Origin of the sequence: Bradyrhizobium manausense (assembly GCF_018131105.1) — a bacterium.
GTDB lineage: Bacteria > Pseudomonadota > Alphaproteobacteria > Rhizobiales > Xanthobacteraceae > Bradyrhizobium > Bradyrhizobium manausense_B.
The window spans coordinates 1,584,680-1,639,009 of the sequence record NZ_JAFCJI010000001.1; the positions used below are offsets into that span (position 1 = coordinate 1,584,680).

The 54,330-nt window shown below is 64.3% G+C and carries 58 protein-coding genes (1 of these 58 running past the window's edge); 25 read left to right on the top strand and 33 right to left on the bottom strand.

Going from position 1 to position 54,330, the window contains the following annotated elements; genetic code table 11:
• From JQ631_RS07345 to JQ631_RS07360, 4 genes are all read right to left on the bottom strand, one after another.
• On the bottom strand, positions 1 to 316 hold the 5' end (the start) of the coding sequence (locus tag JQ631_RS07345) for an MFS transporter (RefSeq protein WP_212325104.1). 1,106 nt of this gene lie to the left of the window's left edge; 316 of the gene's 1,422 nt are visible here — the first part of the coding sequence; the start codon lies at positions 314 to 316; the stop codon falls past the left edge of the window.
• A 181-nt stretch (positions 317 to 497) separates the two neighbouring features.
• Entirely contained in the window at positions 498 to 1,523 is a 1,026-nt protein-coding gene (locus JQ631_RS07350; RefSeq protein ID WP_212325106.1) for an aldo/keto reductase, read from the bottom strand.
• Between the two features lie 114 nt (positions 1,524 to 1,637).
• Positions 1,638 to 1,922 carry a hypothetical protein gene (locus JQ631_RS07355; RefSeq protein WP_249160187.1) on the bottom strand — a complete coding sequence of 95 codons (285 nt, stop codon included), beginning with the start codon at positions 1,920 to 1,922 and terminating at the stop codon, positions 1,638 to 1,640.
• A gap of 50 nt (positions 1,923 to 1,972) precedes the next feature.
• Positions 1,973 to 2,929, bottom strand: a complete 957-nt coding sequence (locus tag JQ631_RS07360; protein ID WP_212325107.1) for an AraC-like ligand-binding domain-containing protein — start codon at positions 2,927 to 2,929, stop codon at positions 1,973 to 1,975.
• Positions 2,930 to 3,123: 194 nt separating this feature from the next.
• On the opposite strand from JQ631_RS07360, the gene JQ631_RS07365 reads away from it, so the two are divergent.
• Positions 3,124 to 4,140, top strand: coding sequence for a carbon-nitrogen hydrolase family protein (locus JQ631_RS07365; protein ID WP_212325108.1), 1,017 nt, complete (start codon positions 3,124 to 3,126; stop codon positions 4,138 to 4,140).
• A 27-nt stretch (positions 4,141 to 4,167) separates the two neighbouring features.
• Positions 4,168 to 5,199, top strand: coding sequence for a phenylacetaldoxime dehydratase family protein (locus JQ631_RS07370; RefSeq protein WP_212325109.1), 1,032 nt, complete (start codon positions 4,168 to 4,170; stop codon positions 5,197 to 5,199).
• Here JQ631_RS07370 and JQ631_RS07375 read toward each other — a convergent pair.
• Positions 5,196 to 5,834, bottom strand: coding sequence for an HAD family hydrolase (locus JQ631_RS07375; RefSeq protein WP_212325110.1), 639 nt, complete (start codon positions 5,832 to 5,834; stop codon positions 5,196 to 5,198). The two genes, JQ631_RS07370 and JQ631_RS07375, sit on opposite strands and share 4 nt — an antisense overlap.
• 82 nt (positions 5,835 to 5,916) lie before the next feature.
• Between JQ631_RS07375 and JQ631_RS07380 the strand changes: the two genes are divergently transcribed.
• The 4 genes from JQ631_RS07380 to tsaA all read left to right on the top strand — a co-directional run bounded on the left by JQ631_RS07380 (position 5,917) and on the right by tsaA (position 8,658).
• On the top strand, positions 5,917 to 6,879 hold the full coding sequence (locus JQ631_RS07380; RefSeq protein ID WP_212325111.1) for a lytic transglycosylase domain-containing protein: 963 nt from the start codon (positions 5,917 to 5,919) through the stop codon (positions 6,877 to 6,879).
• A 166-nt stretch (positions 6,880 to 7,045) separates the two neighbouring features.
• Positions 7,046 to 7,786: an AzlC family ABC transporter permease gene (locus JQ631_RS07385; protein WP_212325113.1), complete on the top strand. Its 741-nt coding sequence runs from the start codon at positions 7,046 to 7,048 to the stop codon at positions 7,784 to 7,786.
• Positions 7,783 to 8,133 (top strand): AzlD domain-containing protein, encoded by a 351-nt coding sequence (locus JQ631_RS07390; RefSeq protein WP_212325115.1) that lies wholly within the window; start codon positions 7,783 to 7,785, stop codon positions 8,131 to 8,133. The genes JQ631_RS07385 and JQ631_RS07390 overlap by 4 nt, the downstream gene beginning before the upstream one ends.
• 33 nt (positions 8,134 to 8,166) lie before the next feature.
• Complete coding sequence (gene tsaA / locus JQ631_RS07395; protein WP_212325117.1) at positions 8,167 to 8,658, top strand: tRNA (N6-threonylcarbamoyladenosine(37)-N6)-methyltransferase TrmO; 492 nt, start codon at positions 8,167 to 8,169, stop codon at positions 8,656 to 8,658.
• Between the two features lie 117 nt (positions 8,659 to 8,775).
• Here tsaA and JQ631_RS07400 read toward each other — a convergent pair whose 3' ends face one another.
• From JQ631_RS07400 to JQ631_RS07415, 4 genes are all read right to left on the bottom strand, one after another.
• Entirely contained in the window at positions 8,776 to 9,204 is a 429-nt protein-coding gene (locus tag JQ631_RS07400; protein WP_212325118.1) for an HIT domain-containing protein, read from the bottom strand.
• A 65-nt stretch (positions 9,205 to 9,269) separates the two neighbouring features.
• Positions 9,270 to 10,511, bottom strand: a complete 1,242-nt coding sequence (locus JQ631_RS07405) for a GNAT family N-acetyltransferase (protein WP_212325119.1) — start codon at positions 10,509 to 10,511, stop codon at positions 9,270 to 9,272.
• Positions 10,512 to 10,565: 54 nt separating this feature from the next.
• Positions 10,566 to 11,312 carry a glycerophosphodiester phosphodiesterase gene (locus JQ631_RS07410; protein WP_212325120.1) on the bottom strand — a complete coding sequence of 249 codons (747 nt, stop codon included), beginning with the start codon at positions 11,310 to 11,312 and terminating at the stop codon, positions 10,566 to 10,568.
• A 10-nt stretch (positions 11,313 to 11,322) separates the two neighbouring features.
• Positions 11,323 to 11,790: a RidA family protein gene (locus JQ631_RS07415; protein ID WP_212325121.1), complete on the bottom strand. Its 468-nt coding sequence runs from the start codon at positions 11,788 to 11,790 to the stop codon at positions 11,323 to 11,325.
• A 249-nt stretch (positions 11,791 to 12,039) separates the two neighbouring features.
• Between JQ631_RS07415 and JQ631_RS07420 the strand changes: the two genes are divergently transcribed.
• Entirely contained in the window at positions 12,040 to 12,885 is an 846-nt protein-coding gene (locus JQ631_RS07420) for a cell envelope integrity EipB family protein (RefSeq protein WP_212325122.1), read from the top strand.
• A 71-nt stretch (positions 12,886 to 12,956) separates the two neighbouring features.
• Positions 12,957 to 13,358, top strand: a complete 402-nt coding sequence (locus JQ631_RS07425; protein WP_212325123.1) for a RidA family protein — start codon at positions 12,957 to 12,959, stop codon at positions 13,356 to 13,358.
• A 180-nt stretch (positions 13,359 to 13,538) separates the two neighbouring features.
• Here JQ631_RS07425 and JQ631_RS07430 read toward each other — a convergent pair whose 3' ends face one another.
• From JQ631_RS07430 to JQ631_RS07440, 3 genes are read right to left on the bottom strand one after another with little or no spacing between them, the layout of a single operon-like run.
• The gene (locus tag JQ631_RS07430; RefSeq protein ID WP_212325125.1) at positions 13,539 to 13,946 is read right to left on the bottom strand and encodes an ACT domain-containing protein; all 408 of its coding nucleotides are present in this window, start codon (positions 13,944 to 13,946) and stop codon (positions 13,539 to 13,541) included.
• Complete coding sequence (locus JQ631_RS07435; RefSeq protein ID WP_212325126.1) at positions 13,946 to 15,235, bottom strand: DNA polymerase IV; 1,290 nt, start codon at positions 15,233 to 15,235, stop codon at positions 13,946 to 13,948. Before JQ631_RS07435 ends, JQ631_RS07430 begins: the two co-directional genes overlap by 1 nt.
• Positions 15,232 to 15,543, bottom strand: a complete 312-nt coding sequence (locus JQ631_RS07440; RefSeq protein WP_212325128.1) for a DUF3572 domain-containing protein — start codon at positions 15,541 to 15,543, stop codon at positions 15,232 to 15,234. Before JQ631_RS07440 ends, JQ631_RS07435 begins: the two co-directional genes overlap by 4 nt.
• A gap of 251 nt (positions 15,544 to 15,794) precedes the next feature.
• On the opposite strand from JQ631_RS07440, the gene JQ631_RS07445 reads away from it, so the two are divergent.
• Positions 15,795 to 16,160 carry a response regulator gene (locus JQ631_RS07445; RefSeq protein ID WP_008566616.1) on the top strand — a complete coding sequence of 122 codons (366 nt, stop codon included), beginning with the start codon at positions 15,795 to 15,797 and terminating at the stop codon, positions 16,158 to 16,160.
• 14 nt (positions 16,161 to 16,174) lie between these two features.
• Positions 16,175 to 17,548, top strand: coding sequence for a PleD family two-component system response regulator (locus JQ631_RS07450; protein ID WP_212325130.1), 1,374 nt, complete (start codon positions 16,175 to 16,177; stop codon positions 17,546 to 17,548).
• 196 nt (positions 17,549 to 17,744) lie between these two features.
• Here JQ631_RS07450 and JQ631_RS07455 read toward each other — a convergent pair whose 3' ends face one another.
• Complete coding sequence (locus tag JQ631_RS07455) at positions 17,745 to 18,329, bottom strand: TetR/AcrR family transcriptional regulator (RefSeq protein ID WP_212325132.1); 585 nt, start codon at positions 18,327 to 18,329, stop codon at positions 17,745 to 17,747.
• A 156-nt stretch (positions 18,330 to 18,485) separates the two neighbouring features.
• On the opposite strand from JQ631_RS07455, the gene JQ631_RS07460 reads away from it, so the two are divergent.
• Positions 18,486 to 19,724 carry an MFS transporter gene (locus JQ631_RS07460; protein ID WP_212325134.1) on the top strand — a complete coding sequence of 413 codons (1,239 nt, stop codon included), beginning with the start codon at positions 18,486 to 18,488 and terminating at the stop codon, positions 19,722 to 19,724.
• Positions 19,725 to 20,112: 388 nt separating this feature from the next.
• Complete coding sequence (locus JQ631_RS32275; RefSeq protein WP_249160194.1) at positions 20,113 to 20,376, top strand: hypothetical protein; 264 nt, start codon at positions 20,113 to 20,115, stop codon at positions 20,374 to 20,376.
• Between the two features lie 337 nt (positions 20,377 to 20,713).
• On the opposite strand, the gene JQ631_RS07465 is transcribed toward JQ631_RS32275, so the two are convergent.
• Complete coding sequence (locus tag JQ631_RS07465; RefSeq protein ID WP_433995502.1) at positions 20,714 to 20,887, bottom strand: hypothetical protein; 174 nt, start codon at positions 20,885 to 20,887, stop codon at positions 20,714 to 20,716.
• 1,014 nt (positions 20,888 to 21,901) lie between these two features.
• Here JQ631_RS07465 and JQ631_RS07470 point away from each other — a divergent pair.
• Positions 21,902 to 23,761: a caspase family protein gene (locus tag JQ631_RS07470; RefSeq protein WP_212325138.1), complete on the top strand. Its 1,860-nt coding sequence runs from the start codon at positions 21,902 to 21,904 to the stop codon at positions 23,759 to 23,761.
• 98 nt (positions 23,762 to 23,859) lie between these two features.
• On the opposite strand, the gene JQ631_RS07475 is transcribed toward JQ631_RS07470, so the two are convergent.
• The 4 genes from JQ631_RS07475 to JQ631_RS07490 all read right to left on the bottom strand — a co-directional run bounded on the left by JQ631_RS07475 (position 23,860) and on the right by JQ631_RS07490 (position 26,632).
• Positions 23,860 to 24,120: a DUF3551 domain-containing protein gene (locus JQ631_RS07475; protein WP_249160198.1), complete on the bottom strand. Its 261-nt coding sequence runs from the start codon at positions 24,118 to 24,120 to the stop codon at positions 23,860 to 23,862.
• 2 nt (positions 24,121 to 24,122) lie between these two features.
• Positions 24,123 to 24,353 (bottom strand): DUF3551 domain-containing protein, encoded by a 231-nt coding sequence (locus JQ631_RS07480; RefSeq protein WP_212325140.1) that lies wholly within the window; start codon positions 24,351 to 24,353, stop codon positions 24,123 to 24,125.
• Positions 24,354 to 25,014: 661 nt separating this feature from the next.
• Positions 25,015 to 25,182, bottom strand: a complete 168-nt coding sequence (gene rpmG, locus JQ631_RS07485; protein WP_057756569.1) for a 50S ribosomal protein L33 — start codon at positions 25,180 to 25,182, stop codon at positions 25,015 to 25,017.
• 124 nt (positions 25,183 to 25,306) lie between these two features.
• The gene (locus JQ631_RS07490; protein ID WP_212325142.1) at positions 25,307 to 26,632 is read right to left on the bottom strand and encodes an LLM class flavin-dependent oxidoreductase; all 1,326 of its coding nucleotides are present in this window, start codon (positions 26,630 to 26,632) and stop codon (positions 25,307 to 25,309) included.
• 204 nt (positions 26,633 to 26,836) lie between these two features.
• On the opposite strand from JQ631_RS07490, the gene JQ631_RS07495 reads away from it, so the two are divergent.
• A complete protein-coding gene (locus JQ631_RS07495; RefSeq protein WP_212325144.1) occupies positions 26,837 to 27,388 on the top strand; it encodes a hypothetical protein in 552 nt (183 codons plus the stop codon).
• On the opposite strand, the gene JQ631_RS07500 is transcribed toward JQ631_RS07495, so the two are convergent.
• Genes JQ631_RS07500 through topA form a run of 4 tightly spaced genes read right to left on the bottom strand, consistent with a single transcriptional unit; the run spans position 27,389 to position 33,714 of the window.
• Positions 27,389 to 28,138 carry an NUDIX hydrolase gene (locus JQ631_RS07500; RefSeq protein WP_212325145.1) on the bottom strand — a complete coding sequence of 250 codons (750 nt, stop codon included), beginning with the start codon at positions 28,136 to 28,138 and terminating at the stop codon, positions 27,389 to 27,391. It abuts the gene before it with no gap.
• Between the two features lie 32 nt (positions 28,139 to 28,170).
• Positions 28,171 to 28,611: a DUF983 domain-containing protein gene (locus tag JQ631_RS07505; protein WP_212325148.1), complete on the bottom strand. Its 441-nt coding sequence runs from the start codon at positions 28,609 to 28,611 to the stop codon at positions 28,171 to 28,173.
• Entirely contained in the window at positions 28,605 to 30,950 is a 2,346-nt protein-coding gene (rnr, locus tag JQ631_RS07510) for a ribonuclease R (protein WP_212325150.1), read from the bottom strand. The genes JQ631_RS07505 and rnr overlap by 7 nt, the downstream gene beginning before the upstream one ends.
• 7 nt (positions 30,951 to 30,957) lie before the next feature.
• Positions 30,958 to 33,714 (bottom strand): type I DNA topoisomerase, encoded by a 2,757-nt coding sequence (gene topA / locus JQ631_RS07515; RefSeq protein ID WP_212325152.1) that lies wholly within the window; start codon positions 33,712 to 33,714, stop codon positions 30,958 to 30,960.
• A 226-nt stretch (positions 33,715 to 33,940) separates the two neighbouring features.
• Between topA and JQ631_RS07520 the strand changes: the two genes are divergently transcribed.
• Positions 33,941 to 34,180, top strand: coding sequence for a hypothetical protein (locus JQ631_RS07520; protein ID WP_212325154.1), 240 nt, complete (start codon positions 33,941 to 33,943; stop codon positions 34,178 to 34,180).
• 205 nt (positions 34,181 to 34,385) lie between these two features.
• Here the strand turns inward: JQ631_RS07520 and JQ631_RS07525 are convergent, their stop codons facing one another.
• Positions 34,386 to 34,853 (bottom strand): winged helix-turn-helix transcriptional regulator, encoded by a 468-nt coding sequence (locus tag JQ631_RS07525; protein ID WP_212325155.1) that lies wholly within the window; start codon positions 34,851 to 34,853, stop codon positions 34,386 to 34,388.
• Positions 34,854 to 34,975: 122 nt separating this feature from the next.
• Here JQ631_RS07525 and JQ631_RS07530 point away from each other — a divergent pair, with 122 nt between their 5' ends.
• Positions 34,976 to 35,746, top strand: a complete 771-nt coding sequence (locus tag JQ631_RS07530) for a glucose 1-dehydrogenase (protein ID WP_212325156.1) — start codon at positions 34,976 to 34,978, stop codon at positions 35,744 to 35,746.
• A 179-nt stretch (positions 35,747 to 35,925) separates the two neighbouring features.
• Positions 35,926 to 36,108 (top strand): hypothetical protein, encoded by a 183-nt coding sequence (locus tag JQ631_RS07535; protein WP_212325157.1) that lies wholly within the window; start codon positions 35,926 to 35,928, stop codon positions 36,106 to 36,108.
• Positions 36,109 to 36,165: 57 nt separating this feature from the next.
• On the opposite strand, the gene JQ631_RS07540 is transcribed toward JQ631_RS07535, so the two are convergent.
• Positions 36,166 to 36,774 carry an FMN-dependent NADH-azoreductase gene (locus tag JQ631_RS07540; protein ID WP_212325158.1) on the bottom strand — a complete coding sequence of 203 codons (609 nt, stop codon included), beginning with the start codon at positions 36,772 to 36,774 and terminating at the stop codon, positions 36,166 to 36,168.
• Positions 36,775 to 36,857: 83 nt separating this feature from the next.
• On the opposite strand from JQ631_RS07540, the gene JQ631_RS07545 reads away from it, so the two are divergent.
• Entirely contained in the window at positions 36,858 to 37,268 is a 411-nt protein-coding gene (locus JQ631_RS07545) for a winged helix-turn-helix transcriptional regulator (RefSeq protein WP_212325159.1), read from the top strand.
• On the opposite strand, the gene dprA is transcribed toward JQ631_RS07545, so the two are convergent.
• Complete coding sequence (dprA, locus tag JQ631_RS07550) at positions 37,265 to 38,407, bottom strand: DNA-processing protein DprA (protein ID WP_212325161.1); 1,143 nt, start codon at positions 38,405 to 38,407, stop codon at positions 37,265 to 37,267. The genes JQ631_RS07545 and dprA overlap by 4 nt on opposite strands.
• 90 nt (positions 38,408 to 38,497) lie before the next feature.
• On the opposite strand from dprA, the gene JQ631_RS07555 reads away from it, so the two are divergent.
• The gene (locus tag JQ631_RS07555; RefSeq protein WP_212325163.1) at positions 38,498 to 39,742 is read left to right on the top strand and encodes an amidase; all 1,245 of its coding nucleotides are present in this window, start codon (positions 38,498 to 38,500) and stop codon (positions 39,740 to 39,742) included.
• On the opposite strand, the gene JQ631_RS07560 is transcribed toward JQ631_RS07555, so the two are convergent.
• From JQ631_RS07560 to JQ631_RS07575, 4 genes are all read right to left on the bottom strand, one after another.
• Positions 39,734 to 40,897, bottom strand: a complete 1,164-nt coding sequence (locus JQ631_RS07560) for a patatin-like phospholipase family protein (protein ID WP_212325165.1) — start codon at positions 40,895 to 40,897, stop codon at positions 39,734 to 39,736. The two genes, JQ631_RS07555 and JQ631_RS07560, sit on opposite strands and share 9 nt — an antisense overlap.
• 209 nt (positions 40,898 to 41,106) lie before the next feature.
• Positions 41,107 to 41,703 carry a glycerol-3-phosphate 1-O-acyltransferase PlsY gene (gene plsY / locus JQ631_RS07565; protein ID WP_212325167.1) on the bottom strand — a complete coding sequence of 199 codons (597 nt, stop codon included), beginning with the start codon at positions 41,701 to 41,703 and terminating at the stop codon, positions 41,107 to 41,109.
• A 32-nt stretch (positions 41,704 to 41,735) separates the two neighbouring features.
• Positions 41,736 to 43,037 (bottom strand): dihydroorotase, encoded by a 1,302-nt coding sequence (locus JQ631_RS07570; RefSeq protein ID WP_212328527.1) that lies wholly within the window; start codon positions 43,035 to 43,037, stop codon positions 41,736 to 41,738.
• Between the two features lie 5 nt (positions 43,038 to 43,042).
• Positions 43,043 to 43,990, bottom strand: a complete 948-nt coding sequence (locus JQ631_RS07575) for an aspartate carbamoyltransferase catalytic subunit (RefSeq protein ID WP_212301079.1) — start codon at positions 43,988 to 43,990, stop codon at positions 43,043 to 43,045.
• A gap of 206 nt (positions 43,991 to 44,196) precedes the next feature.
• Here JQ631_RS07575 and JQ631_RS07580 point away from each other — a divergent pair, with 206 nt between their 5' ends.
• From JQ631_RS07580 to JQ631_RS07590, 3 genes are all read left to right on the top strand, one after another.
• A complete protein-coding gene (locus JQ631_RS07580; RefSeq protein ID WP_212328528.1) occupies positions 44,197 to 44,955 on the top strand; it encodes a M15 family metallopeptidase in 759 nt (252 codons plus the stop codon).
• A 17-nt stretch (positions 44,956 to 44,972) separates the two neighbouring features.
• A complete protein-coding gene (locus tag JQ631_RS07585; protein WP_212325169.1) occupies positions 44,973 to 45,737 on the top strand; it encodes a CPBP family intramembrane glutamic endopeptidase in 765 nt (254 codons plus the stop codon).
• A 113-nt stretch (positions 45,738 to 45,850) separates the two neighbouring features.
• The gene (locus tag JQ631_RS07590; RefSeq protein WP_212325171.1) at positions 45,851 to 46,609 is read left to right on the top strand and encodes a CPBP family intramembrane glutamic endopeptidase; all 759 of its coding nucleotides are present in this window, start codon (positions 45,851 to 45,853) and stop codon (positions 46,607 to 46,609) included.
• On the opposite strand, the gene JQ631_RS07595 is transcribed toward JQ631_RS07590, so the two are convergent.
• From JQ631_RS07595 to JQ631_RS07605, 3 genes are all read right to left on the bottom strand, one after another.
• Positions 46,606 to 47,538, bottom strand: a complete 933-nt coding sequence (locus tag JQ631_RS07595; RefSeq protein WP_212325173.1) for an AEC family transporter — start codon at positions 47,536 to 47,538, stop codon at positions 46,606 to 46,608. The two genes, JQ631_RS07590 and JQ631_RS07595, sit on opposite strands and share 4 nt — an antisense overlap.
• Positions 47,539 to 47,541: 3 nt before the next feature.
• Positions 47,542 to 48,033 carry a Holliday junction resolvase RuvX gene (gene ruvX, locus JQ631_RS07600; protein ID WP_212325174.1) on the bottom strand — a complete coding sequence of 164 codons (492 nt, stop codon included), beginning with the start codon at positions 48,031 to 48,033 and terminating at the stop codon, positions 47,542 to 47,544.
• Between the two features lie 131 nt (positions 48,034 to 48,164).
• Positions 48,165 to 50,726 (bottom strand): autotransporter outer membrane beta-barrel domain-containing protein, encoded by a 2,562-nt coding sequence (locus tag JQ631_RS07605; protein WP_349644961.1) that lies wholly within the window; start codon positions 50,724 to 50,726, stop codon positions 48,165 to 48,167.
• Positions 50,727 to 50,881: 155 nt separating this feature from the next.
• On the opposite strand from JQ631_RS07605, the gene JQ631_RS07615 reads away from it, so the two are divergent.
• Entirely contained in the window at positions 50,882 to 51,097 is a 216-nt protein-coding gene (locus JQ631_RS07615) for a hypothetical protein (protein ID WP_212325177.1), read from the top strand.
• Here JQ631_RS07615 and JQ631_RS07620 read toward each other — a convergent pair.
• A complete protein-coding gene (locus tag JQ631_RS07620) occupies positions 51,084 to 51,974 on the bottom strand; it encodes a LysR family transcriptional regulator (protein ID WP_212325178.1) in 891 nt (296 codons plus the stop codon). The genes JQ631_RS07615 and JQ631_RS07620 overlap by 14 nt on opposite strands.
• Before the next feature lie 96 nt (positions 51,975 to 52,070).
• Between JQ631_RS07620 and JQ631_RS07625 the strand changes: the two genes are divergently transcribed.
• Together JQ631_RS07625 and JQ631_RS07630 are read left to right on the top strand one after the other, a co-directional pair.
• Positions 52,071 to 53,078, top strand: coding sequence for an NAD(P)H-dependent flavin oxidoreductase (locus JQ631_RS07625; RefSeq protein ID WP_212325179.1), 1,008 nt, complete (start codon positions 52,071 to 52,073; stop codon positions 53,076 to 53,078).
• Between the two features lie 144 nt (positions 53,079 to 53,222).
• The gene (locus tag JQ631_RS07630) at positions 53,223 to 54,299 is read left to right on the top strand and encodes an NAD(P)H-dependent flavin oxidoreductase (RefSeq protein WP_212325181.1); all 1,077 of its coding nucleotides are present in this window, start codon (positions 53,223 to 53,225) and stop codon (positions 54,297 to 54,299) included.
• Positions 54,300 to 54,330: the final 31 nt, after the last annotated feature.

Consider the following 54,330-nt stretch of genomic DNA (forward strand, 5'->3'; position numbering starts at 1 on the left):
TATGCGCCAGCGCGCAGAATGCGGATGCGAGCGTGAACAGTACGAGGCCGACCAGATAGACGCGGCGATATCCGACGATCTCGCCGAGCGACGCCAGCGGCAACAGCGAGATCGTGATGGCGAGCTGATAGCCGTTGACGATCCAGATCGAGAAGGCCGGGCTCGCGTTCAGGTCAGCCGCGATGGTCGGCAGCGCGACGTTGGCGATGGCGCTGTCGACGACGGCCATGATGATGCCGAGCGCAATGGTCAGAACCGCAAGGTTGCGCTGCGGCTGCGGCAGTCCGTCGGCATGCTCGATCGGGACAGACGACATGGTGTAGGCGTGCTTGATTCGAGCCGTGATGATCCCCGGATTAGGAAATTGTACCGTCCATCGCAACCCGGCAGGACGCGGGCAGTTCCTGTGTCGGAAGCAGGTCTCCCGGCGCCGCGGACATAAGTCGCACGGCTCGGCTTGATGTGATCCAAGCCGGGCCGCGTTGAAGGTCCGCTCTTTACACGGGCGGCGGATTGCGGTCGGAGAAGGTCCCGCGCTGGTGCCAGTACGGATAGGGCAGCGTCACCTTGCTCGCGGCATCGAGCTTGTCGATATGGTCCTTGGTCAGGGACCATCCAACCGCGCCGAGATTTTCGCGCAGCTGCACTTCGTTGCGCGCCCCGATGATCAGCGTCGAAACGGTCGGACGCTGGAGCAGCCAGTTCAGCGCGATCTGCGAGACGCTCTTGCCGGTCTCCTTGGCCACCTCGTCGATGGCATCGACGACGCGATAGACGTGTTCGTCGGGCACGGGCGGCCCGAAATCGGCAGTCTTGGGCAGGCGGCTCACTTCCGGCTTGGGCTGGCCGCGGCGAATCTTTCCGGTCAGGCGACCCCATCCGAGCGGCGACCAGACCACGGCGCCGAGCCCCTGATCGAGGCCAAGCGGCATCAGCTCCCACTCATAGTCGCGTCCGACCAGCGAGTAATAGGTTTGGTTGGCGACATAGCGCGGGAAGCCGTGCTTGTCGGCAACGCCGAGCGACTTCATCAGGTGCCAGCCCGAGAAATTCGAGACGCCGACATAACGGATCTTGCCGGCACGCACGAGCACATCGAGGGTGCTGAGCACTTCTTCCGGCGGCGTCATGGCGTCAAAGCCATGGAGCTGGAAAAGGTCGATATAGTCGGTGCCGAGGCGGCTCAGCGAACTGTCGATCGCTGCGAGCAAATGCTGCCGCGACGAGCCGATGTCGTTGGGGCCGTCGCCGAAGCGGAAGGTGGCCTTGGTCGAGACCAGCACCTTGTCGCGGCGGCCCTTGATGGCTTCGCCGAGGACGCGTTCGGACTCGCCGAGCGAATAGACGTTGGCGGTGTCGAACATCGACACGCCGGCCTCGAGACAAATGTCCAGAAGGCGCCGTGCTTCCGTGGCATCGGTCGTCCCCCATGCCGCGAGGCGGCCGACGCCGCCGAACGTGCCCGTGCCAAGGCTCAAAGCGGGCACCATGAGGCCGGATCGGCCCAAGCGTCGGTATTCCATCGAACTGCTCCTCGCGACCGCTGATTGATTGACGCGGCCTTGGAGGAAGATCGTAGTGCAAGCAGCCGCGTTGTCCTATCGCGCACCGACATACCGGCCTTGCTCGGGAATGGCCTAGTCGTGCAATCGCATGTCATCGAAGACCGCATCCGCGACGGGCGCACCGATCGCTGTCACAGCAGGTTGCGCTTCGCTCCTCACCGCGGACCAAGGAACGCAGGCGGGTTCGTGGGCGTGCTGCGGCAGGAGCGTCAAGCCCCAGCCCACCAGGACCAGCACCGCGAGCCGGATTGCGATCACACTCAGCACCAGCTCCGAGCCCGATATCGTCGCGTGAGTCCTCATGCGCGCCAGCCTGATGCAGGTCGCACAACGTGACAATCTGGAATTGGCGAGCATGGCCTTCGCCTGGCGCGAAGGCTTGGAGTGATAGCTGAGTGGAATGGATGTCAGTGCCGTAGTTGGCTCTGCCTGAAGTCGCGTGGCGACATCCCGAAATGGTCGCGGAAGGCCCGGCCGAAATGCGACACGTCGTTAAAGCCCCAGGCAAACGCGATCTCGCTGATGTGGCGATGGGCGAGCACGGGCGAGGCGAGGTCGCGTTTGCATTGCGCGAGACGCTCGGCGAGCACATGGCGCTGGAACGAGGTGTCCTCGTCGGCGAGGAGATCGTTGATGTAGCGCGAGGAGATGCCGAGCGCGGCGGCGGTCTCGGCCAGCGAGAGTTCGGGATCGGCGAGGCGCGCGCGGATATGCGCCTTGAGCCGGTAGAGCAGGGCGGAGCGATGGGTCGAGGATGGCAGCGACGCTCCGCCGAGCCGTTCGCTCAGCGCCATCGCGAGCAAGTCGACGGCCTGCTCGGAAAGGGTGGCGGCGCTATTGGGCGCGAGCCGGTCCGCGCTCTGGCAAAGCCTGAAGATGAAATCATAGGCGAGCCGTTCGAGCGGCGCATCGGCCCCAAACGTGATCGCCGTCAGCGTCTCGGTGCCGCCGAGCCGGCGCTGCAACATCTCGCGGGGTACCTTGAAGATGGTCTGGGCGAAGGTGTCCCTGAACTTCAGCTCATAGGGACGCGTGGTGTCGTAAAGCGCGAACTCGCCGGGATGGATCACGGTCTCGCGGCCGTCCTGTACCACGCCGCCATCGCCACGATTGCCGAGAGCGACCAGAACGTAATCCTGATCCGAGCGCGCGATACGCGAGGGCGTGCGGAAAACATGCTGACGGTCGGAACAGACCTCGGAGCAAACGGCCTTGCCGAGCCCGACTTGCGTGACCGAGCCGTGAAAAGCGCTGCCGAGGTCGGACTTGCAGTCAAGCCCGACGAAGACGTCGCAGACGATGTCCTGCCAGAGGGCAAGCCGCCGGTAGCCGGGGCTGCCGTCTGTCGTGAACTGGATTGTCATCGGCAGGCCTCCCTCTCACGTCAAGCAAAGCGCTTGGTGGCGCAGATCCGGCCTGATTGCAGGCAAGTTCCGTACCGGGCGCGATTCCTTCCAGTCGACTTTTTGTTCCGCCGTGGTCGAGCGCGCGACCGCCCGGCTTGGCCCAATAGACTGCATCGGACGTGGTCTTGGATCAACCGGCAATGGAGGCGGCAATGGGCATTGAACATCCGAAATACAAGGTCGCGGTGGTGCAGGCGGCGCCCGCCTGGCTCGATCTCGACGCCTCGATCGACAAATCGATCGCCCTGATCAGGGAGGCCGCCGAGAAGGGCGCCAAGCTGATTGCATTCCCGGAGGCTTTTATCCCGGGCTACCCCTGGCATATCTGGATGGACTCGCCGGCCTGGGCGATCGGCCGCGGTTTCGTGCAGCGCTATTTCGACAATTCGTTGTCCTACGACAGCCCGCAGGCCGAGCGACTGCGCGACGCCGTCCGGAAGGCCAAGCTCACCGCCGTGTTCGGTCTGTCCGAGCGCGATGGCGGCAGCCTTTATCTGGCGCAATGGCTGATCGGGCCCGACGGCGAGACCATCGCCAGGCGCCGCAAGCTGCGGCCGACCCATGCCGAGCGCACAGTCTATGGCGAGGGCGACGGCAGTGATCTTGCGGTCCACGCACGCCCCGACATCGGCCGCATCGGCGCGCTGTGCTGTTGGGAGCATCTTCAGCCGCTGTCGAAATATGCGATGTACGCCCAGAACGAGCAGGTTCACATCGCCGCATGGCCAAGCTTCTCGCTGTACGATCCCTTTGCGCCGGCACTCGGCGCCGAGGTCAACAACGCCGCCTCGCGCGTCTATGCAGTCGAAGGCTCCTGCTTCGTGCTTGCGCCTTGCGCGACGGTGTCGCAGGCGATGATCGATGAGCTCTGCGACCGGCCGGACAAGAATGCGCTGCTGCACGTGGGCGGTGGCTTTGCCGCCATCTACGGGCCCGACGGCAGCCAGATTGGTGACAAGCTTGCGCCGGATCAGGAGGGGCTGCTGATCGCCGAGATCGACCTCGGCGCTATCGGCGTCGCCAAGAACGCCGCAGATCCCGCCGGGCATTATTCGCGGCCCGACGTCACGCGGTTGCTGCTCAACAAGAAGCCGTACAAGCGCGTCGAGCAGTTCGCGCTGCCGGTGGATACCATTGAGCCTACGGACATCAACGCTGCTGCAAGCTGATCGCCGGGATCAAGGGAGGACATGATCATGGAATCCGCAATTCCCCTGCAACTTGAAACTCAGCGCACGCGCCATAAGCGCGTGCCGGACGATTACCAGCCGCCATATCCGTCGTTCGTGGCGCGCTATAAGCCCGCGGTCAATCGTGTGGTGATGGCTTATTTCGGCGTTCAGCATCGTGCGGCGGCTCCGACACAAGCGCTCGCTGAAATCGCGGATTTGTTCGCTGGCGAGGGCGGTCCCATGCACTGGGACCGTGCGCATTATGTCGATCAGGCCGGCCACACGAACATCGTCTCGGTGGCCTATTGGGACGACATCGCGCGCTTCGACGCCTGGTTTGCGCCGGCAAGGGAGGCGTGGACCGGCAAGCAGCGTGACGGCATCGGCACTTTCATCGAGGTGCTGCGTCCCACCGTGGCGCGGCACGAGACGCTGTTCTCTTCGCTCGGTAGACCCGAAGGTGTCGCTGTGATTGCAGAGGGCATGAGCGGCGAGGTGCAGGAGCATGCCTATTGGGGAGGGATGCGCGATCGCATTCCGCTGTCGCAGACCGACCCGATGTCGCCGGCTGGCAACCCCGAGCTGATCCGTGACGGTGCACGGCTGCGCGTGAAGGCGCACGACAATCTTTGCCTGATCCGTTCCGGCCAGGATTGGAGTGATACTGAGACGTCCGAGCGAAAGCTCTATCTCGACGACGTCGAGCCGGTGCTGCGCGAGGGCATGGATTTCTTGCGCGACGACGGCCTTGCGATCGGTTGCTATGCCAACCGCTACATGCAAGTGCTCTCGGCTGACGGCAAGGCGAGCGAAAAATCCTACGGGCAGAGCTGGTGGAGGAGTTTGGCCGCGCTGGAGCGCTGGGCTGAATCGCATCCGACCCACGTCAAGATCTTCGGCGCAGCGATGAAATATCTCTCGACGCTGGGGCCGTCAGCGAAGCTGCGGCTCTATCACGAGGTTACGGTGGCGGCCGCCGATGAACAGTTCTTCGAATATCTGAACTGCCACTCCGGGACCGGTATGCTGGCGGCGGTGGAGACCGTCGGCGCCTAGGCGAGGCAGTGACCAAGCACATCCGGGTGCGCGGCGCAGATGTGATGCGCGCCGGCGTCCCTGAGCTCGGCCTCGCTGCCATAGCCATAGAGCACGCCGATGGCCGTCATGCCGTTGGTCCGGGCGCCGACCACGTCGTGGCTGCGGTCGCCGATCATGATCGCTTGCCGCGGATCGACTTCGGCCTCGGCAAGCGCGTAGCGCAGCAGGTCGCGCTTGTCGACGCGGGTGCCGTCGAGCTCGGAGCCGAACACGCGCTCGAAATACGGCTTCAGGCCGAAATGATCGACGATACGGCTGGCGTAGACTGCCGGCTTGCTGGTCGCGACGAAGAGTCGCGCGCCGCTAGCGGCGATCGCCGCGAGCGTGTCGTGGATGCCCGGATAGGGTGAGTTCTCGAACAGCCCAACCTCGGAAAACCGGTCGCGGTAGAGCAGGAGCGCCTGGTCGGCCAATGCGTCGGTTCCGGTCAGCGCCTTCAGGCTCGCATGCAGGGGCGGCCCGATGCACCAGGTCAATTCATCCTGGCTTGGGACCGACTTGCCAAGTTTTTTCAGGGCATACTGGATCGAACCGGTGATCCCCGGCTTTGGATCGGTCAGCGTGCCGTCGAGATCAAAATAGATTGTCCGCATTTCGGCCGGGCTCAGCGTTGCTAAATTCGGCCGTTGCTAGTTGCCTTGGGGCCCGAGATCAAGGGCCGATATTGGGAGCGACATGGCGTTCGTCCGGGCTCAGAGGCTGATCTGGTGGGTGCTTGCGGCGGCGTTCGTTTTCACGCCGGTGCTTGCCGAGGATGCTCCGGTCCCTCCTACGCAACTTGGGCCCGAGGCGCCGGCAAAGCCGGCGGCCGGCGAACCTGTGCGCGAGAGCGACACACGGGAGTCGATCTGCCTGATCGTTGAGGCCGCGGCGCGCGATGCCAATCTGCCACTGGAATTTTTCGCCCGCGTCATCTGGCAGGAGAGTCGTTTCCAGGCCGATGCGGTGGGTCCGACGACGCGCAGCGGCGAGCACGCGCAGGGGATCGCGCAGTTCATGCCGGGCACTGCAAGCGAGCGGGGGCTGCTCAATCCATTCAATCCGGTCCAGGCGCTGCCGAAATCGGCCGAGTTCTTGAACGAGCTTCGCAACCAGTTCGGCAATCTCGGCCTCGCCGCGGCCGCCTACAATGCCGGTCCCCGGCGGGTGCAGGAATGGCTCGCCGGCACTGGTGGCATGCCGGAGCAAACGCGCAACTACGTCTACGTCATCACCGGCGCGACGATCGATGCATGGGCCAAGGCCGGCAGCACCGGCAAGGGGCCGCCGAGTTCACCGCCGACAAGTTGCCGTGACCTGATGGCGCTGCTGAAGCGCGCGCCGAACCCGTTCGTCGCCGAACTCGAGCAGCATGTCGAGTTTGCCGCCGCGAAGATCTGGGGTGTTCAGCTCGCCGCCGGCTTCGACCGCAACAAGGCGCTGGCAATGTACTCACGCGCCGTGACGCGGCTCAGCGCCGTGATCGGCGAGCGCGATCCCAGCCTGTTGAGCTCGGTGGTGCGCAGTCGCGGTTCGCACGCCTTCTACCAGGTGCGCATCGGCGCAGATACGCGAAATGAGGCTGACGATCTCTGCAACCGTATCCGGAAGGCGGGGGGCGCCTGCTTTGTGCTGAAGAACCGGGGCGTCCGCGGGTAGGGCGGCGCGCTGCTCACACACGCTGTCATTCCCGGGCGCGCCGCTTAGGGGCGCCCGGACCGGCCAGGGTATCGAGTGCATGCCAGCCCCGCCGCGAGCTTCCTTGACGGGGCCGTCCACATTGCCCGTTATGCAGGCAAGATTCCTCACCGCCGGCCAAGCTCTCGTGGCGCTCCCTCCGCTCGATTCACCTCAATGGCAAAGTCCGTGGCGCGCCTTTGCCTGGGGGCTGCGCTCGATCACGCAGACGATCCTCACGCTCGTTCTTTTTGCGACCTATCTCGGCATCGGCGCGCTCGCCCATGACAGCCATTTCAGCCTGGTCTGGGCGCTCGCTTCGACGCTGTTCGTGTGGGCCGGACCGGCGCAGATCATTTTGATCACGACGCTCGGCGCAGGCGCGACCATCATCCAGTCGGCGATCGCGGTCACCGTCAGTGCTGTCAGGCTGTTTCCAATGGTGGTCTCGGTGCTGCCGCTGATGCGCACACCAACAACCAAGCGGCGCGAACTGTTCTTCGCAGCCCATCTCACGGCGGTGACGCTGTGGGTCGAATGCCATCGCTTCCTGCCGCTTGTGCCGCGCGAGCGGCGGATCGCCTTCGTCAACGGTCTCGGCTTTGGCTTGGTCTCGGTGTGTCTCACAGCCAACACGGTCGGCTATTTCCTCGCTGCCAACCTGACGCAGACATTTGGCGCCGCGATCCTGCTGCTCACGCCGCTGTCCTTTCTGTTCTCGACCGCGCGCAACAGCCGCGAGGCCGCAGACGTGGTCGCACTTGCGCTCGGGATTTTGCTCTATCCTCTGGCCGCGAGGATGAACACCGGTCTCGACATTCTCGTCAGCGGCGCAGCGGCCGGCACCATTGCCTATGGCGTGCATTGGTGGCGGGAGGTGCGCGCATGAGCGCTGCGCAACTGATCGGCGACTGGCACGCACTCGTCGTGCTGTTCGTCGCCGGCGTCATTCCCAACCAGGTATGGCGCATGCTCGGCCTGTGGTTCGGCGGTGGCATCGACGAGGGCTCCGAGCTGCTGGTCTGGGTGAGGGCGGTCGCGACCGCGATCCTGGCCGGCGTCATCGCCCAGATCCTCGTCGAGCCGCCCGGCGCGCTCGCCGGTGTGCCGGATGGCCTGCGTTATGGCGCGGTGGCCGCCGGCCTTGTCGTGTTCCTGCTGACCCGTCGCTCGATCTTCGCGGGCGTTGTCGCCGGCGAAGTCTTCATGCTGGCCGGTACGTGGTGGTTGGGCTAAAACCGCCTCCGAACAGTCAAGGAACTCAGAAATATGGTTCGCGAAAACGAGCTCCGCGAGGGCGAGGTCGCCATCGAGCTGCCGTCGACGAAGGATGCCGGCCTCGTCTTCATCGGCCGCATCCGCACGCCCTGGACGTCGCGCCTGGAGACGCCGCGGCAGGGCCGTGCCGACGGTCCGGTCTGCCGGCTCGAGATCTTCGAGGCCTTCGCGCCGGCCATCAAGGGCGTCGATTTCTACAGCAATCTCGAAGTGCTCTACTGGCTCGACAGGTCGCGCCGCGACATCGTCCTGCAAAGCCCGAAGAACAACGAGAAAACCCGCGGCACGTTTTCGCTGCGCTCGCCGGTCCGGCCCAATCCGATCGGCACTTCGATCGTCAAGCTCGTCGGCATCGAGGGCAACACAATCCTGGTGCGGGGCCTCGACTGCCTCGACAATACGCCCCTGATCGACATCAAGCCGGATCGCTGTGAGTTCACGCCGCTGGCTGCGCCGCAGGCTGGGGACTTTCAGACGGAATGAGGAGCGTCCGCTCTAACCCCGTCATTGCGAGGGGCTCTTGCGACGAAGCAAACCAGACTGTCGCTACGGAAGCAGTCTGGATTGCTTCGCTCCGCTCGCAATGACGAGTGGAGAGATCTAGCCTGCCTTCAGCGCCGCGATCAGCTTGGTCGCATTCTCTTCGAGCACCTTGACGTCTTCCTTGCGGCTCGCGGGCGGCAGCATCGCCACGCCATCGTGGCGAGGCAACACGTGCGTGTGGAGATGAAACACCACCTGGCCGCCGGCGGGCTCATTGAACTGCTGCACGGTGATGCCATCGGCCTTGAACGCCTTCATTGCGGCGGCCGCGATCTTGTGCGCACCGCGGGCGACGTGGGCGTAGTCGTCGGGCTTGATGTCGAGGATGTTGCGGGCAGGGGCCTTCGGGATCACCAGCGTATGACCGGGCACGCGCGGCATGATGTCGAGAAAGGCGAAGACATGCTCATCTTCGTAGATCTTGTGACAGGGCAGTTCGCCGCGCAGGATCTTTGCGAAGATGTTGTTGGTGTCGTAGGCGGTCATCACGGGGCTCCCAAGAGCTTAGCACCTAGAGTTTTGCGTCTACTGTCACCAGCGACGGCAAACCGTCAAGGCGCCTCGTCGATGCCTTTCCGGAACGGGCCGAGCTCGGCCAGTTCCCGACCGGCTTCGGCAACATAAGTGCGCTCGCGCTTGAGGTAATCATCGATGGCGCGGCGCAGGCCGGGATCGGCGATGAAATGCGCGGAGTGGGTGGTCCGCGGCAGGTAGCCGCGCGCGATCTTGTGCTCGCCCTGCGCACCGGCCTCGACATGGGTGAGACCGCGTTTGATCGCGAAATCGATCGCCTGGTAATAGCAGACCTCGAAATGCAGGAACGGATGATGCTCGACCGCGCCCCAGTTGCGGCCGAACAGCGTGTCCGAGCCGATGAAATTGATGGCGCCCGCGATCCAGCGGTTGTTGCGGCGGGCCATCACCAGCAGCACGTCCTCGCTCATGGTCTCGCCGATCAGCGAGAAAAATTCGCGCGTGAGATACGGCCGGCCCCATTTGCGCGAGCCGGTCTCCATGTAGAATTCGAAGAAGGCGTCCCACGCGTCTTCGGTGATGTCCTTGCCCGTGAGCCAGTGGATGGTGACGCCGTTAGCCAATGCATCGCGCCGTTCGCGCTTGATCGACTTGCGGTGGCGTGAGTTCAGCGTTGCCAGGAAATCGTCGAAGCTGGCAAAACCCTCATTCCGCCAATGGAACTGCTGGTCGGTGCGCTGCAGGAAGCCGTGCTGGGCGAGCAGCTTCCACTCCGCCTCACGGGCGAAGGTGACATGCACAGAGGAAGCCTTGCTGACGCCGCACAGCGCCACCAGCCCGCTCGCCAGGGCCTCGGTGATACGCGCGTGGTCGACGCCGTCACGAACCAGCAGCCGCGGCCCCGTCGCCGGCGTAAAGGGAACAGAGACCTGAAGCTTGGGATAATAGCGGCCGCCGGCGCGCTCATAGGCATCCGCCCATCCGCGGTCGAAGACGTATTCGCCCTGGCTGTGCGATTTCAGATAGCAGGGCACGACTCCGGCGACGCGATCACCGATCTTGGCGACGAGGTGGCGCGGTCCCCAGCCGGTGCGGATCGTGGCCGAACCCGATTTCTCGGCAGCCGAAAGAAAGGCGTGCGAGACGAACGGGTTATAGGCGGGCTTTAACAGGCCGAGCGAATCGCCTGGGAGCCCGGATGAGGTTCCCAGTCCGTGCCCATTGCAGACCTTGCCAGGATTGGCGCAGGCGTCCCAATCTTCCGGCGAGACTTCGCCAATGGACGGTACCGCCTCCAGCGTGATGTCGGATGATGCCATTGCGCCCAAGATCGTGCATTGCAGCAGCGACTTCAAGGGTCGGGACCATCAAGCTTACGGGACGAAGCCCTCAAAGATCATCTGGTCGGCATACTGCCCGATCCGCGTCCGCTGCTCGGGCGTACGGACGGTCCAACCGAGCAGGGCGCAGCCCAAGACGTTGCGCGCGATCCAAGGGGCGGGCGCCGGCAGGTGGTCGACTTTGAAGGCGACGAAATGCGGTTGGGTTTGGAAGCCGTGGCGCAGGTACAGCATGCTGTCGCGCTGCTCCTGGGTCAGGTAGGCCCAGTATTCGTCCTCATAGCTCCGCTGCGCGACGATGCCGCGCGGGCGGGAGGGCAGCAGCTCCCGTAGCGCCAGTACCTGGTCGGGATCGAACGACATGCCGACCGCCTGCCCCTGATAGGACGCCAGCACCTCGGCCATCCGCTTCACGAGCTTGCGGTCGCCGTCGAAATGGCTTTTCACCTCGATCACCAGCGGCACGCGGCCGGCCACCATGGTGCAGAGGTCGCTGAGCGACATCATCCGCTCGGGCGTGTCCTTGAACGTGATGGCTCTCAGCTCCGCCGCGGTCTTCGCGACCAGCGGTCCGGTGGCCTCGGTGAGGCGGCCAAGCGCATGGTCATGATGGACCATGGCCTCGCCGTCAGCCGAGAGCTGGATATCGACCTCGATCGCAAAATTTCCCGCAACCGCCGCCTGCACCGCGCCCGGCATGTTTTCCACGACGCCACGCGAAATGTCATGCAGGCCGCGATGGGCGACCGGCCGCGCTGTCAGCCAATCCGGAGCACGCACGATGCTGACCTCAGGCGACCTCGAACACGCCTTCGACCTCGACCGCCGCATCCGCGGGCAGCGAGGCGACGCCGACGGTGGTGCGGGCGTGGCGGCCCTTGTCACCGAAGGCCGCGACCATCAGGTCGGACGCGCCGTTGAGAACCTTCGGCCCGTCCAGGAAGTCCGGTGCCGAATTGATGAAGCCGCCGAGACGAACCACGCGCACGACCTTGTCGAGGTCGCCAAGCGCTGCCTTGACTTGCGCGAGCAGGTTGACGGCACAGCCGCGCGCGGCCGCCGCGCCGTCTTCGAGCGAGACGCCGGCGCCGAGCTTGCCCTTGGCGATCAGCTTGCCGGCGGGATCGAAGCAGACCTGACCCGAGATGAACAGGAGATTGCCGGTGCGCACGAACGGCACGTAGTTGGCGACGGGGGTGGGGGCTTCGTGCAGCTTGATGCCCTGTTCCGCCAGTTTCTGCTCGACCGTGCCCGCCATGTTCGACCTCGTTGTCCAGAAATTCATCCGCCCGAGCGCGTCCCGGAGGACACTGGGCGGCGCCCTGTTTCGCCCATTGGGCCGCCACATGCAAGCAACCGGCAGGGCTGCAATTTGTTGAGGGAGGGCAGGCGGTTCAAAGCGCATGCCGCAACTTTACGTGAAACGGCCTCAGTTGCGGCGCAACGGAACGGTCAGTAAAATGTCGAATCTGCGCTTTCCCCAGGGAAGCATCCTCAAGGAACAGATATGGTGCACCTTTTCCGGACCTCCCTCGGTGTGATGGCGCTCGCGGCGGCCACTTTCGGCCCCGGTGGCGGGGTCCACGCGGCCAGCGGTCCATTCCTCGCGCATCAGGCGCTGTATGACCTCAGCCTCGTCAAATCGCGCTCCAGCTCGATCAACAGCGCGCGCGGCCGCATCCTCTACAATTTCACAGGAAGCTCCTGCGAAGGCTATACGTCCGAATTCCGCCAGGTCTCCGAGCTCGACAGCGGCGAGGGTAAGGTCACCCTCAGCGACCTCCGCTCCAATTCCTGGGAGGATGCCGCGGGAAAAAGCTATCGCTTCAAGATCGAGACGCGGATGAACGAGACCGCGTCCGGCCTCGTCGACGGCTCGGCGGTGCGCGACGGCGACCACATCAACGTCAAGCTGAAGCTGCCGGCGCCGAAGAATTTCACTCTCGACGGCAAGATCGTGTTTCCGACCGAGCAGATCCAGCGCATCATTGCAGCCGCCAAGGAAGGCAAATCGCTCCTCGAGCTGTCCGTCTATGACGGCTCCGACGATGGTCAGAAAGTCTACAACACGCTGACCGTGATCGGTCAGCCGATCCCCGCCGATCGCACGGCTTCGCCCGATCCGGCGACAGCGGACGAGCACATGAAAACGCTAACGCGCTGGCCCGTGACCGTGAGCTATTTCGACCGCGACGTTAAGCAGAAGGAAGGCGAGCAGACGCCTGTGTATGCGATGTCGTTCGAGCTTTATGAAAATGGCGTCTCCCGCCAGCTCGTGCTCGATTACAACGATTTTGTGATCTCGGGCGCGATGGGCAAGTTCGACGTCAAGGACAGCAAGCCCTGCAATTGAACGGCGAGGCTGGTCCTCGGCACCGTCTTTCGCTACGCTCCCTTCCAATAACAAATGTCGGGAGACAGCCCATGCCCAAGCTCGATCATCTCCGCCCCAGCGGACTGCATCACAATCCCGCTTATTCGCATGTCGTCACCGCCTCCGGCGCGCGCACGATCTACATCTCCGGCCAGGTGTCGGTGGACGAGGAGGGACGGATCGTCGGCGAGGGCGATCTCGCGGCGCAGACCACGCAGGTGATGCAGAATCTCGGCCACGCGCTGAAGGCGGCCGGTGCGGGCTACGCCAACATCGTCAAGATCACGACCTTCGTCGTCGGCTACAAGCCGGAGCTGCGCCCGATCATCGGCAAGGCCCGCTCGGTGTTCTTCGAAGGCATGGAGCCGCCGGCCTCCACCCTCGTCGGCGTGTCCGCGCTTGCCGCGCCGGAATGGCTGATCGAGATCGAGGCGATCGCGGTTGCGGATTGAGGACGGACCGCGCCGGCCCGTCATCCCGCAAAAAGTGAAAAACAACCCCATGCACAGTAGAAGCGCAGTCCGGCGCGGATTTCGCCTTTAGCGAATTCAATTTGACGCGTCGGGCAAAACAGTGGCATGATGCCATGCTGGCATTTTTCGAAAAGACAGGTTTTCCGGCTTGCGCTTCGGCTACAAGGCGTTCGTTTTGGATATCGCTTGCAGAATGGCCATCGCCTCGTCGGCGCGCTCCGCTGGCACGAAGAGATGATCGTGATGAAAGGCCGACACGGCGTTCACGCTGATCCCGGCTGCGGCGAGACGTGCGGTGATGGCTGCCAGGAAACCTACGGCATCGAGCGCCGAGTGAACCGTCAGCGTGATCAGGCGCGACGGGAATGCGCAACGTAGTCCTGTCGCTTCGGCGTCCTCGCGCAATACGACCAACGTGGTCCCCTCCTGCTCGCGAAACGTCAGCAGCGGATGGAGTGCTGCGGGAATGCTCTCGCTCGCCGCGATCGTGCAGAAGACGAAGATGCCTGGCTGCATCTCCGGCTTCATGTGTCTCAGCAGCACGGCGGGATCGCCTTCGGCGGTCATTACTCCTGCGCCTTCTCCGGTCCGTCATAGGCGATACCGCGAATGACGGCGGCATTGCCGAATTTCTTGCGCAGGCTGTCGACCGCGCGCTCGGCATGCGCGGCGCGGCGGTCGAGCATGTCGGTGTCGTCGGCGGGAGAGCCGTCGCGTAGCGCGCTGACGCCGGCGCCCATCAGGCGGAAGGCGGTACCGTCGATCTCTTTCGCCAGCATCTCGCGGCAGATCGAGAAGATCTTTGCGGCAAGCTGCGTCGGCGCCGCGATCGACTGCGAGCGGGTGCGCTGGCGGAAGTCGGCGGTCTTCAGCTTCAGCGTGACGGTCGAGCCGGCAAGTTCGCCGCTCTTGAGCCGCGACGACGTCTTCTCGCAAAGCCGCCACAGGATCTTCTCCAGCGAGGCGAAATCGCGGATGTCGGTCTCGAAGGTGGTTTCACTCGAGATCGTCTTGGCCCCGCGATCGGCCTCGACGCGGCGGTCGTCGATGCCACGGGCGAGCCGCCACAGCCGTCGGCCGTCGCTCGGAAATTGCCGCATCATCTCGATCTCGTCGGCCTTTTGCAGGTCGGCGATGATACGGAAGCCGCGCTGAATCAGCCGTTCCTGCGTTGCCGGCCCGACGCCAAAGATGAAGCCGACCGGCTTCTCGGCGAGCATCATGCGCGCTTCCTCCTGATCGAGCGCGGCAAAGCCGCGCGGCTTGTCGAGATCGGAGGCGATCTTGGCCAGAAACTTGTTGCAGGAGAGGCCGACCGAGACCGAGATGCCGACGTCGCGCTCGACCTCGCGAGCAAAGCGCGCCAGCACCTTTGCCGGGATCATGCCGTGCACGCGCTCGGTGCCGGAGAGATCGAGAAAGGCCTCGTCGATCGAGAGCGGCTCGACCAGCGGCGTCAGCGCCTGCATGGCCTGCCGCACCTCGCGACCGACCCGGACATACTTCGCCATGTCGGGCGGGATCACCGTCGCATGCGGGCAGGCTTCGAGTGCCTTGAACATCGGCATCGCCGAGCGCACGCCATAGGTCCGCGCGATGTAGCAGGCGGCCGACACGACGCCGCGTTTTCCCCCGCCGATGATGACGGGCTTGTCGGCGATATCAGGATTGTCGCGCTTCTCGACCGTCGCATAGAACGCGTCGCAGTCGATATGGGCGATGGTCAGTGCGGAGAGCGCGCGGTGGCGGACGAGGCGAGGGGAACCGCAGGCGGAACAGCGCCGCACGCCCATATCCACATCGGCCAGACAATCCCGGCAAAAGCAGCGGGGCCCGGCCGGGTCGGGGACGCTCACGGCACGTCGCGCTCCCAGGTCCGGTCGCCAAGCGCATCGCCCAGCACCTGCCGCGCTGCGGCAACGTTGGTCGGATGCAGTTCCGTGGCCTTGGCAAAGGCCTTCACGGTGTCGTCATCGCGCAGCACGAAATCGAGCACGCTGAGCAGGAAATTCGGGTCCGAGGCGGCGGTCCGGAGCGACCCCGGGCCGACTCCTGTCTCGGCGAGAAACAGGCCCAGCCGTTCAGGCTCGCCAGCCACGAAGGACAATGCCTGAATCGCAACGATTTCAGCGACTTCGCGAGGGTTGTGAACAGGCTTTTTCACGGGCCCGGTTTGCCTTTCCGTTAACTTTCGGTGTCTACTTTGGACTATGCCCGAGTCTTGAGACTGAGTCTCGGACGTGAGTCTCGCGGCCTCCGACAAGCAACTGGAAACCACATCGCAGAAAGTGGCCCCTCGGGTTTAACGAAACTCAAGCGAATCTGAAGCTAGTTTGAATCCAGTTTTCGAAGCGCCGGAAAGCGGCGCCTGAGTTGTCACATGCATCGGTCTTTGGGACCAAACAGGAGGGCGGGATGGCTAAGACCGTCCTGATCGTGGAAGACAACGAGCTTAACATGAAGCTCTTCCGCGACCTGTTGGAGGCGCACGGCTACCAGACTTCCGGCACCAGCAATGGCTACGAGGCGCTCGACCTCGTTCGCAAGATGCGGCCCGACCTGGTGCTGATGGATATCCAGTTGCCGCAGGTCTCGGGGCTGGAGGTGACGCGCTGGATCAAGGACGATCCGGAGCTGCGCGCCATTCCCGTCGTCGCGGTCACGGCGTTCGCGATGAAGGGCGACGAAGAGCGCATCCGCGAGGGCGGTTGCGAAGCCTATTTGTCCAAGCCGATCTCGGTCGGCAAATTCATTGAGACGGTCCGGCGTTTTATCGGATAGGAAGTGAGTTCAAAGTGTCCGCGCGTATCCTTGTCGTCGATGACGTCCCTGCCAACGTCAAACTGCTAGAGGCCCGTCTCTCCGCCGAATATTTCGACGTGATGACCGCCTCGAACGGCACCGAGGCTCTGGCGCTGGCCCGCCGCGCCGAATGCGACATCATCCTGCTCGACGTGATGATGCCCGACATGGACGGCTTCGAAGTCTGCCGCCGGCTGAAGACCGATCCGGCCACGCACCACATTCCCGTCGTGATGGTCACCGCGCTCGACAGCCCCTCCGATCGCAACCGCGGCCTCGAAGCCGGCGCCGACGATTTCCTGACCAAGCCCGTGTCCGACGTCGTGCTGATCGCGCGCGTGCGCTCGCTGACCCGGCTCAAGATGATGACCGATGAGCTGCGCATGCGCGCCATCACCTCGCTCGAGATCGGAATGCAGGCGCCCGAGCGCACCGCCATCGCCGATGCCGGCAAGGGCGGCCGCATCCTGCTGGTCGACGACCGGCAGTCGTCCTATGAACGGCTGGCGACCATCCTCGCTGCCGAGCACACCATCGACGTCGAGCCCAATCCGACCGAAGCGCTGTTCCACGCGGCCGAAGGCAATTACGATCTCCTGATCGTCTCGCTCGATCTGAACAATTTCGACGGGCTGCGGCTGTGCAGCCAGGCCCGCTCGCTGGAGCGCACGCGCCACGTGCCGATCCTCGCGATCGCGGAAGCGGAAAACTCGACGCGGCTGCTCCGCGGCCTCGAGATCGGCGTCAACGACTATCTGCTCCGTCCGATCGACAAGACCGAGCTGCTGGCGCGCGCCCGCACGCAAATCCGCCGCCGCCGCTACACCGACCATCTGCGCGACAACGTGCAGAATTCGATCGAGATGGCGATCACCGACGCACTCACCGGGCTGCACAATCGCCGCTACATGGAGAGCCATCTGGCAACGCTCGCCGAGCAGGCCTCCACCCGCGGCAAGCCGCTGGCGCTGATGATCCTCGACATCGACTATTTCAAGTCGATCAACGACAATTACGGCCACGACGCCGGTGACGACGTGCTGCGCGAATTTGCGGTGCGCGTACGCAAGTCGATTCGCGGCATCGATCTGGCCTGCCGCTACGGCGGCGAGGAGTTCGTCATCGTGATGCCGGAGACGGATCTGCACGTTGCCGGCATGGTCGCCGAGCGGCTGCGCCGCTCGATCGCGGGCGAGCCGTTCGCCGTCCACAAGGGCACCAAGCGCATCGAGGTCACGATCTCCATCGGGCTCACCACGCTCGAGCAGAAGGGCGAGGCGGTGGCCGACGTCCTCAAGCGCGCCGACACGGCGCTCTACCGCGCCAAGCACGACGGACGCAATCGCGTGGTGTCGCAGGCGGCGTGAGGCGGCTGCGGTAGCAGCACGATGGCGCCATCGCTTGTTGGCTGTTGGTGAGTGACAGCGCCTCATGTTCAGTGTCGTCCCGGCGGAGGCCGGGACCCATAACCCCAGGGAGGGGTTATGGAGCGAACTGGTAACTCCTAGTCTTCGCAAAACTGTTGCTGCGGCGTATGGGTCCCGGCCTTCGCCGGGACGACAGTTATGATTGTGGCGAGCGCTTGCCCTTCACAAGCGCCGGCTTCGCATCATCCCCCACATCCACTCCCGCATTCCGCAGCAGCACCTTCGCCGCTTCCTTGGCGGCGCGCGCCATCGCGGGGTCATCACGGACGAGGTCCTGCGCGATCGAGCCGTCGACCAGCAGCACCAGCTGCGTTGCGAGCGCGTCCGCGCCCGCAACACCCAGCTCGGTCAGCCGTTCACGAAACCAGACGCGGCGGCTTTCCTTGAACGCGACCGCGATCTTTTTCACGGCGCGGTCGGAGGGGCCGAGCTCGGCGACCGCATTCACGAACGGGCAGCCGCGAAAATCCTTCGCCGCAAAACGCCGCTCCAGCGAATCGAAGGTGCCGAGAATCTGCTCGGCCGGCGGTTTGTCGGAGGGGCGGGCGTGAACGAAGCGGCGCTCCAGATAGGCCGCGATCAGCGCGTCCTTGGAGGGAAAGTGGTTGTAGAGCGTTCGCTTTGAGATGCCGATCTCGGCTGCAATGGTGTCGACGCCGATGGCGCGAATGCCCTGCAGATAGAACAGCTTGTCGGCGGTCTCGAGGATCCGTTCCTTCATGTCGGATTTTTCGGCGGACGGCATAACACAGACCTGTGTAACATGCGCCTTGACAGCGCTCGTTACCTATAGACTAATTACACAGGTCTGTGTAACCAAAATCCGAACGAATTGCAGATGCCGGCGCGTGTGCCGCGCCCACAAGGGAGAAGAAAAATGCCCCTGTTGCAGGTCCTGCGTCCGACATTGCCGATCCTGATCGGCGCCTCGATCATGCTGACGCTGAGCATGGGGCTGCGGCAGTCGCTCGGCATCTTCATGCAGCCGCTGACGCATGACATTCACCTCTCGGTGTCGGACTTCACGCTGGCGCTTGCCGTGCAGAACCTCGCCTGGGGCTTTCTCCAGCCGCTGGCGGGCGCGATGACCGTGCGCTTCGGCTTTCGTCCCATCATGGTCGCGGGCGCGCTGATGTACATCGCAGGCCTCGCCTTGATGGCGACCGCGAGCGGGCTCGTCAGCATCATGATCGGCGCGGGCGTGCTGATCGGCACCTCGCTCGCCTGCACCGCAAACGCGATCGCGATGTCGGTGGCCACGCGCGCGGTGCCGGCAACGGTCCGCTCCACCGTGCTCGGCCTTGTCTCCGGCGCTGGTTCGCTCGGCGCGCTGCTGTCGGCGCCGATCGGCCAGATGCTCAACGAGGGTTTCGGCTGGCGCATCGGTCTTGCCGGCTTCGTTGTGATGTCGGTGCTGATGATCCCGGCCGCCTTGTACGCCGGCAGCGTCGACAAGATTCCGCTGCCGAAGCCGACACCTGATGACATCGGCGATGCCAGTGCGACGTCTGTTGCCAAGGCGGCGTTCGGCAACGCCTCTTTCGTGGTGATGACCTGCGCCTATCTCGTCTGCGGCATGCAGCTCGTCTTCCTCACCACGCATCTGCCGTCGTATCTGGCGATCTGCGGCCTCGATCCGATGCTGAGCGCGCAGACGCTCGGCATGATCGGCGGCTTCAACGTGCTGGGCTCGCTGTTCTTCGGCTGGGCCGGCCAGCGCTGGAACAAGCTCGCGCTGCTGGGCGGCATCTACATCGTCCGTTCGATCGCGCTCGCCTGGTACTTCATGCTGCCGGCGACGCCGGCATCGACGCTGCTGTTCGGCGCCATCATGGGCTTCCTCTGGATGGGCGTCGGCCCGCTGGTCGCAGGTGCCGTCGCCGAGATGTTCGGCCTGCGCTGGCAGGCCATGATCCAGGGCCTCGCCTTCATGAGCCACCAGCTCGGCAGCTTCCTCGGCGCGTACGGAGGAGGGGTGATCTACGACGCGCTCGGCTCCTACAGCATGGCCTGGCGCATCGGTGTGGCACTGGGCCTTGCCGGCGGCATCATCCAGGTTGCGTTCGCGTTGATCCGGCCGTCGCAGCCGCCGGCGCCGGTGTTGCGGACGGCGTAGGCGGGCATGCCGAGGCAACGATGAGGCGTAGCCCTCGTCCTGACGCGGAGTGCTGCGTTTCCGACGCTTTCTCCGTACGGGAAAATCTGGCACAATCTGCATAGTTGCGCTGTCGTATGCGGACTAAGGTCCAGCGATGGGCAACGAGCTACTGGCACGCGGTTGCCGTTGCGGCGGGCGTTTTCACCGTGGCCGCCGGCTCCCTTCTTTTGTTTGTTTATTGACACGGTACGCGCCCAGGTTGGCGGCCTGCTTTCAAGGGAGCCGCTTTCGCAATGTCGTGCCGTTCCAGTTGATCTGGGTCAACATCATCCCTTTCGTGCCGCGCACACTAGGTTCGACCGCAGCGTCGCAGCTTGTTTCAGTTCGCGAGTTTGAGGAGGATTGCATGCGTCGAGCGAAGCGTCTTTCGATCAGGTCGACGACCGTCACCGGAATTATAGCCAGCGCTCTGTTCGGGCTCGCGGGGGTCACTCTTGGTCCGGCCCCCGCTCACGCGGTGATCTACTGCACCTATGTTGGCTATCCCGCAGGCTGTGTCGCGCGGGCCGGTGTCGTGCTCAGACCTCGACCCGTGGCACGAGCCGCCGTTCGTCACAACGCCGGTGGCAACTTGAACGGCGGCGTCAATCGCGTCGGGGCGCGACGCTGATGCCATCCTGCTGCTCACGCGCGGAGCATTTTCACGCAAGGCAGTTGTGCGACCCGTTGAATTTTGAGCAATCGATGAGGCACACTTGGTACGTAACTTTCGAGGTGCCGCGTCGCGGGATTTTGCCGAAGGCAAGGCATCCTCGACTGACCAGAACCTTTGAAACAGAGGCGGACGCCAAGCTCTTCGCAAAAGAGAAACTTGAGCAAGGATTGGTCGTGACAGCCGGCACTCTCAATCCGCACGTACCCAGGCAAGTTATTCCGTCCAGCGCCATGGCGATCTGGCTTGGGAACGAGCGGGATGAAAGCGCGGAACGGGTTGACGATCTGGATCACTAGGCTGAAAGACGTGGACCTTCCTCCATAGCGCTCTCCACATCGCTAGCCAGTTGGGTCAGGTGATCCGCTAGTTTGGCAAAGAACTCGCGCTTCGTCGCGTCGGTAGATAAATCACGGATCAATGCGCATTCGATGGCCTCGATCCGCAACGCTTCAAGTTGTTCGCTCAACGCTCGCATCGTTGTGCCCCATGCTTGCAGAACAGCATCACGCGCCAGTCATTTCACAATCGGTCGCGCGGCCAACTCAAACAATTGTCCTTTGGGGAATTTGCCTCTTTGGCAATGATTCATTCATGCGCATCCTGGACTGTGCGGGTCGCATGCGCTCCGATTTTCAACACCACATACAACCGAGCCACTCACGGGTTTATTTTCAGAAGCGTTGATCTGAATCAGCGCAGCCACATCGTCACGGACTAGGCGTCTGCCGTTAGTTCTCTTTTACGAAAGGAGAAAGTCCATGACGTACGTAAGTAAGACTGCCCTAGCTTCTTGCGCATTTGTGTGTGCGACACTGTTCTCCATCGGGAGCTTAGAGCAAGGCACTCTATCGCTTTCAGTTGAGAGCGCTCAGGCTCGGGTCGGCAATCCGCTGACCCCAGTGAGTGTTGCGGGTGTTGCCCGTCGTCATCATCGGCGCGCAGCGTACGGATACGGGTATGGTGCAGGCGTCGCAGGTGCCGCCGCAGTCGGCACGGTTGCCGCCGTCGGCACGGCTGCTGCCGTCGCCGCTTCCCCCAATTGGGGATGGGGCAGCAACACCTGGACCAACTCTTACGCGGCCCAGACTGATCCTCACTTTGGGCAGCCGCTCTACGCTCACCGGGCCTACTACGGACATAGCCCTTACTATGGCTACACCGGTTGGGATGACTATTCGACTCGCAACAGCCTCAAGTGCCACCCAGGAGGCACGATCAAGCTCGACGACGGCCATATGTACTCCTGCCAATAGAACTCCCAATAGGCAAAGTACGAGTAGTCGATCCCGTCGATGGCGCGCGGCCCTCGGGTAATGCCGGGGCCGCGTGGTTTTTTTGGGCGAACAGTTCCGCAAGCCGAGTGGAGGTCTCGCTCGTCAAACTGTGATATAGATCACATAAATTGCGCGACTTCTTGCGCATTGTGATCGCCAGACTCAATGTTAGGGTCGGTTTTTATTGGCGATTTGGGACTCTGGGGATGCGTTTCCTGCTCGGCCTATTCGTGTCGGTCTGGCTTATTTTGCCGACAGGGCCTGCGCTGGCGGATAAGCGCGTGGCCCTCGTCATCGGCAATTCGACTTACCGCAACGTCGCCAAGCTCGGTAATCCCGTCAACGACGCGGCCGCCGTTGCGGCCATGTTCAAAGCCGCCGGATTCAGTTCGGTCGAGTCCAAGCTCAACCTGACCATCAGCGAAATGCGCAAATCCTTGCGCGACTTCGGCAATGCCAGCCGCGATGCGGATGTCGCGGTCGTCTATTATGCGGGGCACGGGATCGAGCTGGACGGCACCAATTATCTGATCCCGATCGACGCCACGCTCGAGACCGATACCGACGTTCTGGATGAGACGCTGTCGCTGGATCGCGTGCTGGTCGCGGTTGAATCGGCCAAGCAGTTGCGGCTGATCATCCTCGACGCCTGCCGCGACAATCCCTTTGCGAAGAACATGAAGCGGACGATGGCCTCGCGCGCGGTCGGTCGCGGTCTCGCCAAGGTCGAGCCCACGAGCCCGAATACGGTGATCGCGTTTGCTGCTAAGGCCGGATCGACCGCATCCGACGGCACCGGAAAGAACAGCCCGTTTGCAACGGCGCTGGTGGAGCATCTCGCCAAACCGGGCCTCGATCTGCAAAGGGCATTTCGCTATGTCCGCGATGACGTTCTGAAGGCGACCAACAACACGCAGGAGCCGTACACCTATACGTCGCTTGGCGGTGACGACGTTCCCCTTGTCGCCGCCGGCCCGGTCAAGCCTGTGGTTGCGTCACCTGCCGCCGCAGCTCCGGCTGACCAGAGCGCGACGATGCGGCGCGACTACGAGTTCGCCTTGCAGGTCGGCACAAAGCCGGCGTGGGACGCTTTCATCGAACAATATCCGACCGGATTCTTTACCTCGCTTGCGAAGGCCCAGCGCGACAAGCTGGCGGCCGAAGCGGCACAGGTCGAAGCCACCAACAAGGCCAAGGCCGCTCGCGACGAGCAGGCGCGGCTGGCTGCGGAGGGCGCCAAAGCTTCGGAGCAGGCCAAGGCCGCCGAACAGGCGAAAGCCGCCGAACGCGCACGCGTCACGGCGGAAGCGGCCAAGAAGGCCGAGGAGGCCAAGCTCGCCGAAGCCGAACGTGTCAAGGCGGCCGAAGCCGCCAAGGCGGAAGCCAAGGAGGCTGAACGCATCAAGGCGGCGGAAGCGGCCAATGTCACGCGAGAGGCAAAGCTGGTCGCGGATCAAAAGACCAGGGACGACAAGCAGGTGATCGAGCAAAAGTCGAAGGAGGACAAGCTGGCCGCGTTGACGCCTTCTGCCGACAAACCGGATGTTCCGGCTGCGGCGGATCTTCCGCGCGCGCTCCAGGCCGAACTTCGACGGGTCGGCTGCAACACCGGTGCGGTCGACGGCATCTGGAATGCAGCCGCGCAGCGATCGCTCGATCTCTTCAACAAGCACGCCGGTATGAAATTGGATGTCAGGACGGCCAGCGCCGACGCGCTCGATGCCGTCAAGGGCAAGACCACACGCGTCTGTCCGCTGGCTTGCGATCACGGGTTCAGGGCCGATGGCGACCGCTGCACGAAGATTACGTGCCGCGCCGGATACGAAGTCGGCGACGACAATACGTGCGAAAAAATCGAGGTGAAGAAGCCGGTGGCCAAGCGCGACGATCAGAAGCGCGAGTCATCTGAACGGGCCAAAACGGAAGCTTCACCGGCTAAGCCGCAGGCTTCGGGCCAGATGTATTGCGGAGCGGCCGGATGCCGCCCCGTGGCGAAAGGGTGCCGGCTGGATACCGCAGCCCGCAACGGCAACATCGTGACGTCGCCGCGCGAGATCTGCGATTGAGCGGCTGCGAATGCATTGGAAGCGTGATGGTGGCTGGCGACGTCATGCCGATGTTGGCGACGTAGCCTGACGATTGCTGCGTGCCGCCGCGATCGCACCTATCGCGGACGCGGGCCGCGATCCGGATGAGGCGGCTGCTGCTGCACATAAGGGTTCTGCAGGCACATGGCGGAAAGGCCCGCAGCGCTGGCTTTGCACTCTTCCCAGGTACTGTACTGGCACCGGATTGAGCTGGCACCGCCCCATTCCCACTTTTGCAGGCACACGGGAGCATTGCCGCCGAACCGCTGGGCTGCGGCCGGAGCGGGCGCCGACATGATGATCCCGACGATGAAGAGAAGGGGAAGCGCGCGCATCATGATCAACGCCCCCGCTGCGGAGCCAGTTGTTTGAACCTCACGCGCGGGTTCACATCGCAATAGGTGTTCCAACGTCCCGATGCTGACGCCAGGCACTGTTCTCGCGTCGAATACATGCATTCGCCGGGCGCGCCGAGCCCTCCGCCAAAGACGCACCACGGATAGTCACGTTCAGCATGTGCTGCGGGAGAAAACCCGATGACCATGAAGACAATCAGTATGGCGATGCGCATGCGATTCTCCATCACGTCAGCCGAACGGCGCCGGAAGCGCTGAGCGTTTGCAACATAGCCGGTCGCTGATCACGGCTCAAGAATAGTTCCCTTCACGGCAAGCACAAAACCCCGTGTTGCGCGCCATCGTTCGCGTCGAACTGCGACAGCTTGTCATCGGTCTTTAGGAACGTCCGCGTGCAGCCTTCGGTTGACGAGCACACCATCAAACGGAGTTGAACTATGCGGAAGACAATTTTCTCGGTGGCCATGTGCGCGTTGCTGGCCGGTGCGTCGATCGGTTTTGCTCACGCGCAGACGGGCGGCGCCGGTGCCGGCGGAGCGGGCGCAGGTGCCGGTGCTGGCGCTGGCGGCGCTGGTGTGGGAGGAGCCGGCGCGGCGGGCAGCGGAGCCAGCAGCGGCACGACCGGCATGGGCGGTGGTAGCAACGCAAGTTCCGGCACCAACAGCGGCCAAGGCGGCCCCCAGACAAGTCATCCGGGCCGGAGGAGCCAGGATCCCACGGGTCGCTGATGTCTCGCTTGAGACTGAGAAGAACGAGGAGGTCTGGATTGCTTCGTCGCTAGAGCTCCTCGCAATGACGGCGTGAAGCGAGAGGGGGCTCAAACGAAAACGGGGCCCGCAAGGGCCCCGCAAAACTCTTCAACGCTTTTCGCCGATCTTACTTGATCTTGGCTTCCTTGAACTCGACGTGCTTGCGCGCGACCGGGTCGTACTTCTTCTTGACCAGCTTGTCGGTCATGGTGCGCGAATTCTTCTTGGCGACGTAGTAGAAGCCGGTGTCGGCCGAGGACACGAGCTTGACCTTGATGGTGACCGCTTTGGCCATGTTCTGAACCTCAGAAATGAAGGGAATCTGGAGCCGGCCAAGCGGCCCGCGTTGGCCGGCAACCTAGCCAGAAACCGCCTGATGTCAAGGTTTTAGGGCTAGAAAACCACTCAAATCGGCCCGATCAGGCCTCGAAGAACCGGTTTTTCGGCCGGGGAAGGCCCAGATTCTCCCTCAAGGTGGCCCCTTCATACTCTTTCCGGAAAATCCCGCGCCGCTGCAGCTCGGGGACGACCTTGTCGACGAAATCGTCGAGGCCGGCCGGCAGGAACGGGAACATGATGTTGAAGCCGTCGGAGCCGCGCCCGACCAGCCATTCCTCCATCTGGTCGGCGATGGTCTTGGCCGTGCCGATGAAGGACAGCCCGCCGTAACCGCCGACGCGCTGGGCGAGCTGGCGCACGGTGAGCTTGTCGCGCCTGGCGAGATCGACCATGCGCTGCCGCCCGCTCTTGCTGGCGTTGGTCTCCGGGATCTCGGGCAGCTGTCCGTCCGGATCGAAGCCCGAAGCATCGGTGCCGAGGACCACCGAGAGCGAGGCGATGGCGCTCTCGTAATGCACGCGACTGTCGAGCAAGGCGCGCTTTTCCTTGGCCTCATCGACGCTGTCGCCGACCACGACGAAGGCGCCGGGAAGAATCTTGAGGTGCTCGGGATCGCGACCGATCTTCTCCATGCGGCCCTTGATGTCGGCATAGAGTTTTTGTCCGTCGGCGAGGCTGCCACCGCCGGTGAAAACGGCTTCCGCGGTCTCTGCCGCGAGCTGCCTGCCGTCTTCGGAGGCCCCGGCCTGCACGATCAGCGGCCAGCCCTGCACCGGGCGGGCGATGTTGAGGGGACCGCGCACCTTCAAATATTTGCCGACGTGGTCGAGCACATGCATCTTCGAGGGATCGACGAACACGCCGCTTTCGACATCGCGCACGAAGGCGTCGTCGGCGAAGGAATCCCAGAGGCCGGTGACGACGTCGTAGAACTCGCGGGCGCGCTTGTATCGCTCGGCATGCTCCATGTGGTCGTCGAGGCCGAAATTCAGCGCCGCGTCCGGGTTCGAGGTGGTGACGATGTTCCACCCCGCACGCCCGCCGCTGAGATGGTCGAGCGAGGCGAAGCGGCGCGCGACGTGATAGGGCTCGTCGAACGTGGTCGATCCGGTCGCGATCAGGCCGATGCGCTCGGTGACGGCCGACAGCGCCGACAGCAGCGTAAACGGTTCGAACGAGGTCACGGTGTGACTGCGCTTGAGCGCATTGACGGGCATATTCAGCACGGCGAGGTGATCGGCCATGAAGAAGGCGTCGAACTTGCCGGCCTCGAGCTTCTGGATCAGCTGCTTGATGTGGCCAAAGTTGAAGTTGGCGTCGGGCCAGGCCCCGGGATAGCGCCAGGCGCCGGTGTGGATGCTGATCGGGCGCATGAACGCGCCAAGCTTGAGTTGCCGTTGTGCCATCGCGCCCAAAATCCCGTTCTGGTGTCGTTGCAGAAAGACATAGGGACGCCGGGGAACTCCGCCATTGGGGGAGGCGGGAAGAATTTTTTGTTTTTCGCCGTCTGGTCAGCACAATCCCGTCGATGATGGAGGAGGGGCGCCAATCGAACCAACCTGCCGTTCATGGCGACCAAGCCATGACCTTCGCTTCCGAGGAGATCTTCAGTGGCACGCGCAATGACGGTGGATGGCAACCTCATCCGCTTCGACTGGCCTGGGCAATGGATTGCGCGGGTGCTGTCGGTGCCGTTTCTCGCCGCCGGCGGCTATCTCCTATGGAACGTTGCGCTCGGCATGCGCAATGATTTTGCCGGCTTCGGCCGCCTGAGCGACGATCTGGTCCCGATCCTGGTGTTCTCCGGCATCGGCCTCGCGACGCTGATTCCAGGGCTCTATCTGGCGACCTATCGCTATTTCATCGAGCTCGACAAATCGCTGGCCGAAATCGTCGTGACGCGCGCATTCGGTCCGCTCAAGTTCAGAAGCCCGCGCCAGCTCGCCGACTTCCATTTCATCAGCATTACCGACCGTGGCGGCACCGACGAAGACGAGGCGACGCTGTTCCACGTCAATCTCTGCGGCAACAGGGGCACCGAGGCGATTGCGCTCTCGAGCTTCTCCAGCCGCGACGAGGCCAATGCGTTCGCCCGCGACCTCGGCCGCGCGCTCAAACTGCCGGCGCGCGATTATGTCGGCACCGAGCCGGACGCGGACTGATCAGCCCAGCATATCCTTCTGCATCTTGCCGCCGTAGAAATGGAAGAACGGCACCGGTGCGTCGTGGCGCAGCGGACCGGTGGCAAGACGCGTGTGAAGCTCGTTGAGCACATTCCGTGTCATGGGATGCAGATCTGCGAGCGGCTTTGAGCCGAGCTCGACCCAGACCAGCTCGACCAGCTCCGCATCGGCATGGATCACGCCTTCGACGTGATGGGTGATCGCGGAGGCATCCGCCGTAAAGAAGCGGGTGTCGAACCGCTTGACGCGGCCGGGCGGGGTGATCGCGCGCGCGATCAGGAAAAGGCTGGACGGATCGGGCAGCAGGCCCGCATCTGCGAACGGCTTCCAGGCACCTTCGAGCTTGGCTTTGCCCTCGCTCTTGCGGCCGAGGCAAAGACCGGTCTCCTCGCAGGCCTCGCGGATCGCGGCAATCGCCAGCGATTTGGCGCGCGAGGCCGGCGTCTTCGGGCTGCCCTTGGCGAGATTGGCCTCCAGCTCCGCAGTCATGGGCGCCGCGACCGGCACGCGATAATCGTCCTTGTCGACGCGGCCGCCGGGGAAGACGAATTTGCCGGGCATGAACACCACCTTGTCGTGGCGCTTGCCGACCAGCACCTTCGGAATGGCGCCGCTGCGATCGACCAGGATCAGGGTCGCCGCATCCCGTGGACGAAAATAGGGATGGTGGTCGGCTTCCTTTTCCTCGTGAACCCTGGCCTTTTCGGCCGTCTGCGCGGTATCGCTCATATCCTCACCCGAACCGTTCTTGCTTATTTTGCTTACACAGGCGGAATACCATCCGGCGGGTTCTCGTCAAACCCGTGCATGCGCAGAGCCCATTGCAAGCCGACCACAGCTCCCTTCACCGGCTGCAGCAGCCCGAGGGACGCAAAGAAGGTGAAGGGCAGGTAGGCGGCGAAAGTGAGCCACGCGGGCGTCGTGTAGTTGGTCTCGATCCAGAGGATGGCCGGCACGGTGATGTGGCCGACGATGACGATCACGAGATAGGCGGGCAGATCGTCGGCGCGATGCGGCGTGAAGTCGAGGCCGCAGGACGAGCAATTGTCCGCCGTCTTCAGGAAGGCGCGGAACAGCTTGCCTTGGCCGCAGCGCGGGCAGCGGCTGCGAAAGCCGCGCTTCATGGCCGCCCAGACGTCGCGTTTCTCGACGAGGCCGGTCTCGCGGGTCCAGATCTTGGGGGCCGTGCTCATGGTCACCATGCCTTGCCCTTCTTGCCTTTGTTCTTGCCTTTGCCCTTCTTCGGCTTGCCGGACTTCGGCTTCGGTGGCTTGCGTTTTCTATCCGGGCTGCGGCCGGGATGCGCCTTGAGCGAAGGACGGCGTTGCGGGCCCGCTTGCCGGCGGTCGCGCGGGGCGGTTGTGCTATCCGACGACAGCAGCTCGAAACGCAGCGCGCCTGCGATAGGAGCTGCTTCGATCAGACGGACGTCAACCACGTCGCCGAGCTGGTACATGGTGCGGCTGCGCGTGCCGACGAGGGCATGGCGGCCCTCGTCATAGTTGAAATATTCCGTGCCGAGGGATCGGATCGGGATCAATCCGTCGGCGCCAGTTTCAGCTAGTTTGACAAAGAGCCCGGCACGGGTGACGCCGGAGACGCGGCCCTGGAAACTCGAGCCGATGCGGTCGGCGAGGTGATGCGCGATCAGGCGGTCGACGGTCTCGCGTTCCGCTTTCATCGCACGCCGCTCTGTCAGCGAAATGTGCGCGGCGACTTCGGCGAGGGTTTCCGCCGTCTCGCTGTCGGGCAGGGCGCCTTCGCCAAGCCCAAGTGCGCGGACCAGGGCTCGGTGCACGACGAGGTCGGCATAACGGCGGATCGGCGAGGTGAAATGCGCGTAGCGGCGCAGATTCAGGCCGAAATGCCCGTAGTTCTCCGACGAATATTCGGCCTGCGCCTGGGCGCGCAGCACCACCTCGCTCACCAGCGGGAAGTGGTCGTGGCCTTCGAGCTGGGCCAGCACGCGGTTGAACAGAGCGGGGCGCAGCGCGCCGCCTTTCGCGAACGGGACGTCCAGCGTTTTCAAGAACTCCTGAAGCGCGTGGACCTTTTCCAGTGTCGGTTCGTCATGCACGCGGTAGATGAGCGGGAGCGATTTCTTCTCCAGCATCTCGGCCGCCGCGACGTTGGCGAGGATCATGAACTCCTCGATCAGCTTGTGCGCATCGAGCCTGTCAGGCACGACGACGCGGTCGACCGTGCCATCGCTCTTCAAGAGGATCTTGCGCTCGGGCAGATCGAGATTGAGCGGATCGCGCTCGTCGCGGGCGCGCTTGACGCAGGCGTAAGCCGCATAAAGCGGCCTCAGGATCGGATCGAGCAGGGGGCCGGTGGTGTCATCAGGCCGTCCGTCGATCGCGGCCTGCGCCTGTGCGTAGCTCAGCTTGGCGGCCGAACGCATCAGGATGCGATGGAAGCTGTGCGAACGCTTGCGGCCGTCGGGTGCAATGATCATCCGCACCGCGAGCGCGCCGCGCGGCTCGCCCGGCACCAGCGAACAGAGATTGTTGGAGATGCGCTCGGGCAGCATCGGCACGACGCGGTCGGGGAAATAGACCGAGTTGCCGCGATCGAGCGCCGCGCGGTCGAGTGCGGTGCCCGGCCGCACGTAGAAGCTCACGTCCGCAATGGCGACGTCGACGATGAAGCCGCCTTTGTTGTTCGGATCGGGATCGGGCTGCGCATGCACCGCATCGTCGTGATCCTTGGCGTCCGGCGGATCGATGGTGACGAGCGGCACGTCGCGCCAGTCCTCGCGCCCCTTCAGGTTCGCGGGCTCCGCGGCTTCCGCATCGCGCATCGCGCCGGTGGAGAATTGCAAGGGGATGTCGTGGGCGTAGATCGCGATCAGGCTGATCGCCTTCTCTGACTTGACCGAGCCGAGCTTCTCCTTGACCCGGCCGGACGCGAGGCCAAAGCTGCGGGTGCGGACGATGTCGACGCTGACGAGGTCGCCGTCCTGCGCGCCCTTGGTGTTATCAGCGGCGATGTTCAGCTCGCGGTCAGCACCCTTTTTGTCGACCGGGATCAGCCGTCCGCCGCCATCGGGCAGGCTGCGAAATACGCCGAGGATACGGCTCTTGGTCTTGTCGAAGACCTTGATGATGTGGCCGCGATAGGCCGGGCCTTCGCTGTCGTTGGTCGGTTCGACGCGCAGTAGTGCGCGGTCGCCGACGCCAGCGGTCGTGCCGGGCTTCGGCCGTCGGGGCATTGCGATGAGGATCTTTGGCGGCTCGCCGCCTTCGACCTCGTCCCATTCGGTGGGGGAGGCGATCAACTCGCCGTCTGTGTCGCGGCCGGTGATATCAGCGACCAGCGTCGACGGGAGTGCGTCCGGCTCCGAGACCGTATGGCGCTTTTTCTTGATGGTGCCATCGTCGGCGAGTTCGCGCAGCAGGCGCTTGAGCTCGATGCGATCGGCGTTCTTCAGGCCGAACTCGCGTGCAATTTCGCGGGTTCCGACCTTTCCTGGATGTGCCTTGATGAAGGCGACGATGGCTTGCCTGTCGGGAAAGCCATGGTCATTCTTGCGTTTCACTTAACCTCTAATTGGTGCCGGCACTCTTCTTGGCCGGAGCTTTGGCAGCGGCTGCCTTGGTCGGCGACGTCTTGACTGCTGAAGTCTTGGCCGTCGATGCCACGCCTGCGCGCGCCTTGCTGGTGGATTCAGTTTTGGTTTTGGCCGCCTTCTTTGCGGCCGGTTTCTTCTTTGGCGCGGCGTCGTCGCCGCCCGCGGCCTTCGCTGCAGCCTTTTTGGCCTTGGCCGGCTTGGCAGCCTTCTTCGGTTTCTTGCCGCCGCCCTTGGCCGCACGCTCGTCGATCAGCGCGATCGCCTGCGCAATCGTCACCGTGTCCTTTTCGAACTCGGCCGGGATCGTCGCGTTGACGCCGCCTGCGGTGACATAGGCGCCGTAGCGTCCGCTCTTCACGGTGACGGTGCCGAGCGTCGGATGATCGCCGATCGCCTTGCCGGGATCGGCGCCGAAACGGCGGCTCGGGCCCTTGGCGACCTTTTCCGCGATCAGCGTCACAGCGCGATTGAGGCCGATGTCGAACACCTCGTCGCCGGCCTCGAGGCTGGCGTAGGTCTTCTCGTGCTTCACGAACGGCCCGAAGCGGCCGAGGCCTGCCGTGATTGGTTCACCAGTTTCCGGGTGCTTACCGATCTCGCGCGGCAGCGACAGCAGCTTCAGCGCAAGCTCGAGCTCGACATCACCGGGCGAAGTACCCTTCGGAATGCCTGCGCGCTTCGGCTTCTCGCCTTCTTCGTAATCCTTCTGCTCGCCGAGCTGGATGTAGGGCCCGAAGCGGCCGGCCTTGACCCAGACGTCGCGACCGGTGACGAGATCCTGGCCGAGCGAACGGTCGGCGGTGGTCTCGCTGTCGGCGGCAAGCTGACGGGTGTAGCGGCACTCCGGATAGTTCGAGCAGCCGACGAAGGCGCCGAACTTGCCGGCCTTCAGATTGAGCCGACCGTTGCCGCAGCTCGGGCACTGCCTGATGTCGCCGCCATCCGCGCGAGGCGGATAGATGTGCTGACCCAGCATGTCGTCGAGCACATCAAGCACCTGGGCTACGCGCAGATCCTTGATCTCGTCGACGGCGCCGATAAAGCCGGTCCAGAATTCCTTCAGCACCTGCTGCCAGGAGATCTCGTTGTTGGAGACGCGGTCGAGCTGCTCCTCCAGGTTGGCAGTGAAGTCGTACTCGACGTAGCGATTGAAGAAGCTCTCCAGGAACGCGACCACGACACGGCCCTTGTCCTCGCCGTGCAGGCGCTTCTTCTCGAGCTTGACGTAGCCGCGGTCCTTCAGCACCTGCAGGATCGAGGCATAGGTCGAGGGCCGGCCGATACCGAGCTCTTCCATGCGCTTGACCAGCGAGGCCTCGGAGAAGCGCGGCGGCGGCTCAGTGAAATGCTGGGTGACGGAGAGCGAGTTGCGCTTGATCGCCTCGCCCTGGCTCATCGCGGGCAGGCGGCGGGAATCTTCGTCCTCCTCGTCGTCGCGGCCTTCCTGGTAGAGCGCGAGGAAGCCGTCGAACTTGACGACCTGCCCGGTGGCGCGCAGTTCCAGCGTGCGACCGCCGGCCTTCGCCGTGATGTCGACGGTGGTGCGCTCGAGCTCGGCCGATTCCATCTGGCTCGCGATCGTGCGCTTCCAGATCAGCTCATAAAGGCGCGCCTGATCCGCATCCAGCTTGCGGCTCATGCTGTCGGGACGGCGCGACATGTCGGTCGGGCGGATGGCTTCGTGCGCTTCCTGGGCGTTCTTGGCCTTGGCCTGATACTGGCGGGGCGCATCCGGCACATAGGCGTTGCCGTGATCCTCGCCGATCACCTTGCGTGCCTGGGTGATCGCTTCGGGGGCGATCTGCACGCCGTCGGTACGCATATAAGTAATGAGTCCGGTGGTCTCGCCGCCGATGTCGATGCCTTCATAAAGGCGCTGTGCGATGCGCATCGTGTGCGCCGGGGCAAAGCCGTATTTGCGGCTGGCTTCCTGCTGCAGCGTCGAGGTCGTGAAGGGCGCCTGCGGATTGCGCCGTGCCGGCTTCGCGTCGACCGAGGTCACCGCATAGGTTGCCAGCTCCAGCGCCTTCTTGAAGTCTTCCGCTTCGGCGCCGGTGCCGATGTCGAGACGCTGGATCTTCTTGCCGTCGGCCCCGACCAAGCGCGCTTCGAAGGCGTCGCCGCGCGGCGTCAGCAGATTCGCGATCAGTGACCAATACTCGCGCGGCACGAACTTCTCGATCTCGAGCTCGCGGTCGCACACCAGACGCAGCGCCACCGACTGCACGCGGCCGGCCGAGCGGGCGCCCGGCAGCTTGCGCCACAGCACGGGGGAGAGGGTGAAGCCGACCAGATAGTCGAGGGCACGGCGCGCCATATAGGCGTCGACCAGCGCACCGTCGATCTCGCGCGGATGCTTCATCGCGTCCGTGACGGCTTGCTTGGTGATGGCGTTGAACACCACGCGCTCGATCTTCTGATCCTTGAGCGCGCGCTTCTCCTTCATCACCTCCAGCACGTGCCAGGAGATGGCCTCGCCCTCGCGATCAGGGTCGGTCGCCAGAATCAGGCGGTCGGCGCCCTTCAGGGACCTGGCGATATCGTTGAGCCGGCCGGCCGCCTTCGGGTCGACCTCCCAGATCATCTTGAAATTGGCGTCGGGATCGACGGAACCGTTCTTCGCGGGCAGGTCGCGGACATGGCCGAACGAGGCCAGAACCTCATAGGACGAGCCCAAATACTTGTTGATCGTCTTGGCTTTCGCCGGCGACTCCACAATGACGATATTCATGTAGTTCCAGTAACTTACGGGGAAATATTGGGCCGAAATCGACGAGATTCGCGTCGGCCCTTTCGACCCGAACATGGGTGGTGAGGCCCTCTCTGTCAAATCGAAGGGTGTTGAAAGCCCCCGGATTGGGAAAAGTTTCATATCGAGAAAGTTGCGAAATACCACCTTGGAGTTGTGGCTGGTGTCGGCGTAATGTTTCCGCGGGGCATGGATTCGGGTGGGGCTGGTGGCAAAGCCAGGAAAGAAACGGACGCGCGCCGCAACCGGCGTCCGGGGAGGCTCGCGCAACGAGGAACCAGGGGAGGGCGGCGTCGATGAGGCCGTCGCTTTCATCGCCGAACAGTCGGCCGCCCTGCGTAAGCTTGCCGAGCGGCATAAGCTCGATGTGCTGCACTACCTCCTGGGCATGACCAAGCTCGAGGCCGACGAGCACCTTCGGCTGCGGAGCAAGCGGAAGCTGTCATGAGGGATCCGTCATCCTGAGTGCGAGTGGCGCGATGCGGCACCTTGCGCCTCATGGCACGCACCTCAGGATGACGGAGTGGCAATTGAACGCGCTGCTCCATCCCCGTCATTGCAAGCGTAGCGAAGCAATCCAGAGTCTTTGCGCGGCGGCAGTCTGGATTGCTTCGCTACGCTTGCAATGACGGCGTGGTGGCAGTCCGCCGCGATCATGCCGACCGCCGGCGCGGCGCGGGCCGCGGCTTCAGCATCGTGTCGGCCGGACTGAGCAGCCGCCCATCCTCAGCGCGCATTTCAAGCTTCTTGACCGGGCGGCCTTTCGCGCGATCGACCAGGATGGTCGCAATCTGCTCCGGCGTGTCGTCAAACTCCTCGCTCCATTGGCGGAGCGCGACCAGGATCGGAAAAGTGCCGCGGCCCTTCGCGGTCAGCACATACTCGGAATAGGCGCTGCCGTCGGAGGCGGGGGCTGTCTCCAGGATGCCGTGGTCGACCATGGATCGCAGCCGCGCCGACAGGATGTTCTTGGCCATGCCGAGCTTGCTCTGATACTCGCCGAAGCGGCGCACGCCGAACAGCGCCTCGCGGATGATCAGCAGCGACCACCAGTCGCCGATCGCCTCCAGCGATCGCGCGATCGGGCAGGCATCGCCCTCAAAGCTCGTTCGTTTCACCATCGTCTTTGTCCTGTTCGCGTTCGCCCGATGTCGCCGCCGATCACGCGGATGTGTGGTTGCATCATAAAACCATATGCCCTAGATGGCAATCTAGTTTCATTATGAAACCACTGGAGACGAACATGAGACTTCAAGGCAAGACGGCACTGATTACCGGCGGCAACAGCGGCATTGGATTGGCAACGGCAAAGTTGTTCGTGGCCGAGGGCGCCAAAGTGATCATCACCGGGCGTAACAAGGAGACGTTGGAGGCGGCCGCGAAGGAGCTCGGTCCGAACGCCCTGGCGATTGCCGCCGATGCCACCGACATCGCCGCCACGGAGGCCGCGATCAAGACGGGCGCCGAAAAGTTCGGCAAGCTCGATATCGTGTTCGCCAATGCCGGCATCCCCGGTGGCACGCCGCTGGGATCGGCGACGCTCGAGGTGTTCGAGAAAGTCATCAGAACCAATCTCACCGGCGTGTTCTTCACGGTGCAATCGGCGCTGCCTTACATCAACGACAACGCCTCGATCATTCTCAACGGCTCGGTGATTTCAGTGCTCGGCATTCCCGGCTACTCGGCTTACGGCGCGGCGAAGGCCGGCGTGCGGGCGATGGCGCGGATCATGGCCTCGGAACTGTCGCCGCGCGGCATTCGCGTGAATGTCGTCGCGCCCGGCGCGATCCGCACGCCGATCTGGGGCGCGGCGATTGCAACACCCGAAGCGGAGAAGGCATTCGAGAAGCGTATCGGACTGTCGACGCCGCTCGGCCGGATTGGTGAACCAGATCACATTTCGAAGACGGTGCTGTTCCTCGCGTCGGATGATGCCGCGCATATTCAGGGACAGGAGATCTTCGTCGATGGCGGCGCGGTGGCCTCGCCGAGCGGCGCGCCGATCTATCGCTGATCATCAAGTGAGCGTAAAATTGAATCGGCCGACGCGGACTCCCATGGTTGCGTCGGCCGGTTCCCACATCTCGCGCGACGTAATTTCTGAACTTGCGTGGCGCGTTGAACCTTCGTACGCGTTGCCAAGACCCTTCTACGGGCAGGGGGTCAAAAGACTCATTTTAAAAGGAGTCCGTTATGCCGAAAGCAGCCCGCATTCTTTCGCCGATTTCAGCGCCGCGTATTTACACTGAGCGCTCCGCAGTTCCGGCCAAGCACTCCGAAATGTCGGAGTTCATCGGGGTCGCCATCTTCTCCGGCATCGGCCTGCTCATGTCACTCGTTGCCGTGATCCTGGGCGTACAGGGTTTCTGGTTTTAGCTTAGTCGATCTTTCAGCCGCCGCCGGGGTCCGGCAGCGGCCGTCGTCGGCGTCGTCTTACGCAGCACGCAAGCTTGTGGCCGCCTGGAGCGCGCCGGCCAGCGCCTTCTCGCGATGGTCAGGACCAACCTGGATGCCGTCGGCGACGATGAATTCAGGGTTCGTGATGCCCATGAAGGCGAACACGCCGCGCAGATAGCTCTCGAGATGCTCGAGCGAAGCGGCCGGTGTGCCCGGACCGTAATAGCCGCCCCGGGAGATCGCCACGATCACGCGCTTGCTGCCGGCCAGGCCCTGCGGGCCGTTCGCGTCATACTTGAAGGTCTTCCCCGCCACCAGCACACGATCGATCCAGGCCTTGAGCTGGCTCGGAATCGTAAAATTGTACATGGGCGCGCCGATCACGACGATGTCGGCATCGAGGAACTCATTCAGCACGGCTGCACTCGCTGCGAGATCGGGACCGAGTTCCGCCGGCGCGGGTGCTCCTTGAGCCGCCGCGAGGTGCGATCCGGAGAGATGGGCGAGCGGGGTCTGGGTCAGGTCGCGATAGATCAGGTCGAGCGACGGCGTCGCCTGCCTGAGACGGTCGACGACGGCGGCGGAAACCTGCCGGGAGACGGAGTGGGGGCCGAGGACGCTGGAGTCGATATGGAGGAGTTTCATTGGGGTCACCCATGGTATAGATTTGTAACCCGCACTACATGAGTGACCGTCAAATTCCCCGCAAGAACGCACTTTTTTGAGCCATGGGCACATCTTTGAAACCTGCACACACCGATTTGCCTGCTCGACGGGTGCCGGATCCCGATCATGCCGACTGCCGTGGCGTCGCCTCGGTTCTGTCGCGCGTCGGCGACAAATGGAGCGTGTTCGTCATCATGATGCTGAGCGACGGGCCGAAGCGCTTCAATGAGCTCAAGCGCATGATCAATGGCATCTCGCAGCGGATGCTGACACTGACGCTCCGCGGGCTCGAGCGTGACGGCCTCGTCACACGCACGATCTTTCCGACCATTCCGCCGCGCGTGGATTACGAGCTGACTGATCTCGGCCGTGGGCTGCAGCAGCCGGTGAAGGCGCTTGGTCAATGGGCGATGGACCATTTGATGCAGATTGAGACGGCACGCGCGCATTTCGACAAGCGCAACGACACCTAAAGCAGCGACACCAATCCGCCGCCGTGGCGTTCGAGCCGCCCTGCGAGCTCCAGCTCCAGCAGCACCGTGCGCACGATCGCAGGCGAGGCGCCGGACATCCGGACGAGATCGTCGATCGAGATCGGGGTCGGGCCGAGCAGGCCGGTGATCTGGTCGCGGTCGTGGCCCTGCGGATCGCTCTCGAACGGCTCGCTGTCGGGCTCGCTCATCGGATGCATCAACGGCCGTTCCATGATCGGCTGAACCGCATTGATGATGTCGGCAACCTCCGTGACGAGGGTCGCGCCCTGCTTGAGCAGATCGTTGGTGCCGGCTGCGCGCGGATCGAGCGGCGAGCCGGGAACGGCGAACACTTCGCGGCCCTGTTCGGCCGCCATGCGCGCGGTGATCAGCGAGCCCGAGCGATGCGCGGCCTCCACCACGACGACGCCGAGCGCGGCGCCGGAGATCAGCCGGTTGCGGCGGGGAAAGTCGCGGGCGCGCGGCTCATGACCGAGCGGCATTTCGGAGATCGCAGCGCCCTGGTGATCGAGGAGCGCGGTGAGCAGATCGCCATGCTCGGGCGGATAGATGCAGTCATGGCCGCCGGCGAGCACGGCGACCGTGCCGCTTGAAACGCTGGTGCGGTGGGCGGCCTGATCCACGCCGCGCGCAAGCCCCGAGATGATGATGAAGCCGGCCTCGCCAAGCTCGCGCGCGAGCTGACCGGCAAACTTCAAGCCCGCGCCGGAGGCATTGCGCGAACCGACGATGGCGATCATCGGCCGCATCAGCGTCGCGACGTCGCCACGCACCGCAAGCAGCGGCGGCGCATCGTCGAGCGTTGCGAGGCGTGCCGGATAGCCGTCCTCGCCGGGCGCGAGCCAGGCGATGCCGAATTTGCGGCTCGCGGCGAGTTCGGCCTTGGCTTCATCCACGCTGCAGATGCGGCCCGATCGTGACGCGCCGCCACGGCGCGCCAGATCCGGCAGCCGCTCCAGCGCAGCGCGCGCCGTGCCGAAATGATCGACCAGCGAGCGGAAGGTGCGCGGCCCGACATTGTCGGACCGGATCAGCCGCAGGCGGTCGATCCTATCAAGCTCGGTCAGCTCCACGCTGGGATTGATGGCGTCCACGGCGCCTCCTTGTGGGCGCAGCATGAAGCAACCTGAGGGCGTGGGCAACAGCTGCGTGCGCTTGCGCGGCCTCGCCCCGATGCTAAAAGCGATCCCAATAAGAAGGATTTTGCCATGATCTCACTCGCCGACCTCCAGCGCCGCATCGAAGCCGGGGAGCTTTCGCCCGATGCCGCCATTGCGCAATCGCACGCGGCGATCGAGGCCAGGGAGAAGGACGTTCGCGCCTTCGTCCGCCACGACAGATCCGCCAAGGCGCAGACCTCCGGTCCGCTGCGGGGCATTGCCGTCGGCATCAAGGACATCATCGACACTGCCGATATGCCGACCGAGATGGGCTCGGTTATCTATCGCGGCTGGCAGCCGCGCTCGGATGCGCCTGTCGTGATGATGCTGAAGCGGGCCGGCGCCACCATCATCGGCAAGACCACGACCACCGCGTTCGCCTCGCGTGATCCGACACCGACGCTCAATCCGCACAATCCTGGCCACACGCCTGGCGGTTCGTCCTCGGGCTCGGCTGCGGCCGTCGGCGCCGGCATGATCCCGCTCGCGCTGGGCACCCAGACCGGCGGCTCGGTGATCCGGCCTGCGGCCTATTGCGGCGCTGCCGCGATCAAGCCGTCGTTCCGCATGCTGCCGACGGTCGGCGTGAAGTGTTATTCGTGGGCGCTCGATACGGTCGGCCTGTTCGGATCGCGCGCGGAAGATCTCGCGCGCGGACTTCTGGGGATGACCGGTCGCACCGAGTTCTCCGGCATTGCGCCGGCCAAGTCGCCGCGCATCGGCGTTGTCAGACAGGAATTTGCCGAGGCTGTGGAGCCGGCGGCGGAAGAGGGATTGCTGGCTGCGATCAAGGCCGCTGAAAAGGCCGGCGCCAGCGTGCAGACCATCGACCTGCCGGCGGCGGTCAAGGAGGCCTGGCGCATCCATCCGATCATCCAGGACTTCGAGGCGCATCGGGCGCTCGCCTGGGAATTTGACGCGCGTCACGACGAGATCGCGCCGATGCTGCGCGCGAGCCTCGATGACACCGTCGGATTGACGCCGAAAGAATACGACGATGCCCGCCGGATCGCCCGCCGCGGCCGTCGCGAACTCGGCGAGTTGTTCGAGGGTTTCGATGTGCTGCTCACTTATTCCGCGCCCGGCACCGCGCCGGCCAAGGAGCTCGCCTCGACCGGTTCGCCTCGCTACAACCGTCTCTGGACACTGATGGGCAATCCTTGCGTCAATGTGCCGGTGATGAAGGTCGGTGGCCTGCCTGTTGGCGTGCAGGTGATCGCGCGCTTCGGCAATGATCCCGGCGCGCTCTCCGCGGCGTGGTTTTTGGAGAACGCGCTGGCGAAGTCAGGCTAGCGCGGGCTCGGCCGCGAGCAGGGTGCGTTGAGTCTCGGCGCCAGTTGCACCGAGCCAGCGCTCGGCGGCTGCGCGACCGCTTCGGTGCAGCGTGCGGATGAAGCCGCGGCCGAGATCGGTGGATGAGCGCTGCGCGAGGCCCTCGATCGAATCTTCCGCGGAGATCGTGGAAAGCCGCAGCGTCGGCACTGCGTGCGACTGCGCCCATGCGATCGCCGCGATCTCGGCCTTGAGCGCGGCGTTGGCGGCGATCTGGTCGAGGCGGCGATCGATCGCGGCGAGCGTGATCGGCACGTAATTGTCGCGCGCGGGCGTGACCTGGATCAGCAGCAGCCCGGCGGCCGTCGATTCCTGTGCCAACTTGATCAGCGGTGGATTGCCGCCGAAGCCGCCGTCCCAATAGGCCTCGCCGTCGATCTCGACGGCGCAGTGCACCAGTGGCGGGCAGGTCGAGGCGAGCGCGACATCCGGGGTGATCGCGTCATTGCCAAAAATCTGTTGCTCGCCGTCGCGGATCCGCGTCGCTGCGATCAGGAGCTTTGGACATTTGGCGTCGCGTAAGCCCGCGAAATTGATGTCGCGCGCCAGCGCCTGGCGCAGCGGATCGAGATCGAACGGATCGAACTGCCCCGAGCGCAGCGTCGGCCCGAACGCGACGGAGCTTCCCGCCGGCGAAAAGCCGCCGATCAGCATCAGCGAGCGGAACGAGGCCTCGTGCATCAGCCGGAGCCAGAAGCGGTTCAGCCGGCTGCGTGCGCCTTCGCGGCCGCCTTCGGCGAGGCCGCCGGCCAGGAGCAGCGCATTGATCGCGCCGGCGCTGGCGCCGCTGATCGCGTCGAACTCGATCTCAGGCTCTTCCAGCAATCGCTCCAGCACGCCCCAGGTGAAGGCGGCAAAAGTTCCGCCGCCCTGAAGAGCCAGCGACAGTTTTCGCGGCGGCCATTGAACGCTGCGTGCTGGCGCAGCGGTGGACGCGGGCGTTGATACGACCTCGACTGCTACAGGAGCTTGCATAACGGGGGGAGGCGGAGCAGGCGGGGCGGCGGGTGTCGGCGCGGGAGCGTCGGACCAGATGTTGGTCGTCAGCAACAGGCGGCTTGCCGCAGTGCCCTGCGCGCCACCATCCTCATGCGTGCCGTCAATCTTCTCGCTCATTCTGAGCAACCGCGTAACGCCGTTTCCGCTGTCAGGATGACAGGCATGGAACTCCTTCGCCACTCCCGCCCGTCAGTCGCACGGAAGTTGCGAACAGGATTTGGCATATAATGCGGAAGCCCTGCGGCGGTATCCGTACTTTTTCCGGCATCTTGTCTTGACGCGTTGTCTTGACGCGAACCGGTGTCCACTGCGCTCGAAAATGCGACTCAGGCCTTCTCGCCGATGCGGCCTTCTTTTCCGGCCTGCAACCGCTTGATGTTCTCGCGGTGCATATAGAACAGCAGCAGCGTCAGCACCGCGCACAGCGAGGCCAGCGCCGGGTGGCCGAACCACCACAGGAACAGCGGCGTGACGAAAGCCGCTACCAGCGCCGAGAGCGAGGAATAGCGGGAGGTGAAGGCGGTCGCCAGCCACAGCAGGCAGAACACGACGGCGCCTGGCCAGAACAGGCCGAGCAGGATGCCGATATAGACGGCAACGCCCTTGCCACCTCTGAACTTCAGCCAGACTGGGAAGAGATGGCCGAGGAACGCACCGAGGCCGGCCAGCATCGCGGCATTGGGACCGGCGATGTAGCCTGAAATCACCACCGCCGCGGTGCCCTTGAGCGCGTCGAGCAACAATGTCGCCGCGGCGAGGCCCTTGCGGCCGGTGCGCAGCACATTGGTGGCGCCGATATTGCCGGAGCCGATCGAGCGCAGATCCTGCGTGCCGGCGAGTTTGGTCAGCACCAGCCCGAATGGAATCGAGCCGAGCAAATAGCCGATGACGAAGGCCAGCGGCAGGAATGCATCAAGCCCCATGTCTGCAAATCCTTTGGCGTGAGCTCCACATGTCAGACATGCTCGAACACCGTTCGTCCGCCGACGATGGTCCTGATAGCGCGACCTGTAAAGCGGGCTTCGTCGAACGGCGTGTTCTTGCAGGGCGATTTGAGGTCGGCGGGATCGACCACCCAGGGAACATCAGGGTCGATCACGACGACGTCGGCCGGGCTGCCGACGCGCAGGGTTCCGCCTGGCAGGCCGAGCAGCTCGGCCGGTCGCGTCGACATCGCGCGGATCAGCGTCTTGAGACTGAGCTCGTCATTGTGAACCAGCCGCAGGCCCGCCGGCAGCATGGTCTCCAGACCGATCGCGCCCGGAGCTGCTTCCGCAAACGGCAGCCGCTTGACCTCGACGTCCTGCGGATTGTGGTCGGACATGATGACGTCGACGAGGCCGGAAGCCATCGCCTCGACCAGCGCGCGGCGATCGTCCTCGGTGCGCAGCGGCGGTGACAGTTTCAGGAACGAGCGGTAGGGGCCGATGTCGTTCTCGTTCAGCGCAAGATGGTTGATCGAGACCGAGGCACTGACGGCAAGGCCGGCATCGCGGGCGCGCTTCAGGATCTCGAGCGACTCGATGCAGGACAGCGACGCCGCGTGATAGCGGCCGCCGGTCAGCGCGACGAGGCGCATGTCGCGTTCAAGGATCACGGCCTCGGCGGCCTTCGGGATGCCCATCAGGCCGAGCCGCGAGGCGAACTCGCCTTCGTTCATCACGCCTTCGCCGACGAGGTCGCGATCCTCGGTGTAGTGGACGATCAGCGCGTCGAAATCGCGCGCGTAGGTCAGCGCGCGTCGCATCACCTGCGCATTGGTCACGCTCTTGTCGCTGTCGGTGAACGCGACGGCACCCGCGGCCTTGAGCAGGCCGAACTCGGTCATCTCCTCGCCGCGCATGCCCTTGGTCAGCGCCGCCATCGGCTGGATGTTGACGATCGCGGTGTCGCGCGCGCGGCGCATCACGAAATCGACGGTCGCGGAATTGTCGATGACAGGCGAGGTGTCGGGCTGGCAGATGATGGTGGTGATGCCGCCGGTCGCCGCCGCCTGGCTGGCGGAGGCAAACGTCTCGCGATGGCTGAAGCCGGGTTCGCCGACGAAGGCGCGCATGTCGATCAGGCCGGGTGCGACGATCTTGCCGGAGCAATTGACGACGTCGGTGCCTTCGGGGACGCCGGCCGCGCCTATGCCGCGGCGGGTCTCGCGGATGATGCCGTCAGCAATCAGGACGTCGCCGGGGCCGTCGAAATCCCTGCTGGGATCGACGACGCGGGCGTTGGCGAGCAGGATCGGGCGGCGGTCGGTCAGCATGGGCATCACGCGTTCGGCAGGTTGCGGGCGAGCGCTTCGAGCACGGCCATGCGCACGGCCACGCCCATCTCGACCTGTTCGCGGATCAGGGACTGCGCGCCGTCGGCAACCGCAGTGTCGATCTCGACGCCGCGGTTCATCGGGCCGGGATGCATCACGAGCGCGTCGGGCTTGGCGTAGCCGAGCTTCTTCTGATCGAGCCCGAAATAGTGGAAATATTCCGAGGTCGACGGCACGAAGGAGCCGTTCATGCGCTCGCGCTGGAGCCGCAGCATCATGACGATGTCGGCGCCGTTGAGCCCCTCGCGCATGTCGCGCGCGACCTCGACACCCATCCGCTCGATGCCGGGTGGCAGCAGCGTGGAGGGGCCGACGACGCGGACGCGGGCGCCCATGGTGTTGAGCAGGATGATGTTGGAGCGGGCGACACGCGAATGCAGCACGTCGCCGCAGATCGCGACCACGAGGCCCTCGATCCGGCCCTTGTTGCGGCGGATGGTGAGCGCGTCGAGCAGCGCCTGCGTCGGATGCTCATGTGCGCCGTCGCCGGCATTGATGACGGAACCGTCGACCTTGCGGGCCAGCAGTTCCACGGCGCCGGAGGCGTGATGGCGCATCACCAGGATGTCCGGGTGCATCGCATTGAGCGTCATCGCGGTGTCGATCAGCGTCTCGCCCTTCTTGATGGACGAGGAAGCGACCGACATGTTCATGACGTCCGCGCCGAGGCGCTTGCCGGCGAGCTCGAACGAGGACTGGGTTCGGGTGGAGGCCTCGAAGAAGAGGTTCACCTGCGTCCGTCCACGCAGGACGGTGCGCTTCTTGTCAACCTGGCGGTTGAGCTCGACATATTCTTCGGACAGGTCGAGGAGGCCGGTGATGTCGGCCGCGGAAAGGCCCTCGATGCCCAGCAGATGCCGGTGGCCGAGGACGAAGGTCGATTTTGATGTCATTAAAAGCAGAGCTATAGGGGGGGATGGCGGGGGGAGCAAGGGCCAATCGGGCGGAGGCGAGTTATCCCCTGATCTGTCGGTTTTGCCGCCGTGACGAGCTGTTTCCAAGCTCTCCGTCATGCCCGGGCTCGTCCCGGGCACGATCTTGCATGGCCGCAGCAAATTAGGCGTGGATGGCCGGGACAAGCCCGGCCATGACGATGGGGATGTTTCTCGTGAAATCAATTCGAATTGCGATTGCATTGATAACGACTGTTTCGGCCGCCCACGCCCAATCGCTCCCCGGCGGCTTCGTCTATCTGCGCGACGTCGATCCCACCATCATCCAGGACATCCGCTACGCCACCGCGAACAATTTCATCGGCCGTCCGCTCGCCGGCTATGGCGCAGGTGAATGCGTGGTGAAGCGCGAAGTCGGCCTGCGGTTGAAGGCTGTACAGCAGGAACTGGCGGCGCAGAACCTGTCGCTGAAGATGTTCGACTGCTACCGGCCGGCGCGCGCCTCGCTCGACATGGTGAGATGGTCGCAGAACGGCCACGAGAGCGCGGCCGATCGGCGCTACAATCCGCGGATCGCCAAGACCGAGCTGTTTCGCCTCGGGTATATCGCGAGCCGCTCGCAGCATTCCACCGGTGCGGCGCTCGACCTCACCTTGGTCGATCTCACGGCCGATAATTCCGCCAGGATCGATCCCGCAAAATCCTATGCCGATTGCACCGCGCCGGTCGAGGCGCGGTTGCCGGAGGGCAGCGTCGACATGGGCACCGGTTATGATTGCACGGATGCAAAGGGGCATACCGCAGCACCGTCGATTTCGCCGGATCAGCGCGCCTGGCGCAAGCGGCTGGTGGCGGCAATGGCGAAGCAAGGCTTTGTGAACTATTCGAAGGAGTGGTGGCATTTTTCCCTGCCGGGGGCGGGCGGGGCGGCCTATGATTTCCCGATCCAGCCGCGGCGGAACTGACCAACGAAAGCCTTTTGATGGACTCCCTCAATCCCGATCATCCGCCGCTGACCATGACGCCTGCGCCCCTGAGAATCTGGAAGTTCTGGGGCACGGCACTGTGGGGCTTGCTGATCTTCGTCGCGATGTTCGTCGGCCAGGTCGGGGCGATACTGGCGTTGGTGGCCATGCGCGGTTTGCCGCTCGACATGGCCTCGATTCAGATGGTCGGTCGCGAGCCGCAGGCGCTGGCGCTGTCGGTCATCATGGGACTGCCTGCGACGCTCGCGGCGGTGTGGCTGGCCATCCGCATCAAGAAGGCATCCTTCGTCGATTATCTGGCGCTGCGCTGGCCGTCCTGGCGGCAGCTGTTGCTCGGCGCTGCCGGCCTCATCCTGGTCGTGATGGCCTGGGAGGTGGTGTCGCGATCGCTCGGCCGTGAGGCGACACCGGGATTCATGACCGATCTGTTGAAATCCGGCCGCGACAAGGGCGCAGCGCTGTTGCTCCTGTTCGCCTTCAGCGTAGCGGCACCGATGTCGGAGGAGGTGCTCGCGCGCGGCTTCCTGTTTCGTGGCTGGTCGGCGAGCTTCCTGCGCGTGCCCGGCGCGATCATCCTGTCGTCGCTGGTGTGGACGGCGGTGCATCTGCAATACGATCTGTACTTCCTCGCCGAGGTCTTCTCGATCGGCCTCTGGTTCGGCTACATGCGCCACCGCGCCAATTCGCTCTGGCTCACCATCATGCTGCATGCGCTGAACAACATGACAGCGGTGGTGCTGACGATGTGGCTGGGGGAGTAGGGCCCCAGCAGGGGCATTCCGCGGGGGCGATCGCAATTGTCGGCCTGACAAGCCTCGGATATTAAGTAGAACTGTTTCCTACCTTCGCTGCGACGTTGTCGCGGAAAGCTTGCATGTCTGACCTTCAAAATGCCGTCCCTCCGGCAGCTGGTTCAGCGCCGGAGCCCCGGACGTGGGATTTCATGGAGACGTTGTTCGTCGCTTTGATCGCCTACGGCGTTCACATCGTTGCAGCCCAACTCATACTGACCGTCATCTTAAGTATACCGAGCGCGATGAACGGCCTGTCGTCCGACCAGATTGATGTCCTATGGAAGCAGCAAAATTGGCAAAGCGCTGGCAACGTTGCAGCGGCCCCCGCTGTGATCGCTGTTCTTTGGATCGCCATCCGAAAGGCGGGAAGGGGATTCACCGAGTATCTGGCTCTGAACTGGCCAAGCCCTCGCGAGACGATGATCGCCTTCGGCATCATGGTCGTCGTCTATTTCTTTGAAGGTCTGCTCACGGACCTCCTTGTTGGTACGTATCAGTCCAATACGACTGCCTATGCCGTGGGTGGCGGTGCTGGCGGGTTGCTGCTCATGCTGGTCGTGGGCTGCATTGTCGCGCCGGTCTTGGAGGAGTTGATTGTCCGAGGCTTTATATTTCGCGGGTGGTCTCAAACTTTTCTCGGGCCGATTGGGGCCATTGTGCTGACATCAATTCTATGGAGCATGGTTCACCCCTACGATTGGCTTGGGCGCTTAGACGTCTTCCTCACTGGACTTGCGCTTGGCTACTTTCGCTGGCGCTGGAATTCGACCTGGTTAGCAGTGATTATGCACTCCACGTACAATACGGTCATCTTCTTCTCGATCGGGCCTTACGTTTAGGACCCCGTCGCCACCAGCGCGATCGCGATCGGCATCGTGATCGCCGCCAAGATCGTTTGCAGCGTGATGATTTGCGCCAGCAGCGGCGCATCGCCGCCCATCTGGCGGGCCAGTACATAGGCGCTCGGCGAGGTCGGCACCGCCCCGCAGATTGCGACGATCGCAAGGTTGGTGCCCGTCAACCCGAACCAGGCGGCGAGTGCCAGCGCGAGCGCGGGCATCAGCGCCAGCTTGAACGCCACGCCTAGCGTTACGCCGAGGCTCGGGCGGAGCAAGCCCTTGAGCTGGAGGCCCGCGCCGGTGACGAGCAGGCCGATGGCCAACGAGGAGCGGCCGAGCGCATCCGCGACCTCGTGCCAGATCTTCGGCAGCGGCAAATGGATGACGTTGATGACGAGGCCGATGACGCAGGCCCAGATCAGGGGATTGCGGATTACCGTCATGGCGATGGCGCGTGCGGATTGCTTCTCGGGCGATGCGTATTGCGCCAGCACGGCGACGCTGAACACGTTGACCAGCGGGATGATCGCGATCATCGCGACGGAGGCCAGCGCCAGCCCGACGTCGCCGTACAAATTGGCGGAGACGGACAGCGCCACATAGGTCTGCCAGCGCGTCGCGCCCTGGAAGATCGAGGTGAAGGCGGGGCCGTCGATATCGAGGCGGGCGAGGGCAGGGCGCAGCGCGAGGCATAGCAGCGACATCGCCAGCGTCGACAGCAGCAGCGCACCACCAACACCGGCGATCGGAACTTTTGAAAGGTCCGCCTTCACCAGCGTCTGGATCAGCAGCATCGGGAACAACACGAAATAGGTCAGCCGCTCCAGCCCGTGCCATTGCGTGTCGAGCCGCATCAGGCTGCGCCGGAGCACCACGCCGAGCACGATGAGGATGAAGACCGGCAGCAGCGCCGCGATCACGACGGCCATGGATCAGTCCGTCCCCGGGCTGGCGCGAAGATTGGCGAGACGGTCGAGCGCACCCTGCAGGATGAAGATGGCCGCGTGCTCGTCGATTACCTCGGCGCGCTTGGCGCGGCTGACATCCATGCCGATCAACTCGCGCTCGACGGCCGCGGTCGAGAGGCGCTCGTCCCAGAGACCAATCGGAAGCGGGGTCAGATTGGCGAAATTACGGGCGAAGGCGCGGGTCGATTGCGCGCGCGGGCCTTCGCTGCCGTCCATGTTGATGGGCAGGCCGAGCACGAAGCCGACGACCCTGCGCTCCGTGGCGATGGCGAGCAGCCGCGCTGCGTCCTGCTTGAACTGCTTGCGCTGGATGGTTTCGACGCCGGTGGCGAGCCGTCGGTCCGGATTGGACACGGCAACGCCGATGGTTTTGGTGCCGAGGTCGAGCCCGATCAACCCGCCGCGTTCGGGCCAGTGGCTTGCAGCATCGACGAGGGGCAGGATAAGAGCCGGCATGGACTAGCGCATATCATGCGTCGCGCCGCCGAGTGAACCCTGAACAAGGGATGCACTGGCGCAATTCGACCTGCTGGTCGTTCCAACGAAGCATGGGCGCCGGTCCGCGGTGGGCTCCTGTCGAGAGCCTGCTAGAACGGCACCGAGGCGCGACCGCGCACCGACCACATCGTGAACTGGTCGGAACCGAGCCCGCCGACTTCACCACCGACCGACACTCTTGCCCCGTGAGCCATGGTCACGCCGAGCCCGCTCGTGACGCGCGCCGACCATCCCTGCAGGAACTGGGTCGGCAGCAGCAGCGGCGTAAGCGGCAGCGTGGCGTCATCGCTGTTGAAATAGTAGTCGCCATAGAAGCCGACATAGGGCGTTAGCGTCACGCCCGGACTGCACATCCAGGGATATGCGACCTTGGTGCCTGCACTGGCGCGGCCGTTCGAGAAACTGCGTTCGGTCTGCGCGATGCCCAGGCTGTCGGTATAGGCGTCTTCATGTTCCCACACCGCATAGATCCGCGCCGACGGTTCGATCTCGAAGCCCGCGGTCTTGTACATGCCGACCAGTGCCGCGGTGGCGATCCAGCGTTGCCCGGGAAAGGTCGCGGCCGCAGTCCCGGCGACGCCGTCATAGCTGATACCGGCGCGCGCCACGCTGGCATCGAAGCGCACGTCCTGCGCGATCCGCCAGCCCATGTATCCGCCGACCGTCCAGCCCTCGCCCTTGAGGCGGCCCGCCAGCAACTCCGACGTGTAGTCGAAATTCTCGTAGCCGCCGAAGGCGCCCACCAGGAGCGCCGGCGTGACTTTGTGGGAGATTCCGAATAGTGCGTTGATCTGACCGCCGCGAATGTCACCGGTCTGCACGCTCGTGCTCCAGTTGCTGCCACGTACGTCGGCCCAGGCGAGCCACTGCTTGGGTTCGGGGCGCGGCGAGGGGGCCTTGGTGACGCCGTCGCGGCCGGCATAACCCAGCGCTGCGAACGCGTCATTGACTTGCTGCTGCTTGGCATCGCTGATGCCTTGCTGCGGCTCCGCTGCAAAGTTGACATGGAAGCCGTTGTCGCTCGCGGTGATCGGCGAGCCGCCGTCGCTGAAGCCTTCGCCGATCGCCGCATCGACCGCCCCCGAGACTGCCGCGCCGGAGGTCTGCGACACGATCTTGGTGACTGCAATCTGCAGCGCCCGAAGTTTGATGCTGTCGGCCGGCACGTTGACGAGTTGTGCGAGGGCCGAGGACGTGCTTCCCGCGAAAGCTGCGTCGCCGCCATAAACTGCGGTAATCGAGTGGCTGCCCGTGCTGAGTGTGGCAACGACGAAAGTTGCCAGTCCGCCGCCGAGCGTTCCCGTGCCCAACACGCTGGCGCCGTCCTTGAAGGTGACCGTACCGGTCGCGCCTGCGCCCGAAACCGTCGCCGTGAACGTGACCGGCTCTCCGACCGAGCTCGGATTCTTCGACGAGACGAGGCTCGTGCTGGTCGCGGATGTACCGACTGTCAGCGTTGCGGTTGTCGCACTGCCGCTGCCCCCCTCGTTCGAGGTCACCGCGCTCGTCGTATTGATTTTGGCCCCTGCGGTCGCTCCAGTCACCGTGACGCTAAACAAGCACTGCGAGCTTGCGGCAATGGTAGCCCCCGTGAAGGTAATACCACCGGGTGCCGTCAGCGTGAGCGTGCCGCCGCAGACGCCCCCACTGGCATTCGGGACCGTTACCCCGGCCGGCAACGTGTCGGTGAAGCTCACCCCGGTGAGCGAGCTGCCCGCGTTGGGGTTGGTGATTGTGAACGCCAACGACGAGGTTCCGTTCACCGCGATCGTCGGCGGGGTGAATGAAGAGGTCATGCTCGGCGCCGACGGCGTGTTGACCGTCAGCGTTGCCGTCGTCGAATTGCCATTGCCGCCTTCGGTCGACGTCACCACGCTCGTCGTGTTGAGCTTGGTGCCCGCGGTCGTCCCGGTCACCGTCACGCTGAACGAACACTGCGCGCTCGCTGCGATGGTGGCCCCTGTGATCGAAATACTGCCGGGAGCGGTCAGCGTGACCGTTCCGCCGCAGACGGCCGCACTCGCATTCGGGACCGTCACCCCGGCCGGCAAAGTGTTGGTGAAGCTCACACCGGTGAGTGAGCTGCCCGCATTGGGGTTCGTGATCGTGAACGACAACGACGAAGTTGCGTTCACTGCAATCGTCGTCGGGCTGAATGAAGAGGCGATGCTCGGCGCCGACGGCGTGTTGACCGTCAGGATTGCAGTCGTGGAATTGCCGCTGCCGCCTTCGTTCGAGTTCACCACGCTTGTGGTGTTGACCTTGGTGCCCGCGGTTGTCCCGGTTGTCGTGACGCTGAATACGCACTGGCCGCTCGCCGCGATGGTGGCCCCTGTCATTGTAATGCTGCCGGGAGCGGTCAATGTGACTGTCCCGCCGCAGATGGTCGCACTCGCATTCGGGACCGTTAGACCGGCAGGCAACGTGTTGGTGAAGCCCACTCCGGTGATCGACGTGCCCGCATCGGTGTTGGTGATCGTGAACGTCAACTGCGCGGTGCCGTTGACCAGGATCGTCGTCGGGTTGAACGATGAGGCGATGCTGGGAGGTGAGGCAGCCAGGGCGGGGGATGCATATCCGGTGACCAGCGTGCACAAGGTCGTGACGACCAAGACAATTCGCCGCGACACCGTAAGCCACGTTCCAAGCATGACAGCCCCTCTTACCTGTAGAATCAGGTTACTTGGAATCCGCAACAGGCGGCAATCCACCAGACATCATCCGGTACAATCTTCGCGTGCCTGTTGCCGTGTGGCCACGTGAGCGAGCGGCGCCGGCACGGTTCACGTGCGGGGTGCAAAGAACGATGGACGTCCTGACGCTATTCGGGCTGTTTGCCGTGACTGCGATGCTGGTCTGCTATGCCTTCGAGGACCGCAGCCACTGGTTCGTGCTGCTGTTCGCGGCGTCGTGCGCGCTCGGCTCGGCCTACGGCTTCCTGCAGGGGGCCTGGCCGTTCGGTCTCGTGGAGGCGATCTGGGCCTTCGTCGCGCTGCGACGGTGGTGGATCAGGCCGCGATGATTTCGGTGTCCTTGGTCAGGCACGACAGGAAGCTGCTCAACGCGCTGGTTTGATGGCCGGCGCGGCGCTGGATGAAGAGCGTCTCGACGCGGGCATGCGACGGGCTCAGCGCGTGCATGGCCACGCTGCCGTTCATCGCACAACGCTCGACGACGGCGCGGGGCAGCAGCGTCACGCCCATGTCTACGGCGACACAGCCGATCATGCCGTCGAGCGTGCCGAGTTCGAAGCGCGCGGCCGACGGCCAGCCGAATTCAACGAAGATCTGCTCGAGGCGCTGGCGGTAGGTGCAGCCGGTCCGGAACACCAGCGCGGTCGGGCCTGACTCGGGCGTGCCGGCGCGCAGCTCGGCCAGCGAGGCCCAGCGCCGCGCGCTGACCAGCACCAGCTCTTCGCGGAATGCGCTTGTTACGGTGAGGTCGGCATGCGCAATGGGGCCGGCGACGAAGGCGCCGTCGAGCGTGCCTTCGAGGACGCCGGCGACGAGATCGGCAGTCGGCGACGTGCGCAGACTGAGGCGCACCGCGGGAAAGCGGCGGTGAAAATCCGCGAGCAGCGGCGGCAGGCGCACCGCCGCCGTGGTCTCCATCGAGCCGATCGACAGCGGTCCCTTCGGTTCGCCATCGTCTCGCGCCGCGAGCACGGCCTCGCGCGACAGTGCAGCCATCCGCTGCGCGTAGGGGAGGAGACGTTTGCCGGCGCCTGTCAGCGCCATGCCGCGGCTGTGACGCTCGAACAACGGCGTGCCGATCTCGGCTTCCAGCGCCTTGATGCGCTGGGTGACATTCGACTGCACCGTGTTGAGCTCTTCGGCGGCGCGGGTAATGCCACCGGTCCGGGCGACCTCGGCAAAGGTCTGGATGTCACTCAGTTCCATGGCGTCGTTTCACTTTTGTGATGGCTGCGTTCGCAACAATTCATTTTTCGAGAATGCTAGTTGCGCCTAATGTTTCTGTCCAGAGTGGGAGACTCCATGCCGATCACCACGCCACTGACGGAGCTTCTCGGGATCCGGCATCCGATCCTGTCGGCGCCAATGGACACGATCGCCGGCACCCGGCTGACGCGCGCCGTCAGCGAGGCCGGCGGCTTCGGCATCCTCGGCGGTGGCTATGGCGACCGGACCCGGCTTCAGGCTGAGGCCGTGGAGTTGAAGGGCTTTGCGCCGTTCGGGATCGGCTTCATCACCTGGAGCCTGGCAAAGCAGCCCGAGCTTCTCGACATCGCGCTCGATGCGCGCCCGCAGGCCGTCATGCTGTCGTTCGGCGATCCCGCGCCGTTCGCGCCGCGGATCAAGGCGGGCGGCGCGCGGCTGATCTGCCAGGTGCAGAGCGAGGACATGGCGAAGCAGGCGCTCGATGCCGGTGCGGAGATCTTGATCGCGCAGGGGACAGAGGCGGGCGGTCACGGCGCATCGCGCACCACGGTCGATATCGTGCCAGCGATCGTCGATCTCGCGGCAGGACGTGTGCCTGTCGTCGCGGCCGGCGGCATCGCCGATGGCCGAGGCCTTGCGGCAATGATGATGCTGGGGGCATCCGGCGTGCTGATCGGCACGCGCTTCTATGCGAGCGTCGAGGCCAATGGCGCCGATGCAGCCAAGGAGCGCATTCGCAACGCGGATCCAAACGACACGGCGCGCGGTGTCATCGTCGACTGGTCGCGGAGCCTGTTCTGGCCGGCGCCGTTCACGGCGCGAACGCTGGTCAACGACCATATCAGGCGCTGGACCGGCCGCGAGGTCGAGCTGATGCAGCGCGCAGCCGAGGTTTCCGTCGAATATGCCGCGGCAAGAATGGCGGGCGATTACGAAACCGCAGCCGTCTTTGCAGGTGAGGCGGTCGGCCTGATCCATGATATTCCCCCGGCGGCCGAGATCGTCGAACGGATTGCGTCCGAGGCCGAGCAGTTGCTGGCTGGCCGGCGCAACTCGGTGCGAATTGTTCTTCCTTCTCCCCTTGTGGGAGAAGGTGGCGCGTAGCGCCGGATGAGGGGTTTTGTCCGCGGGGAATGAAATCAAATCCGGAGAGGTCTTTTTCCGCGGAGAGGGACCCCTCACCCGACTTCGCTTCGCGAAGCCACCCTCTCCCACAAGGGGAGAGGGTAAGAACGAGAGAGACACACCATGTGGCCTGACCGTCGACTGATCGATCTCTTCAAGACCGAGTTCCCCATCGTGCTGGCGCCGATGGCCGGGGTGATGGATGCGGAGCTGGTGATCGCCGTGGCTCAGGGTGGCGGACTTGGCTCGTTGCCGAGTGCGATGCTGTCGCCGGAGAAGGCGCGCGAGCAGGTCAACATCATCCGCCAGCGGGTGAAGGCGCCGGTGAACATGAACTTCTTCTGCCACACGCCGGTCGAGCTCACGGCCGAAGCGGAAGCGCGCTGGAAGCAGCGGCTCGCTGGTTATTACACCGAGCAGGGCCTCGATCCTTCAGCGCCCATCAATGCGGCGAACCGCGCGCCATTCGACGCTTCCTTCTGCGAGGTCGTCGAGGAGCTGAAGCCGGAGGTCGTCAGCTTCCATTTCGGCCTGCCGGAGCCTGCGCTGCTCAAGCGCGTCAAGGCGACTGGCTGCCTCGTCATCTCGTCCGCGACAACGGTGAAGGAAGCGGTCTGGCTGGAAGAGCGCGGCGTTGATGCCGTCATCGCGCAGGGCGCCGAAGCGGGCGGTCACCGCGCCATGTTCCTGACCGACAAGATTGCGGAGCAGCCCGGCACCTTTGCGCTGGTGCCGCAGGTTGCCGATGCCGTGAAGGTGCCTGTCATCGCGGCGGGCGGCATCGCGGACGGGCGTGGCATCGCAGCCGCATTCGCGCTCGGTGCCTCCGGCGTTCAGATCGGCAGCGCCTATCTGCGCTGTCCGGAGTCCAAGGTCAGCGCGGGCGGACGCAAGGCGCTCGCCGAGGCGCGGGACGAGTCCACCGTCATCACCAATGTCATGACCGGCCGCCCGGCGCGCGGTATCCAGAACCGCCTGATGCGGGAGGCCGGCCCGGTCTCACCGGACGCGCCGCCGTTTCCCCATGCCGCGACTGCGCTCGGACCGTTGAAGGCGGCGGCCGAAAAGCAGGGCAGGGTGGATTTCACCAATCTCTGGGCCGGACAGGCGGTGGCCCTGGGCCGCGAGGTCCCCGCGGCCGAATTGACCCGGGATTTCGCCAAATCGGCGCTGGCCCGCATGAAAGCGCTGGCCGGCTAGGCCCGCCACGCCGGTTGCGGCGCAAAACCGG

Excerpts from the sequence above, each read along its gene's own strand:
- JQ631_RS07350 (WP_212325106.1), bottom strand. The coding sequence starts at position 1,523 with ATGGAATACCGACGCTTGGGCCGATCCGGCCTCATGGTGCCCGCTTTG.
- JQ631_RS07355 (WP_249160187.1), bottom strand. The coding sequence starts at position 1,922 with ATGCTCGCCAATTCCAGATTGTCACGTTGTGCGACCTGCATCAGGCTG.
- JQ631_RS07360 (WP_212325107.1), bottom strand. The coding sequence starts at position 2,929 with ATGACAATCCAGTTCACGACAGACGGCAGCCCCGGCTACCGGCGGCTT.
- JQ631_RS07365 (WP_212325108.1), top strand. The coding sequence starts at position 3,124 with ATGGGCATTGAACATCCGAAATACAAGGTCGCGGTGGTGCAGGCGGCG.
- JQ631_RS07370 (WP_212325109.1), top strand. The coding sequence starts at position 4,168 with ATGGAATCCGCAATTCCCCTGCAACTTGAAACTCAGCGCACGCGCCAT.
- JQ631_RS07375 (WP_212325110.1), bottom strand. The coding sequence starts at position 5,834 with ATGCGGACAATCTATTTTGATCTCGACGGCACGCTGACCGATCCAAAG.
- JQ631_RS07380 (WP_212325111.1), top strand. The coding sequence starts at position 5,917 with ATGGCGTTCGTCCGGGCTCAGAGGCTGATCTGGTGGGTGCTTGCGGCG.
- JQ631_RS07390 (WP_212325115.1), top strand. The coding sequence starts at position 7,783 with ATGAGCGCTGCGCAACTGATCGGCGACTGGCACGCACTCGTCGTGCTG.
- tsaA (WP_212325117.1), top strand. The coding sequence starts at position 8,167 with ATGGTTCGCGAAAACGAGCTCCGCGAGGGCGAGGTCGCCATCGAGCTG.
- JQ631_RS07400 (WP_212325118.1), bottom strand. The coding sequence starts at position 9,204 with ATGACCGCCTACGACACCAACAACATCTTCGCAAAGATCCTGCGCGGC.
- JQ631_RS07405 (WP_212325119.1), bottom strand. The coding sequence starts at position 10,511 with ATGGCATCATCCGACATCACGCTGGAGGCGGTACCGTCCATTGGCGAA.
- JQ631_RS07415 (WP_212325121.1), bottom strand. The coding sequence starts at position 11,790 with ATGGCGGGCACGGTCGAGCAGAAACTGGCGGAACAGGGCATCAAGCTG.
- JQ631_RS07420 (WP_212325122.1), top strand. The coding sequence starts at position 12,040 with ATGGTGCACCTTTTCCGGACCTCCCTCGGTGTGATGGCGCTCGCGGCG.
- JQ631_RS07425 (WP_212325123.1), top strand. The coding sequence starts at position 12,957 with ATGCCCAAGCTCGATCATCTCCGCCCCAGCGGACTGCATCACAATCCC.
- JQ631_RS07430 (WP_212325125.1), bottom strand. The coding sequence starts at position 13,946 with ATGACCGCCGAAGGCGATCCCGCCGTGCTGCTGAGACACATGAAGCCG.
- JQ631_RS07445 (WP_008566616.1), top strand. The coding sequence starts at position 15,795 with ATGGCTAAGACCGTCCTGATCGTGGAAGACAACGAGCTTAACATGAAG.
- JQ631_RS07455 (WP_212325132.1), bottom strand. The coding sequence starts at position 18,329 with ATGAAGGAACGGATCCTCGAGACCGCCGACAAGCTGTTCTATCTGCAG.
- JQ631_RS07460 (WP_212325134.1), top strand. The coding sequence starts at position 18,486 with ATGCCCCTGTTGCAGGTCCTGCGTCCGACATTGCCGATCCTGATCGGC.
- JQ631_RS32275 (WP_249160194.1), top strand. The coding sequence starts at position 20,113 with ATGCGTCGAGCGAAGCGTCTTTCGATCAGGTCGACGACCGTCACCGGA.
- JQ631_RS07470 (WP_212325138.1), top strand. The coding sequence starts at position 21,902 with ATGCGTTTCCTGCTCGGCCTATTCGTGTCGGTCTGGCTTATTTTGCCG.
- JQ631_RS07475 (WP_249160198.1), bottom strand. The coding sequence starts at position 24,120 with ATGATGCGCGCGCTTCCCCTTCTCTTCATCGTCGGGATCATCATGTCG.
- JQ631_RS07480 (WP_212325140.1), bottom strand. The coding sequence starts at position 24,353 with ATGCGCATCGCCATACTGATTGTCTTCATGGTCATCGGGTTTTCTCCC.
- rpmG (WP_057756569.1), bottom strand. The coding sequence starts at position 25,182 with ATGGCCAAAGCGGTCACCATCAAGGTCAAGCTCGTGTCCTCGGCCGAC.
- JQ631_RS07490 (WP_212325142.1), bottom strand. The coding sequence starts at position 26,632 with ATGGCACAACGGCAACTCAAGCTTGGCGCGTTCATGCGCCCGATCAGC.
- JQ631_RS07500 (WP_212325145.1), bottom strand. The coding sequence starts at position 28,138 with ATGAGCGATACCGCGCAGACGGCCGAAAAGGCCAGGGTTCACGAGGAA.
- JQ631_RS07505 (WP_212325148.1), bottom strand. The coding sequence starts at position 28,611 with ATGGTGACCATGAGCACGGCCCCCAAGATCTGGACCCGCGAGACCGGC.
- topA (WP_212325152.1), bottom strand. The coding sequence starts at position 33,714 with ATGAATATCGTCATTGTGGAGTCGCCGGCGAAAGCCAAGACGATCAAC.
- JQ631_RS07525 (WP_212325155.1), bottom strand. The coding sequence starts at position 34,853 with ATGGTGAAACGAACGAGCTTTGAGGGCGATGCCTGCCCGATCGCGCGA.
- JQ631_RS07530 (WP_212325156.1), top strand. The coding sequence starts at position 34,976 with ATGAGACTTCAAGGCAAGACGGCACTGATTACCGGCGGCAACAGCGGC.
- JQ631_RS07535 (WP_212325157.1), top strand. The coding sequence starts at position 35,926 with ATGCCGAAAGCAGCCCGCATTCTTTCGCCGATTTCAGCGCCGCGTATT.
- JQ631_RS07540 (WP_212325158.1), bottom strand. The coding sequence starts at position 36,774 with ATGAAACTCCTCCATATCGACTCCAGCGTCCTCGGCCCCCACTCCGTC.
- JQ631_RS07545 (WP_212325159.1), top strand. The coding sequence starts at position 36,858 with ATGGGCACATCTTTGAAACCTGCACACACCGATTTGCCTGCTCGACGG.
- dprA (WP_212325161.1), bottom strand. The coding sequence starts at position 38,407 with ATGCTGCGCCCACAAGGAGGCGCCGTGGACGCCATCAATCCCAGCGTG.
- JQ631_RS07555 (WP_212325163.1), top strand. The coding sequence starts at position 38,498 with ATGATCTCACTCGCCGACCTCCAGCGCCGCATCGAAGCCGGGGAGCTT.
- JQ631_RS07560 (WP_212325165.1), bottom strand. The coding sequence starts at position 40,897 with ATGAGCGAGAAGATTGACGGCACGCATGAGGATGGTGGCGCGCAGGGC.
- plsY (WP_212325167.1), bottom strand. The coding sequence starts at position 41,703 with ATGGGGCTTGATGCATTCCTGCCGCTGGCCTTCGTCATCGGCTATTTG.
- JQ631_RS07570 (WP_212328527.1), bottom strand. The coding sequence starts at position 43,037 with ATGCTGACCGACCGCCGCCCGATCCTGCTCGCCAACGCCCGCGTCGTC.
- JQ631_RS07575 (WP_212301079.1), bottom strand. The coding sequence starts at position 43,990 with ATGACATCAAAATCGACCTTCGTCCTCGGCCACCGGCATCTGCTGGGC.
- JQ631_RS07580 (WP_212328528.1), top strand. The coding sequence starts at position 44,197 with ATGTTTCTCGTGAAATCAATTCGAATTGCGATTGCATTGATAACGACT.
- JQ631_RS07585 (WP_212325169.1), top strand. The coding sequence starts at position 44,973 with ATGGACTCCCTCAATCCCGATCATCCGCCGCTGACCATGACGCCTGCG.
- JQ631_RS07590 (WP_212325171.1), top strand. The coding sequence starts at position 45,851 with ATGTCTGACCTTCAAAATGCCGTCCCTCCGGCAGCTGGTTCAGCGCCG.
- JQ631_RS07595 (WP_212325173.1), bottom strand. The coding sequence starts at position 47,538 with ATGGCCGTCGTGATCGCGGCGCTGCTGCCGGTCTTCATCCTCATCGTG.
- ruvX (WP_212325174.1), bottom strand. The coding sequence starts at position 48,033 with ATGCCGGCTCTTATCCTGCCCCTCGTCGATGCTGCAAGCCACTGGCCC.
- JQ631_RS07605 (WP_349644961.1), bottom strand. The coding sequence starts at position 50,726 with ATGCTTGGAACGTGGCTTACGGTGTCGCGGCGAATTGTCTTGGTCGTC.
- JQ631_RS07615 (WP_212325177.1), top strand. The coding sequence starts at position 50,882 with ATGGACGTCCTGACGCTATTCGGGCTGTTTGCCGTGACTGCGATGCTG.
- JQ631_RS07620 (WP_212325178.1), bottom strand. The coding sequence starts at position 51,974 with ATGGAACTGAGTGACATCCAGACCTTTGCCGAGGTCGCCCGGACCGGT.
- JQ631_RS07625 (WP_212325179.1), top strand. The coding sequence starts at position 52,071 with ATGCCGATCACCACGCCACTGACGGAGCTTCTCGGGATCCGGCATCCG.
- JQ631_RS07630 (WP_212325181.1), top strand. The coding sequence starts at position 53,223 with ATGTGGCCTGACCGTCGACTGATCGATCTCTTCAAGACCGAGTTCCCC.